49 protein-coding genes, 2 tRNA genes and 1 rRNA gene (1 of these 52 running past the window's edge) are annotated in these 57,671 nt (G+C 42.3%); 21 read left to right on the top strand and 31 right to left on the bottom strand.

All coding sequences use genetic code 11. The annotated features are described in order from the left end of the window. The 8 genes from D0T66_RS05875 to D0T66_RS05840 all read right to left on the bottom strand — a co-directional run. On the bottom strand, positions 1-1,950 hold the 5' portion of the coding sequence (locus D0T66_RS05875) for an NACHT domain-containing NTPase (RefSeq protein WP_163356327.1). 2,265 nt of this gene lie to the left of the window's left edge; 1,950 of the gene's 4,215 nt are visible here — the first part of the coding sequence; its start codon is at positions 1,948-1,950; its stop codon lies off the left edge, out of view. Between the two features lie 163 nt (positions 1,951-2,113). Continuing rightward, positions 2,114-3,001 carry a HEPN domain-containing protein gene (locus D0T66_RS05870; RefSeq protein ID WP_163356326.1) on the bottom strand — a complete coding sequence of 296 codons (888 nt, stop codon included), beginning with the start codon at positions 2,999-3,001 and terminating at the stop codon, positions 2,114-2,116. A gap of 517 nt (positions 3,002-3,518) precedes the next feature. Beyond that, positions 3,519-4,223 carry a hypothetical protein gene (locus tag D0T66_RS05865; protein WP_163356325.1) on the bottom strand — a complete coding sequence of 235 codons (705 nt, stop codon included), beginning with the start codon at positions 4,221-4,223 and terminating at the stop codon, positions 3,519-3,521. A 2-nt stretch (positions 4,224-4,225) separates the two neighbouring features. Then, on the bottom strand, positions 4,226-5,191 hold the full coding sequence (locus D0T66_RS05860) for a relaxase/mobilization nuclease domain-containing protein (RefSeq protein WP_163356324.1): 966 nt from the start codon (positions 5,189-5,191) through the stop codon (positions 4,226-4,228). After that, positions 5,157-5,534: a plasmid mobilization relaxosome protein MobC gene (gene mobC, locus D0T66_RS05855; RefSeq protein WP_163356323.1), complete on the bottom strand. Its 378-nt coding sequence runs from the start codon at positions 5,532-5,534 to the stop codon at positions 5,157-5,159. The genes D0T66_RS05860 and mobC overlap by 35 nt, the downstream gene beginning before the upstream one ends. A gap of 318 nt (positions 5,535-5,852) precedes the next feature. Then, entirely contained in the window at positions 5,853-6,137 is a 285-nt protein-coding gene (locus D0T66_RS05850; protein ID WP_163356322.1) for a helix-turn-helix domain-containing protein, read from the bottom strand. 124 nt (positions 6,138-6,261) lie between these two features. Then, positions 6,262-7,080 carry a hypothetical protein gene (locus D0T66_RS05845; protein ID WP_163356321.1) on the bottom strand — a complete coding sequence of 273 codons (819 nt, stop codon included), beginning with the start codon at positions 7,078-7,080 and terminating at the stop codon, positions 6,262-6,264. Positions 7,081-7,399: 319 nt separating this feature from the next. Continuing rightward, positions 7,400-7,473, bottom strand: a tRNA-Met gene (locus D0T66_RS05840). 210 nt (positions 7,474-7,683) lie between these two features. Here D0T66_RS05840 and D0T66_RS05835 point away from each other — a divergent pair. The 6 genes from D0T66_RS05835 (at position 7,684) to D0T66_RS05810 (ending at position 14,452) form a co-directional block, all read left to right on the top strand. After that, a complete protein-coding gene (locus D0T66_RS05835; RefSeq protein WP_221412179.1) occupies positions 7,684-9,792 on the top strand; it encodes an LptF/LptG family permease in 2,109 nt (702 codons plus the stop codon). A gap of 20 nt (positions 9,793-9,812) precedes the next feature. Beyond that, entirely contained in the window at positions 9,813-11,027 is a 1,215-nt protein-coding gene (locus D0T66_RS05830) for a bifunctional 3,4-dihydroxy-2-butanone-4-phosphate synthase/GTP cyclohydrolase II (protein ID WP_163356319.1), read from the top strand. Between the two features lie 36 nt (positions 11,028-11,063). Continuing rightward, positions 11,064-11,774 (top strand): Bax inhibitor-1/YccA family protein, encoded by a 711-nt coding sequence (locus tag D0T66_RS05825; RefSeq protein ID WP_163356318.1) that lies wholly within the window; start codon positions 11,064-11,066, stop codon positions 11,772-11,774. An 80-nt stretch (positions 11,775-11,854) separates the two neighbouring features. Beyond that, positions 11,855-13,048, top strand: coding sequence for a pyridoxal phosphate-dependent aminotransferase (locus D0T66_RS05820; RefSeq protein ID WP_163356317.1), 1,194 nt, complete (start codon positions 11,855-11,857; stop codon positions 13,046-13,048). Positions 13,049-13,051: 3 nt separating this feature from the next. After that, a complete protein-coding gene (locus tag D0T66_RS05815) occupies positions 13,052-13,753 on the top strand; it encodes a diphthine--ammonia ligase (RefSeq protein WP_163356316.1) in 702 nt (233 codons plus the stop codon). A gap of 12 nt (positions 13,754-13,765) precedes the next feature. Then, entirely contained in the window at positions 13,766-14,452 is a 687-nt protein-coding gene (locus D0T66_RS05810; RefSeq protein WP_163356315.1) for a WG repeat-containing protein, read from the top strand. Positions 14,453-14,484: 32 nt separating this feature from the next. Here the strand turns inward: D0T66_RS05810 and D0T66_RS05805 are convergent, their stop codons facing one another. From D0T66_RS05805 to rfbB, 5 genes are all read right to left on the bottom strand, one after another. Beyond that, the gene (locus D0T66_RS05805) at positions 14,485-15,705 is read right to left on the bottom strand and encodes a 3-phosphoshikimate 1-carboxyvinyltransferase (RefSeq protein ID WP_163356314.1); all 1,221 of its coding nucleotides are present in this window, start codon (positions 15,703-15,705) and stop codon (positions 14,485-14,487) included. Positions 15,706-15,780: 75 nt separating this feature from the next. Then, complete coding sequence (locus tag D0T66_RS05800; RefSeq protein ID WP_163356313.1) at positions 15,781-16,425, bottom strand: hypothetical protein; 645 nt, start codon at positions 16,423-16,425, stop codon at positions 15,781-15,783. 48 nt (positions 16,426-16,473) lie between these two features. Continuing rightward, a complete protein-coding gene (gene murA / locus D0T66_RS05795) occupies positions 16,474-17,784 on the bottom strand; it encodes a UDP-N-acetylglucosamine 1-carboxyvinyltransferase (protein ID WP_163356312.1) in 1,311 nt (436 codons plus the stop codon). Positions 17,785-17,829: 45 nt separating this feature from the next. After that, positions 17,830-18,837, bottom strand: a complete 1,008-nt coding sequence (murB, locus tag D0T66_RS05790; RefSeq protein ID WP_163356311.1) for a UDP-N-acetylmuramate dehydrogenase — start codon at positions 18,835-18,837, stop codon at positions 17,830-17,832. A 24-nt stretch (positions 18,838-18,861) separates the two neighbouring features. After that, positions 18,862-19,998, bottom strand: coding sequence for a dTDP-glucose 4,6-dehydratase (gene rfbB / locus D0T66_RS05785; protein ID WP_163356310.1), 1,137 nt, complete (start codon positions 19,996-19,998; stop codon positions 18,862-18,864). Positions 19,999-20,197: 199 nt separating this feature from the next. On the opposite strand from rfbB, the gene D0T66_RS05780 reads away from it, so the two are divergent. Beyond that, on the top strand, positions 20,198-21,532 hold the full coding sequence (locus D0T66_RS05780; protein WP_163356309.1) for an NADP-specific glutamate dehydrogenase: 1,335 nt from the start codon (positions 20,198-20,200) through the stop codon (positions 21,530-21,532). Between the two features lie 619 nt (positions 21,533-22,151). Here the strand turns inward: D0T66_RS05780 and D0T66_RS05775 are convergent. Then, positions 22,152-22,748 carry a YigZ family protein gene (locus tag D0T66_RS05775; RefSeq protein ID WP_163356308.1) on the bottom strand — a complete coding sequence of 199 codons (597 nt, stop codon included), beginning with the start codon at positions 22,746-22,748 and terminating at the stop codon, positions 22,152-22,154. Positions 22,749-22,856: 108 nt separating this feature from the next. Between D0T66_RS05775 and D0T66_RS05770 the strand changes: the two genes are divergently transcribed. Then, entirely contained in the window at positions 22,857-23,720 is an 864-nt protein-coding gene (locus D0T66_RS05770; protein WP_163356662.1) for a GyrI-like domain-containing protein, read from the top strand. An 89-nt stretch (positions 23,721-23,809) separates the two neighbouring features. Here the strand turns inward: D0T66_RS05770 and D0T66_RS05765 are convergent, their stop codons facing one another. Both D0T66_RS05765 and D0T66_RS05760 read right to left on the bottom strand, forming a co-directional pair. Next, a complete protein-coding gene (locus D0T66_RS05765; protein WP_163356307.1) occupies positions 23,810-25,258 on the bottom strand; it encodes a hypothetical protein in 1,449 nt (482 codons plus the stop codon). A gap of 137 nt (positions 25,259-25,395) precedes the next feature. Then, positions 25,396-26,085, bottom strand: a complete 690-nt coding sequence (locus D0T66_RS05760) for a hypothetical protein (RefSeq protein ID WP_163356306.1) — start codon at positions 26,083-26,085, stop codon at positions 25,396-25,398. 884 nt (positions 26,086-26,969) lie between these two features. On the opposite strand from D0T66_RS05760, the gene D0T66_RS05755 reads away from it, so the two are divergent. The 3 genes from D0T66_RS05755 to D0T66_RS05745 all read left to right on the top strand — a co-directional run bounded on the left by D0T66_RS05755 (position 26,970) and on the right by D0T66_RS05745 (position 31,813). Further along, complete coding sequence (locus tag D0T66_RS05755; protein ID WP_163356305.1) at positions 26,970-29,483, top strand: ATP-dependent Clp protease ATP-binding subunit; 2,514 nt, start codon at positions 26,970-26,972, stop codon at positions 29,481-29,483. Between the two features lie 225 nt (positions 29,484-29,708). Then, positions 29,709-30,782, top strand: a complete 1,074-nt coding sequence (gene serC, locus D0T66_RS05750; protein ID WP_163356304.1) for a 3-phosphoserine/phosphohydroxythreonine transaminase — start codon at positions 29,709-29,711, stop codon at positions 30,780-30,782. A 107-nt stretch (positions 30,783-30,889) separates the two neighbouring features. Next, positions 30,890-31,813 carry a 3-phosphoglycerate dehydrogenase gene (locus D0T66_RS05745; RefSeq protein WP_163356303.1) on the top strand — a complete coding sequence of 308 codons (924 nt, stop codon included), beginning with the start codon at positions 30,890-30,892 and terminating at the stop codon, positions 31,811-31,813. A gap of 62 nt (positions 31,814-31,875) precedes the next feature. On the opposite strand, the gene D0T66_RS05740 is transcribed toward D0T66_RS05745, so the two are convergent. The 9 genes from D0T66_RS05740 to D0T66_RS05700 form a co-directional block, all read right to left on the bottom strand. Further along, positions 31,876-33,075 (bottom strand): multidrug effflux MFS transporter, encoded by a 1,200-nt coding sequence (locus D0T66_RS05740; RefSeq protein WP_163356302.1) that lies wholly within the window; start codon positions 33,073-33,075, stop codon positions 31,876-31,878. 83 nt (positions 33,076-33,158) lie between these two features. Further along, a complete protein-coding gene (locus tag D0T66_RS05735) occupies positions 33,159-33,989 on the bottom strand; it encodes an AraC family transcriptional regulator (RefSeq protein WP_163356301.1) in 831 nt (276 codons plus the stop codon). 104 nt (positions 33,990-34,093) lie between these two features. Next, positions 34,094-34,810, bottom strand: coding sequence for a murein L,D-transpeptidase catalytic domain family protein (locus tag D0T66_RS05730; protein WP_163356300.1), 717 nt, complete (start codon positions 34,808-34,810; stop codon positions 34,094-34,096). A 28-nt stretch (positions 34,811-34,838) separates the two neighbouring features. Beyond that, on the bottom strand, positions 34,839-35,315 hold the full coding sequence (locus D0T66_RS05725; protein ID WP_163356299.1) for a methylglyoxal synthase: 477 nt from the start codon (positions 35,313-35,315) through the stop codon (positions 34,839-34,841). Between the two features lie 18 nt (positions 35,316-35,333). Next, complete coding sequence (locus D0T66_RS05720) at positions 35,334-36,020, bottom strand: C40 family peptidase (protein WP_163356298.1); 687 nt, start codon at positions 36,018-36,020, stop codon at positions 35,334-35,336. A gap of 155 nt (positions 36,021-36,175) precedes the next feature. Further along, complete coding sequence (locus tag D0T66_RS05715; protein WP_221412178.1) at positions 36,176-37,408, bottom strand: Ig-like domain-containing protein; 1,233 nt, start codon at positions 37,406-37,408, stop codon at positions 36,176-36,178. A gap of 73 nt (positions 37,409-37,481) precedes the next feature. Then, complete coding sequence (locus D0T66_RS05710; RefSeq protein ID WP_163356296.1) at positions 37,482-38,024, bottom strand: C40 family peptidase; 543 nt, start codon at positions 38,022-38,024, stop codon at positions 37,482-37,484. Positions 38,025-38,128: 104 nt separating this feature from the next. Then, entirely contained in the window at positions 38,129-38,380 is a 252-nt protein-coding gene (rpsT, locus tag D0T66_RS05705; protein ID WP_163356295.1) for a 30S ribosomal protein S20, read from the bottom strand. 43 nt (positions 38,381-38,423) lie between these two features. Then, a tRNA-Glu gene (locus D0T66_RS05700) sits at positions 38,424-38,495 on the bottom strand. Between the two features lie 229 nt (positions 38,496-38,724). Between D0T66_RS05700 and D0T66_RS05695 the strand changes: the two genes are divergently transcribed. Together D0T66_RS05695 and D0T66_RS05690 are read left to right on the top strand one after the other, a co-directional pair. Further along, positions 38,725-40,434 (top strand): M23 family metallopeptidase, encoded by a 1,710-nt coding sequence (locus D0T66_RS05695; protein ID WP_163356294.1) that lies wholly within the window; start codon positions 38,725-38,727, stop codon positions 40,432-40,434. An 86-nt stretch (positions 40,435-40,520) separates the two neighbouring features. Then, positions 40,521-41,348 (top strand): lipopolysaccharide assembly protein LapB, encoded by an 828-nt coding sequence (locus tag D0T66_RS05690; RefSeq protein WP_163356293.1) that lies wholly within the window; start codon positions 40,521-40,523, stop codon positions 41,346-41,348. A gap of 404 nt (positions 41,349-41,752) precedes the next feature. Here D0T66_RS05690 and D0T66_RS16195 read toward each other — a convergent pair whose 3' ends face one another. Continuing rightward, positions 41,753-42,883, bottom strand: a complete 1,131-nt coding sequence (locus tag D0T66_RS16195) for a leucine-rich repeat domain-containing protein (RefSeq protein WP_185154824.1) — start codon at positions 42,881-42,883, stop codon at positions 41,753-41,755. Between the two features lie 923 nt (positions 42,884-43,806). Between D0T66_RS16195 and nadA the strand changes: the two genes are divergently transcribed. The 5 genes from nadA to D0T66_RS05660 all read left to right on the top strand — a co-directional run bounded on the left by nadA (position 43,807) and on the right by D0T66_RS05660 (position 49,995). After that, positions 43,807-44,811, top strand: coding sequence for a quinolinate synthase NadA (gene nadA / locus D0T66_RS05680; RefSeq protein WP_163356292.1), 1,005 nt, complete (start codon positions 43,807-43,809; stop codon positions 44,809-44,811). Between the two features lie 2 nt (positions 44,812-44,813). Further along, a complete protein-coding gene (gene nadB, locus D0T66_RS05675; RefSeq protein WP_163356291.1) occupies positions 44,814-46,409 on the top strand; it encodes an L-aspartate oxidase in 1,596 nt (531 codons plus the stop codon). Then, positions 46,402-47,262 carry a carboxylating nicotinate-nucleotide diphosphorylase gene (gene nadC, locus D0T66_RS05670; RefSeq protein WP_163356290.1) on the top strand — a complete coding sequence of 287 codons (861 nt, stop codon included), beginning with the start codon at positions 46,402-46,404 and terminating at the stop codon, positions 47,260-47,262. The genes nadB and nadC overlap by 8 nt, the downstream gene beginning before the upstream one ends. A gap of 148 nt (positions 47,263-47,410) precedes the next feature. Then, positions 47,411-48,604 carry an aminotransferase class I/II-fold pyridoxal phosphate-dependent enzyme gene (locus D0T66_RS05665; protein ID WP_163356289.1) on the top strand — a complete coding sequence of 398 codons (1,194 nt, stop codon included), beginning with the start codon at positions 47,411-47,413 and terminating at the stop codon, positions 48,602-48,604. A gap of 80 nt (positions 48,605-48,684) precedes the next feature. Further along, positions 48,685-49,995 carry a gliding motility-associated C-terminal domain-containing protein gene (locus D0T66_RS05660; RefSeq protein WP_163356288.1) on the top strand — a complete coding sequence of 437 codons (1,311 nt, stop codon included), beginning with the start codon at positions 48,685-48,687 and terminating at the stop codon, positions 49,993-49,995. Between the two features lie 466 nt (positions 49,996-50,461). Here D0T66_RS05660 and D0T66_RS05655 read toward each other — a convergent pair whose 3' ends face one another. Beyond that, complete coding sequence (locus D0T66_RS05655; RefSeq protein WP_221412177.1) at positions 50,462-51,040, bottom strand: DUF4468 domain-containing protein; 579 nt, start codon at positions 51,038-51,040, stop codon at positions 50,462-50,464. Between the two features lie 88 nt (positions 51,041-51,128). Further along, complete coding sequence (locus D0T66_RS05650) at positions 51,129-52,145, bottom strand: lysylphosphatidylglycerol synthase transmembrane domain-containing protein (protein ID WP_163356287.1); 1,017 nt, start codon at positions 52,143-52,145, stop codon at positions 51,129-51,131. A 97-nt stretch (positions 52,146-52,242) separates the two neighbouring features. On the opposite strand from D0T66_RS05650, the gene rsmA reads away from it, so the two are divergent. The 3 genes from rsmA to D0T66_RS05635 all read left to right on the top strand — a co-directional run bounded on the left by rsmA (position 52,243) and on the right by D0T66_RS05635 (position 54,696). Next, on the top strand, positions 52,243-53,034 hold the full coding sequence (gene rsmA, locus D0T66_RS05645) for a 16S rRNA (adenine(1518)-N(6)/adenine(1519)-N(6))-dimethyltransferase RsmA (protein WP_163356286.1): 792 nt from the start codon (positions 52,243-52,245) through the stop codon (positions 53,032-53,034). Positions 53,035-53,073: 39 nt separating this feature from the next. Then, positions 53,074-54,018 carry a magnesium/cobalt transporter CorA gene (gene corA, locus D0T66_RS05640; RefSeq protein ID WP_163356285.1) on the top strand — a complete coding sequence of 315 codons (945 nt, stop codon included), beginning with the start codon at positions 53,074-53,076 and terminating at the stop codon, positions 54,016-54,018. A 102-nt stretch (positions 54,019-54,120) separates the two neighbouring features. Then, positions 54,121-54,696, top strand: coding sequence for an outer membrane beta-barrel protein (locus D0T66_RS05635; RefSeq protein WP_255489738.1), 576 nt, complete (start codon positions 54,121-54,123; stop codon positions 54,694-54,696). Positions 54,697-54,752: 56 nt separating this feature from the next. Here the strand turns inward: D0T66_RS05635 and D0T66_RS05630 are convergent, their stop codons facing one another. The 3 genes from D0T66_RS05630 to rrf all read right to left on the bottom strand — a co-directional run. Continuing rightward, the gene (locus tag D0T66_RS05630) at positions 54,753-56,963 is read right to left on the bottom strand and encodes a TonB-dependent receptor (RefSeq protein ID WP_163356283.1); all 2,211 of its coding nucleotides are present in this window, start codon (positions 56,961-56,963) and stop codon (positions 54,753-54,755) included. A 92-nt stretch (positions 56,964-57,055) separates the two neighbouring features. Beyond that, positions 57,056-57,466, bottom strand: a complete 411-nt coding sequence (locus D0T66_RS05625; RefSeq protein WP_163356282.1) for a hypothetical protein — start codon at positions 57,464-57,466, stop codon at positions 57,056-57,058. Positions 57,467-57,570: 104 nt separating this feature from the next. After that, positions 57,571-57,671, bottom strand: a 5S ribosomal RNA gene (gene rrf, locus D0T66_RS05620); the annotation flags it as partial.

Genomic DNA, 57,671 nt, shown 5'->3' with positions numbered 1-57,671 from the left:
TAGGTTCCACTTTGCAGATGTCATATGATACAGTTCGTATGACAATTTAATTTCTGATTCAGGAATTTGAATTAAAACATCCTCTATTATTCCTGTTTTATGAGGATGTGTTGATAAAAAATCAATTACTAACTGAGCATTTTGCCATATAATCCTTATACATAAATTCGAAATTAGTCTATTTATATCTTCCTTTTCACTTGATAATAAGTTGGTAAATTCTTTCAGAGAAATTATAAACTCAAACCATTTAGGGCTTTGAACCGATTCTAAAAATAATTGGAAATAGAAAGGTTGTTTTATAATGTGATCTGATAGAAGTTTCTTTTCCTGTTCTAATGGATTTTGATAAAACCCTAAGTCATTAATCAAGAGTAATTTTAGATGAAAACGATATTCATCTTTTGTTAATATTTTTATCAAACTTTGAATGTAGGTACTAACATCAATATCTCTTAAATAAGCAAATATTTGTTTTACTTGAGAGCGAATAAATAAACCTTGATGTATATTTTTTAGCCAATCTGCAATATCCTTTCCTGATGAAATAAATGTTCTAGCATATACGTAATCAAAGAAAGTTTGATGTATAAATTGGATTTTATTATCTGTAGATTCTTTTAACAGTTCATGATGCATAAGATAGTTCAACTCCGATTTCTCTAAATCAAAAAGTCTCTTATCAGCTACAATATGTTGTTGATCATGCATCTTATTTGCAATGCTAGTGAGTAATTTTATTAATTCTAGCGAATTTCCATTAGTAATATACTCTTCCCAAATAGCATCATAAAGCTTTGAAAGAGTAATGCTTTCATCAAATTCCTTTTTTAAACCCACTTTACAGAATAAGTTTAAATGCAAAGGAATTCTGAGAAATTCTTTCAAGCGAGTTTGCCTTTCGTCTATATTTATACCAATAGTAGATAAAACAGAGTCAACCTGTTGCATTTCTAATAGAGATAGGCGAAATATCTTTTTCCCTTTATAAGAGCGCAAAATAGGATCGTAATCTAGGTCATAGTTTCTACAAGAAATAATGATACGTACGTTTGGGTATACTTCTAATTGCTTTATTAATCTATCATAGGAATTAATTGCATGCCTACTTGACGAAAGCGATTGTGACAGTGCATCAATTTGGTCTATAAGAAGTACAATTAATTCATTGTCTATACTTATTTTTCTAAATGTTGGAATAATACCATCGGTAATATTTAGCTCAGCCTCAATCCCTTTTATGGAACTCATATTGAGTATTTTATCAACTTTAATCCCCAATGTTGGAATATTCTTTATCTTTAATAAATCAAACAAATCTTTTAATACAACAGACTTTCCATAGCCTGCATTCCCCACCAAAAGAGCAATATTAGATTCTTTATCCTTAAGATCATTTAAAATCCAGTTGTAAATTTCTATTGTTTCAAGTCTATCTATGTGTATTTTACCTTGAAATGTATTTTCATAGCTTGATAAATCCACAGAAGCAACTTCAATATTAAATAATAACTCCTCTGCTGTTTGTTCTAATAAATTAAACTTTCGAACGAGCTCTCTTGTATCCTTCTTTATATCTAAAACTTCTTTATATATATTATCAAGTTTTATATTGAAAACTTGGTTTGCTAATTCGGGAATTTTAAATAGTTCGAGAAGAAATAATTTATTCATCTGCTTATGGTAGTCAGGTAGATTACTTCCGTCAATGATATTAAAACCATATATTAGATTTTTATAATAAGAGTCATTTTCTAAAGAGTCATCTACAATTACGTCATCTCCTAATTCAGAATATACTTTAGATGCTTTTAGATATGTATTTCCTATTTTTTCAGCTAAAGTTGCTTCAAAATATTCTTTTAGTTTATCAACCAAAGCTTGTCCACCTTTAGATGCTGTATCTGTAATGATTCCTTTTCCAATTAATAACAGAAGAGTTTCCAACATATATATACTGAAATGTTTAAAATGTATAAGATTTAATATCAAATAATATTGATTCAGCCTTGTTTTATAATATAATTACATAGAGTTGTAAAAATAGTATCTGCGTGAACGTGAACGCAAAAAATAAGTTCCAGGTTTTTCATAATTAAAAAAATACTATTCCTCACTCCATCTCCCCGTACTCTTTAATCTTCTCCTCACAAATGCGTTGGGTGATATCTCGAAGAAGTTCCACTTTCGGAACTAGGGCGTCGATATCTTCTTTGGTTACCACAAAGTCGGGGTCATAGCGTCCATTGACATAAGCCTGTTTAAGAAGTTCAAATAATCTTTCTTCTTCGGATGTATTACACGGAAATACTTTTACAAATTCATCCGAATATTGTTTCACCGAATTGAGTAGCTTATAAAGATTATGTTGTTTTGCATTCTGTAATGTGAAAACAAGGCGGATAGCATAAAACAGGTTTTCGGTAGCTTGATGAAGCATAAATGAAGCCATTCTATATTCTTTTTCTTGATAATTGAAAAGAGCATTTTTCAGAAAGACATTAGCACTATGAAACTTTTCCTCAAAATATTCTTGAGCCTGTTGTTTTATTTCTTTATAATTGAGATTACGTTTGCGGACTAATCTATTTCTGCCACTATTGTATAATACTATACCTTCATCTTTTATCTGTGTATAGAAATAACGACATTCTTTCAGATTTTTATTTAGTTTCGTTATATCTTCAGTTATAAATTGTAAGGGTGGCTGTCTATCTGGGTCTTTTGCACGCCTGAAGTAAATGTCTATCACATTATTAAGCGTTTTCATTGCAGCACCATCAGAAATACCGCTTGTTACTACCAGTATATCATAATCGCTTACATAAAACTGTACTTTCCGAAACTCTCGTTTTTCATCATATACCGTGAAATTGTTACGGGCATAGCTGCCGTAAAGGATTATCATTTCGGTTTGTTTGAGCCTTTCCAATACAGTTTCAACTATAAATTTCAGGTCTTTTTTATTTTCAGATGGCAAAAATGCGATTGACTTTTTCATGTAAGTTTATTTATTCCTACAAATTTAAGATTATAAAGGTATGTAAAAAAGAAAAACAGCGATTAACATTTAATGGTTAATTGTATATTTGCATATACTTCTGTTATTGTTGGTTTAGTCGTTTTGCACTGAAACTGACAAATGATACCGCAGAGTTATAATATTTCAGTTTATAATATTTATAACGGCTTGATTAATAATCAGGCTTAAAGTAGTTATTATGGAAAATGAAAATCGAAAAATTAATATAGAACCTATATATACTTTTCTGACGGAAGATATACCTCCGAAAGATTTCTCTGAGTTATTGGATGAATTTTTGTATCATTATGTTATGATGCTGATTCAGTCACACCCGAACGATAGAATCGGCATACATGAGAGGACAGTCGAGTTTATTTATTATCTGAAGTTATTGCGGGATATTATTCCGTTATGTGAAAAAAAGGTATGATCTAATAAAGGCAAAGTATTTAAACTTTGCCTTTATTTCCACTATTGATAGATAGATTAGTATTTACCTAATCAATTCTTGAAGCTTTTTATCAATTTGCTGGTTGTCTTTTTCCTTCTGCTCTTTTACAGCGTTATTATAGGCTTTTTGATTGACCAAGTCTTCAAACTTAACGATTTTACGCTCTATACTATCCCGATAATGAGGTCTTTCGGCATAAGATTGATTCATGTATACAAGCTCATCGTATGAAACACCACCTTTCATCAGAACATACCTGTATTTAATATCATTATGCCTAAGCCTTTTGTTTATCTGGGATTGGTTGTAATTAAAATATAAAGAGGTACCAATACCTAAGCATAGAACAACAATTCCAATAACTGTTTTGCTCGATTTAAAATCTATCGAATATTTATTCTCAACAACAGCAGGTTGCTTTAATAACTTCTTTAACTCCTCCACTTTCAGATTCAGCACTTCAACAACCGACTGTTTCGATTTCTCCTGAAAATCTTTGCTGATATTGAATATGGCGTTTGCAAACCTTTTCAAATCTTCGACATCTACTCCTTTTTTAGCTTGTTCTACTGTCTTTGATATATTATTCAGCAAATCTACAATTAATGCTGTTTGGCTGTTATCTGTAATATTACCATTATCAGTTAATATATTTTTCCTGATAACAGACAGTTCTTCTTTTATCTCGGATAACGCCTGAGAAATACTATCTATCAATATTTCAAAATCCTGATTATTTGTTTTCATATTTATATACTTCTTCCTTTTTTGCGCTTATTTTTTCTGTTGATTTTCTTTTGCTCATACTGCATCCGCTTGGCGAACTGCTCTTCTTCATAATCGTCTCCACGACCGACACTTCCTCCTCCTGTGAAAGAAAAAAGAGAAGACATGTTAGACTGACCTGAATGATCCTCCTGCGCTTGCTGTACGTTTACAGTCTCTTGAGGTTGTTTAACTGTCACTTGCGGAGTGTTCTGTGACAGTTTAGCATCCAGTTTGGAATAACTGAAGCTGCGGTCTACTTCCGAACCTTTAAAGGTTATATCATCCTTAGTAAAAGATATCCCCTGAATAACATCGGAACTCTTATCGTTACTCTTGTATTTGAAAGACAAGCTTATTCCTTTCTGATTTAATAGTTTTTCAAAATCGCTCCAATTCTTTGATTTGGACAAAGCATTTTTCACAGCAGTATGTATCTGATATTTGGTTTTATCCTTTCCTCTCAATCTATGCTGTTTTACATTGCTTTTTCCCTTACCATAAGTTAAACCGTACTTATCTTTCAGCTTTTTACAAACAGCCTCGTTACGGTATCTGTCATTCTTATCACTGATAACTCTGCCGTTATTATCGATACGGTTATATACCAAATGTACATGGGGATTCTCATTATCAAAGTGGCGGACTAAAATATATTGAGTATCGGTTATGCCCATATTTTGCATATATTCTCTGGCAAGTGTGACCATCGCACCATCGGTTAGACGTTTCTTGTCGTCTGGAAGATAGCTGAGTGATATATGACCGACAGGATGTTTGATATTGGGTTTCATTAAACGTTGCGTATTAAAACTATTGGTTATACTATTGATATTATTATCACTATCGAGTAATACGCCATCGGCATCCAGTAGTTTGGCCGCTTCTTTACCCAATACATAACCTACACATCCTTTAAAGGTTTTTCCTTTCATAACTTTTCCAATCATTTGAGAGTTGCTTTATAATATCTATCATAATAACCCGAAGGTTAATCACATCAGAAGCTACATTTTTGAAACCCTCTTTATTGGCAGCTCTTGCTAATTGATTCAGGTTGTTTGCTTCTCCCGATAGTTTGCGAAGCGTGTCGGCATCCGATTTACTGATTCGCTGTACCACTTTTCCTGTCAGTAAAACTGAACGAACAAATTTGCTCAGGCTTACACCTGCATCCTTTGCTCTTTTCTTAAGTGCCAGATGTTCGATACCTGATATTCGGGCACTGATAACTTTTTCTTTCGACTTCTTTTTAGATGTATTTTGAGTTGAAACGGTTTTATTATTCAGCATAGTTCAATTATCTCTTTATTATTAAGTCCCTCAAAAACTGCGACCACCGGGAGCGGTTTTCTCCTTTGGCGAAGCCAAAGCAAGGTGGGAAATGTATACATTTCCATAACCTTGCTATCGCCTTTTGCTTTTGAGGATATCTGCAAAACGGAATTGCAGCATTTACAAAATCAGTTATACAAAACTTGAGCGGTTTAGGGTATTGGCCACATGAACTAATGCCCCGTATCAATAAAATAAAAACCACAATAACTCATCGGTCGGGGAGCGCCCTCGCGGCAAGGGGGGAGACCACTCCTCCCGACGAGCGAAAAGTTTCTATTTACGATGTTTTAATAATATCCGATTAGCTGCTTCGCTTTGCTGTTCTTGTTTAGTGCGAACAGGATTTTGTCTTAGCCAATCTTCAAGTAACTCACGCTCAAAATAAATCATCTTACCTTGTGGTTTGTAGTGCGGAATAATCCTCTTCGATGTGAGTTGGTATAAATAACTCTTGGATAGGTTAAGGAACTGGCTCGCTTCTTCAAAAGACAAAATCTTTTTAAGAGCGTACAAATGTTTCTCTAATGCGGAAACCCTCATTTCTAAATTTTCGTCCATAATAATATGAATTTTACAAATTAATAAATGGGGCTGCGCATCCCCCTGAATTGTGTCGACAGGGGCAAATGTATATTGGATATTAAAGGATTATGTTTGAGATAGAAAAACTCTCAATGTATTCTCAATGTTCTTGCAAATGCTTGATATAGTTGTCTATAATATGAGAATCTTTAGGTGGGTAGTCTTGGAATGTATTTACTGTTGTAGAGATAATGTCCTGATTTAAAAAGACCTTCTTTTCGGATGTGAGAAATATCTTGTTCTGGGCACAAACAGCCTGCCAAGTGCTTGCTATATAATAATGTTTGTATAACTCATAGAATAGATAAATAAGAAGTTTGTTTTTCTTACTGGAGATTTCTAAAGGCTGTTTTGTAGTACATGACAGGATTTGTTGCATCAAATCAATCGTAACAGATGTTTCCAGTACTTTTATTTTATTGATACATTCGACAAGAATCTCTATTTGCTTTTTGTTTAAGGTTGATTTAAAATCTTTGACTGCGATTTCAGGTTGTTGTATTGGTGGTGAAACTGGCATCTTATCAAACTTATCCGTATTTTCCTTATAAAGCAAATCAAAGGTTGCATTTATTTGGCTCTGCTTTTCAGTTGATAAATTCCCATAAGAAACCCATTTTTTATAGTCCAATAATTGCTTATCAATATATTCTTTTTCCTCTTCCTTCGTCATATTATTATATGCTATCACTGTTCTCATATAATGAGGAGTAAATCGAATATCTTTAAAAAGTAATATAAGAAAACTCATCCAACTGAATACAGCTACGAAACCAAAGAAAATACAGGCAACAGGAAACCATAGATAAGCTAATAAAGTATTCTTCTTTTTCAACAGCTCATATTTGTTCATTAGTGAATTCCATATCTTTTGATTGGCTTCTTTTTGTGAATGTCTTATATAAGCTAGTTTATCCATGCAATTTGGGTTTAATCATTTCAAAGCTAAAGAAAAGATATATAAGAACAAAAGGACAGGGTTATTTTACCGCATTTTTCTTAATTTTGGTATGTACATAGTATGTACATTTATTTGCTGTACATAAATTGTACATAAATAATGATTGAATCCAATTAGAATTTCCTTATTGAGAAAAGATAGTTTGTCGCAATCACTTTTTTCTTCTTTGATTTCCTTTTTCTTAGTTGCTGATTTATAGGGGCTAGTAGTATGTACATAGTATGTACATCAAAAAGAAAAGAGGCTTACAATTTCTCGTAAACCTCTCATTCTCAAGTAGCGGGACGGGGACTTGAACCCCGGACCTCATGATTATGAATCATGCGCTCTAACCAGCTGAGCTATCCCGCCATTGCTTTGTTAGCGGGTGCAAAAATAGAAGATTATTTTTGATAAAACAAGATATTTAAAAACAAAATTCAAAAAAATATTCATCCGCACAACCGCAATATGCAAAAAATACATAAGATAACCCCAAATTCCAATATCTTTCAACAGAATATTGACTTCCGATAGCTTCTTTTTACTACTTTTGTATCGCAAATTTGAGACAACAACCGAATGTTCAAGATAAAACGGCTTTATTCATTCATTTTGCAGTCATTCCTACCAGTATTCCTGATGACGTTTGGGATATGCTTGTTCATTGTATTGATGCAATTTTTGTGGAAATATGTCGAGGATATTGTGGGTAAAGGAATATCCATCAATATCCTGCTCGAGATGTTCCTCTACGCAGGCCTCAGTTTTATTCCTTTGGCACTCCCTTTAGCCATCCTGCTGGCCGCCCTGATGACATTCGGGAATATGGGTGAACGACTAGAATTGCTGGCGATAAAAGCGGCAGGAATATCCCTTCTGAAAACAATGAAGCCGCTTATCTTCTTCATCGCTATCGTATCGATAGGGGCTTTCTTCTTCCAGAACGAAGCCATGCCACGCATTCAGGTCAAATTCAGAACTTTACTCGTCTCCGTAAAAGAAAAATCGCCCGAACTGGATATTCCGGAAGGTGCTTTCTATAACGGTATCAGAGGATATAGCATCCATGTGAAGAAAAAAAATCCCAAAACAAGGATGATGTACGACGTAATGATTTACGATACATCCAAGGGACTTAACGACATGATGGTATTTGTCTGCGACTCGGCATTGATGACCGTAGCCGACACCAAAGACCGCCTCTACCTCGACCTGTTCAGCGGGCAACGTTTTTCGCGCGACGATACCAGCAAAGGCAATCAGCCGAGCAGGCGCAACAGCCAGTACGCCCCTTACAGCCGCGAGAATTTCAAAAAGAAAGCGATAACCATCTATTTCAGCACGGACTTCAATATGATCGACGAATCGTCTATGGAAGGAACGCAGTTCTCCAAAGACCTGAAAGAGTTAACCACCTCTATCGATTCCATGCGTCGCGATCTGGACAGTCTGAACCGGATAGACAGGGAGATGATGTTCAAACTATATCGTCCCGAAATAATCGCAGCTCTTCAACCGTCAACGATAAAAAAGGAAACAAACATTTCTTCGTCCACTACCGCCATATCTACCGATACAGTTAAGGCAAAAGCGAAACAAGCTGAAGAAAGCCAATTCATAGCGACCGACTTAACCCATGTGCAGCCGATAAATTTCGACTCGCTGACGAATGTCTTGTCGCGGTCGGATAAAATAACCTCTCTGGAAAGAGTCAAGATGCGGGAAGAAGGAGTAGCCACATCTTTCTATACACAAAGCTGGATGAAACCTCGTCTGGAAGATAATATACGACGTCATGAGGTGGAAATGCACCGCAAGTTCACGCTTTCGTTTGCCTGCCTCATCTTCTTTTTCATCGGAGCGCCTCTTGGAGCAATCATCCGCAAAGGGGGAATGGGTGTGCCTGTCATCATTTCGGTGGCTTTCTTCATCGTCTATTACATCTTCGAGAATGTCGGTGTGAAAATGGCACGCGACGGCGTATGGCCTATATGGCAGGGGACATGGTTGAGTTCGATGATTCTATTCCCTATCGGCGTATTCCTCACCTACAAGTCGATGAACGATTCCGACTTGTTCAACATAGGAGCATACTCCAAGTATATCAGGAAGATACTCTTTATGAAACCTAAACCTGTCAGTTTCGAAGAAGCAGAAGTCGACCCGAAAGACATAAAACCTCTCTCAGAATTGAATGCCGATCCTGATTTGGTAAACAGCCTGTTGCCTCTCGACAGCAACATTCTGAAAGATATTATCATGAATTATCAGCAATACAAATACGACCAAAGCATACAACCGATAGCATTGGCCATACTGAAAGAGCGTGGCGAAAACTTTTTCGGCATAAAACTGAAGAATCCGAATTACAAAGAAGCCAAGAAAACATACAAGGATTTCACAACCAGCGGATTGATAGGATTTATCCCACTCATTGGCTGCATCTTAGCAGACCACACCGTATTCTTTTACCCATTCCTTGTGCTGTATTTAATATTCCTCATCAGGACGTGCTTTTTCTATTTCGACTTTTACAGGTTGGTTTACAGGCACTATAAGCCGAATTCGAAGCACCTCCTATTGATTATATTATATTATATTATCGGTTTGTACTGTGTTATTCTCTACCCTCTTTCCTCGCTCTTTTTACGAAAGAGTATGAAGAAAGATATGGGTAATGTAATTTGAACATAAAATAAAAAGCCATTATGGACAATATAAAATTAGACTCGATTGAAGAAGCGATTGACGAGTTCCGCAAAGGGAATTTCGTCATTGTGGTAGACGACGAAGACCGCGAAAATGAAGGCGACCTGATTATGGCTGCCGAAATGGTCACGCCGGAAAAAGTCAACTTCATGGAAAAATATGCGCGCGGGCTGATTTGTGCGCCTATCACCGCCGAACGTTGCGACGAGTTGGATTTGCCGATGATGGTTACCAATAACACCTCAACGCATGCCACACCGTTTACCGTCTCTGTCGATTTATTGATAAACAACTGTACAACAGGGATATCTGCCTACGACCGTGCCGAAACGTTGAAAGCGCTGGCAAATAAAAAAACCAAACCCGAAGACTTAGGCCGTCCGGGACATATCTTCCCGTTGCGTGCCCGCGACAAAGGCGTATTGAGCCGTATCGGCCATACCGAAGCTGCCGTAGACCTTGCCCGTCTGGCAGGACTTTATCCGGCGGCAACGCTTATCGAAATAAAGAAAGAAGACGGCGAAATGGCACGTATGCCTGAATTGATGGCTTTCTCGAAAGAACATAATCTCAAAATCATATCCATTGCCGACCTCGTAAAATACCGCCTCGAAAGGGAATCGATTATCGAGCGAGGTGTCGAAGTGCAAATGCCGACAGAGCACGGCTATTTCCACCTGATACCGTTCAAACAGAAATCGAACGGACTGGAGCACATAGCCCTTATAAAAGGGACTTGGGAAAAAGACGAGCCAATACTCGTGCGAGTACACTCATCCTGTGCGACAGGCGACATCCTCGGTTCGAAGCGTTGCGAATGTGGCGAACAATTGCACAAGTCGATGGAGATGATAGACAAGGAAGGGAAAGGTGTTATCGTTTATCTCAATCAGGAAGGCCGCGGCATCGGTCTGATGGCAAAGATGGAAGCATACAAGCTGCAGGAGGAAGGCTACGACACGGTAGATGCTAACCTGCATCTGGGATACCGTGCGGACGAACGCGACTATGGCGTAGGTGCTGCTATCCTACGCGAATTAGGCGTAAAAAAGATGCGCCTGATGACCAATAATCCGGTGAAGCGCAAAGGGATAGAATCTTTCGAGCTCGAAGTGGTAGAGAACGTACCTATCGAAATCGCTCCGAACGAATACAATGCCCAATACATGAAAACAAAAAAAGACCGCATGGGTCACGATTTACATAATATATAATAACAACTATTTACATAATATATAATAACAACTATTATGGAACTGGAAACAAGAGAAAACGTACAGGCGCAGGCAGCTAACCAAACGGCCTACCGCACATTATTCCGCAATGTATATACCTGGATGGCATTAGCCCTCCTCATCACGGCAGCCGCATCGTGGGTGGTGGCCTCTACTCCGGCACTCGTCGAGCTGATTATCGGACAACGATTCGTTTTCTGGGGATTACTTTTAGGCGAACTTGCATTAGTATGGTATCTGTCGTCGCGCATCAACAAGCTATCGTTTCAGACGGCTTCGCTGTTTTTTGTCATCTATTCGGTGATGAACGGACTGACGCTGTCTATCATCTTCTTGATATACACGCATGCATCCATTGTGACAACATTCCTCATCACGGCAGGCATGTTCGGCGCAATGGCTCTGATAGGCACCTTCACCAAGAAAGACCTGTCGTCATGGGGCAGTATCCTCCTGATGGCACTTATCGGGCTGATTATCGCTTCGGTAGTCAACTTGTTTCTGGGAAGCAGCATCCTCTATTGGGCTGTTACCTTCATCGGGATAATCATCTTCGTAGGACTTACTATCTACGATGCCAACAAAATAAAAAGAGCTTTACAGGCACACGGACACGAAGTAAACGACAGCACACAGAAAATCGCCTTGATGGGTGCGCTATCTCTTTACCTCGATTTCATCAACCTGTTCCTGCTCCTGCTCAGAATCTTCGGAGGTAGAAGGTGATTTTCAACTAACGGTTAACATTTTATTTACTCGTAAACTTGTAACTTGTAACTAACTACAATACACTAAATAATATGACTATGAATACAGTTTCGAATCGTATTGCAAATCTTGCAGAATCGGAAACATTAGCAATGTCTCAAAAGAGCAACGAACTGAAAGCTCAGGGAATAGACGTTATCAACTTGAGTGTGGGCGAACCGGATTTCTTTACTCCGCCACATATCAAGGAGGCTGCTAAAAAAGCGATAGATGATAATTTCTCGTTCTACACACCCGTTACCGGATATTTATCACTGCGCAAGGCAATATGCGAGAAACTGAAAAACGAAAACGGATTAGACTTCAAGCCGTCGCAAATCGTATGCTCCAACGGAGCAAAGCAATCGGTTTGCAATGCCGTATTGAGTGTTGTCAATCCCGGCGACGAAGTCATTATCCCTACGCCGGCATGGGTGAGTTACACCGAAATGGTGAAACTGGCAGAAGGAAAGGTGGTTACCGTATTGGCGGGAATAGAACAAAACTTCAAAATCACCCCAGCCCAACTCGAAGCAGCCATCACCCCGCAAACGAAGGCGATTATCCTTTGCTCTCCATCCAACCCCACAGGAAGCATCTATTCCAAAGACGAGCTCGAAGGATTGGTGAATGTATTGGCTAAATATCCAAAAATCATCATCATAGCAGACGAGATATACGAGCATATCAATTACGTAGGCAAGAACGAAAGCTTAGCCCAATTTGAGAATATCCGCGACCGCGTGGTTATTATCAACGGTGTGTCCAAGGCGTATGCCATGACAGGCTGGCGCTTGGGCTGGATGGCCGCTCCGCAGTGGATTGCCGATGCCTGCAACAAATTGCAGGGACAATACACGTCAGGGCCTTCGTCCATCGCGCAAAAGGCTGCCGAGGCCGCTTATACTGGCTCACAGGAATGCGTAAAAGAAATGCAACAGGCCTTTCAACGCCGACGTGATTTGGTAGTGAAACTGGCAAGCGAAATCGAAGGGTTAAAGGTCAATGTACCCGACGGAGCGTTCTATCTCTTCCCTGAATGTAGCTACTATTTCGGAAAATCGTATAACGGACGCGCGGTTCACAACTCGGGCGATTTAGCCATGTTCCTGCTCGAAGAGGGACATGTAGCCTCTGTTGGGGGTGCTGCTTTCGGAGCACCGGACTATATCCGTTTCTCGTATGCCACTTCGGACGAAAACATCATTGAGGCATTCCGCAGGGTAAAAGAAACCCTCGCCAAATTGAAATAACCGATGAAGAAAAAGGCTGTATTCAACTGGAGCGGAGGAAAGGACTCGGCTTTAGCCTTATACAAAGCCCTTCAATCGAACGAATACGAAATTGTCTCCCTATTGACGACTGTCAGCAGGGAGACTTCTTGTTCATCCATGCACCTTATCCCGAGCAAATTCCTGCAAATGCAGGCGGATAGCATCGGTATCCCGCTCTATCGGGTGATGCTCCCATCCAAAGACTTGGAAGGGTATGAAAGGGAAATGATGGAAGCTGTCAACCATTTCAAAGGACAGAGAGTTACTCATTTCATTTTCGGCGACATCTTCCTGCACGACGTAAAAGCCTATCGCGAAAAGCAACTGACACCTTATGGAATCGAAATCGTAGAGCCTTTGTGGGATATGACTCCCGAAGAGGTCATAAGCGACTTTCTTGCATCGGGCATCAAGACAAAAATCGTTATCACTCAGGCAGATAAATTAGGCAAGGAGTTTATCGGGCAGGATTTGGATGCCAAATTTGTTAAATCTCTGCCTAAAGAAGTCGACCCTTGCGGAGAAAACGGAGAATATCATACCTTTGTCTATGATGCTCCGATGTTTAGCAAACCTATCGGATTTTCGCTGAGCGAACCGCTGAAACTGTCATTCGACATCCGCATGGATGATGGTACAACTCAAACATTTCATTACTGGCAGGTTAAGATACAGGACACCTAAAAACACACAATTATGAAAAGAACATTTACACTCACACTACTTGCAATACTATTCTGTACAATACTCTCGGGACAAACAAAAGACGACTATCTGGTCGCTTTTTGCGACAGCACGAAAGGGGCGAACGGGCTCTATGGTTATCAAACTCCAGATGGAGAGGTTGCTATCCACGCTTGCTATCTATTTGTATATACTGATACATTATATAAGGCCGGATTCGTCGTATCGCAAGACAACGGAATGATAGCCATAGACCGCAAAGGTAATTTTCTGCTCACCCCCTTCATCTTCGATAATGGTCCCGACTACCTGCACGAAGGATTGTTCCGCTACGAAGAGAACGGAAAGATGGGCTTTGCCGATGCCGATTGCAACATTGTTATCCCTGCCCAGTTCGATTTTGCAGAACCTTTTGGAAAACTCCACGATTTCGGGCAATTTATCGATTATGACGACTGGGAAGACTCCGATATCGAGCATTATGAACAGGGACTGGCAATCTACTATATAGGCGGCGAAAAGCACAAGATGGGTGAATATTGGTATTGGGACAAATGGGACGAGATGGGCTACGTCAATAAGAAAGGGCAACGTTTCGCGCGGATATCCCCTTGGAAGGGAGATGGATGGGAGGCATGGACTACCGACGGAAAGCATGTTGAATTAAATAATGGAGGCGAAATCATTAAAACTTTCTGATTCCGCCCCCTAAAACTATATTCTACAATAATTCATTCTTCTATTTCGAAACCGATTTTCTTCAAATCTTCCCAATAGCGGGGATATGATTTGGAAACCACACCGGGCTTATCGATTATCAGATTAGGTATTTTGATGGCGGCAGGCGCAAAAGCCATTGCCATACGGTGATCTTCGTAAGTCTTAATTACAGGATTTGCTTCGGGTTCGCAACGTTCGCCGTCCCATTCGAGGATATTGTCACCCGTGTCCCGCAAGACGTAACCGAGTTTCTTCAATTCGGCTTTCAGCGCTGCTATGCGATCGGTTTCTTTGATGCGCAAGGTTTGCAAACCGGTAAACAGGAACGGTATATTCTTCATGCAACAAGTCACCGCAAAAGTCTGCGCCAAATCGGGCTCGTTTACAAAGTTATGAAAGAACTTCTTCGTATTGCGCGCTGTCTTGGTAAGCACCACCCCATTGTCCACAAACCGGGTATCAATGCCCAAATCGAGGAACAACTCGGCAACCTTGGAGTCGCCCTGCATACTATCGCGAAACAAGCCTTCGAGCCTGATTTCAGCTTTATCAGCCAACGAAGCTATCTCGTACCAATAGGATGCCGCCGACCAATCGGCCTCTACAACATATTCCAACGGGCGGTAATCTTCGGGATAGATATGGATGGTCTTGTCTTCCCACGATGCTTTCACTCCGAATTGAGCCATCATGCCCAATGTCAGCTTGATATAAGGAATCGATATAACCTCCCCTTCGAGGTGGATAGTCAACCCCTTAGTCATGGTAGGGGCAATCATCAACAATGCCGATATAAACTGCGAACTGACGCCGCCGGAAAGGTATATCTCGCCTCCATCGAGGGCAGTCCCTTTTATTTTGAGGGGCGGATAGCCCAACTTACCCAGATACTCGATTCGCGCGCCAAGCGAAACCAAGGCATCGACCAATACATTTATCGGGCGTTCCTTCATACGCTCAGTACCCGTTATAATCCAATCGCCGGGCACACGCGACAGATAAGCCGTCAGGAAGCGCATAGCCGTTCCGGCCGCCTTCACATCTATCAGGTTCGTCTCCGTCTCGAAAGCGTCGACCATCACATTGGTATCGTCACAGTCCGAGAGATTCTTTATCTCATAGGGGCTCTGGCTCAATGCGCTCAGTATCAATGCACGATTGCTTATACTCTTGGATGTAGGCAACTGGATAGTTGCGTCTATATGGCCGGTTGCGTTGATTTTATATTGCATAACAGTTGTCAATTAGTCCTCTCACGACACGAATTTAGAAAAAAGACCTCACAAAGAATCGCTTATTAAAAGAGATTAAGCTTCTTTTATCAGTCTTAACACTCGGTCGTATCCCCATTTTTCTTCGACATCTTCATCGGAAGTAAATACATTCCTCCAAACGAAATCCTGTACCGATATCCGGGTAGATGCCGTATTGTTCCATTCGACGGTCAGTCCGGCCGCTTTCAATGCATCCACGACTTTATGACCTATAATAATGGCTTCTTTATCATTATTCGCCTTCGCTCCCGAAAAACCTATCATCAGTTCGTCGGTTTCTATCACCCGTTCCAAATCCTGTCCGTGGTAATAGCAATAGCCTATCGGCTTCGAGCCTTCATCCTCGGCATCATTCCACACATCTTTGGCGTCATATACAGCATCGGAAGTCGTATATCCCGCATTATGCAAAGCTATAATCCCCTGACGGGCAAGTGCGTCGAACGCGGCATGCAACTTTTCGGTATCGGTAGGATGTTGCCAGGTTTTACTGGCTTCGAAGTTCTTATTGTATTCGCGCGTAACACGCTCGCGTATCCATTCTTCACTTATTTCGCACTCCCAGCCTTCATCTTCTACGGCTTCCATAGTGCTGTCAATAATATCTTCGAGTGATTCAAATCCGGATTTTATACTAATCAGGAAATGATTGAAGATATATTCTTCGTTTTCTGTCATAGTGTAAAAAGTTGAATTATACGTATATAAGTCTTTTTCTTAATAATATCAACATCCGTCCATACGCAGAATGCTTGCACCCAACTGATTGAGGCGGGTGTCTATATTCTGGTATCCACGGTCTATTTGCTCTATATTGTGAACGGTGCTTTTGCCATCGGCGCACATAGCGGCAAGCAACAAAGCAATACCCGCACGGATGTCGGGCGAAGTCATTGTGGTTGCCCGCATCGGACGTTTGCCCGTACCGATAACCGTCGCACGGTGCGGATCGCACAGGATTATCTGTGCACCCATATCGATCAGTTTATCGACAAAGAACAAGCGGCTCTCGAACATCTTTTGGTGAATCAATACGCTGCCTTTAGCTTGCGTCGCCACAACAAGGATAACGCTCAACAAGTCGGGGGTTAAACCCGGCCACGGAGCATCGGCAATGGTAAGGATAGAACCATCGATAAAGGTATCTATTTCGTATTCTTTTTGTGCGGGAATATAAATATCGTCCCCACGGCGCTCAAGCTGAATACCCAATCGGCGGAAAGTATCAGGGATAATACCCAAATCGTCATATGCCACGTCTTTGATGGTCAATTCCGAACCTGTCATTGCAGCCATACCGATGAAGCTCCCTATCTCGATCATGTCCGGCAATACACGGTGACGGGCGCCTTTCAGCTCTTTCACTCCCTCTACACGAAGCAGGTTGGAACCTACACCGGTTATTTTTGCACCCATCTGGTTGAGCAACTTACATAGCTGCTGCAGATAAGGTTCGCAGGCAGCATTGTAGATGGTCGTTTCGCCTTCGGCAAGCACGGCAGTCATCAGGATATTCGCCGTACCTGTTACAGATGCCTCGTCGAGCAGCATGTAAGTACCTTTCAGGTTTTTGCCCGAAATGCTATATAGTTCGCGATTAGCGTCGTAATTGAATTCCGCACCCAGCTTTTGAATACCTACAAAGTGTGTATCTAAACGGCGGCGACCGATTTTGTCTCCTCCGGGTTTAGGCAATAATGCTTTCCCGAAGCGGGCTACGAGCGGCCCGATAATCATTACCGAACCTCGCAATGAGGCGCTCTTTTTCAGGAATTCGGGTGTTTCGAGGTAATCCAGATTGATATTATCTGCCTTGAAAGACCACGTGTCTCCGTCGATACGGCGTGTGGTAACACCCATCTCGCTCAAAAGGGCTATGAGGTTATTGATATCCAATATATCGGGTATATTTTCAACAATTACTTCTTCGGGAGTGAGTAATGTTGCGCAAATAATCTGTAATGCTTCGTTTTTTGCCCCTTGCGGGATAATTTCTCCATTGAGGCGGCAACCGCCTTCGATAATAAATGATGCCATGAATAATTAATGATTTAATATATTAATGTGCTGATATGCTTTTGATTAAAAAATATGGACTTCGGGGTCGAGCATAATGTCGAATTGTTCCTTTACAACCGAGCGCACTTCGTTCATAAATCCGACAATCTCGTTCCCATCCTCCGTTCCGTAATTGACGATGATAAGCGGTTGATTAGGGTATGTGCCGACATCCCCCACCCTTTTGCCTTTGTATCCGGCTCTGTCAATCAGAAAGGCTGCCGATGTTTTCACCCAGCCTTCTTTGTAAGGGAATACGGGTAATTCGGGGTATGCCTCCTTTATTTCTTCCGCGTGCTCTACCGTTATATACGGGTTTTTGAAAAAGCTTCCGGCATTCGGTAATTCTCTCTCATCCGGCAACTTACGGCGACGGATACGGATAACCGCATCGCGCACATCTTTTGCCGTCGGAGATTCTACATCTTCCAGTTCCTTGTTCAAATCCAGATACTTGGGTTGATAGTGGAATGTACGCTGCAAGCAGAAAACCACCGATATAATAATATAATTGCCTTTCCGCTTGAAGACGCTATCGCGATAGGCAAACTCGCACTCGGCATTGGTAAAGGAAACCACTTCGCCGGTGTGCATATCCAATGCAACCACCTCGCGGATGCTGTCTTTCACCTCCGCGCCGTATGCCCCGATGTTCTGCACAGGGGCAGCACCTACCGTTCCGGGAATAAGCGAAAGGTTCTCCAATCCGCACAAGCCGCTTTCGATAGTATAATTCACGAACGAATCCCAGTCCTCCGAAGCCATCGCTTCGATATAAACCTCATCATCCGGCTCTTCTTCGTACGAAGAATCGTGCATACCATACAAGGCAAGCTTGATGACTAGTCCATCGAAATCCTTGGTGAAGAAAAGATTGCAGCCTCCTCCGATTATCAACTTTTTTTCGTCGGGATAATCGACCAGACATTTGCGGATCTCGTCGATATTCGTCGGACTGCAGAAAATTTTAGCGTATGCTTCTGTCCTGAAAGAGTTCAGGTCTTTAAGCGGGTAACGCCTATGATATTCCATGTAAGTTCAATACTTATAGGGTTATTATCTGTCTTTATACATTTGCTCGTAATACTTCATATAGTCGCCCGATGTGACTTCTTCCACCCAATCCTGATTGTCGAGATACCAGTAAATCGTTTTCACGATACCTTCGTCAAACATTGTTTCGGGTAGCCAGTCCAACTCGGTCGATATTTTAGTGGGATCGATAGCATATCGCTGATCATGCCCTTGACGGTCGCGGACAAACGTTATCAAATCATTATTTATCCAGCTGATATCGATAGAGCCATCGGCAGCGATTTCTTTCTTCTTCAAGACGTCGCGGTATTTAGGCTCTTTCTCCATAATGTTGTGGATAGTAGCAATCACGAGCTTCACGATGTCGATATTCTTCTTCTCGTTGTGCCCGCCGATATTGTACACCTCGCCTACCCTGCCGTGATGAACGACTTTATCTATCGCCTTGCAATGGTCTACGACATATAACCAGTCGCGCACATTGCTTCCATCGCCATAAACAGGCAACGGCTTACCCGCCAGAATATTGCGGATAATAAGCGGAATCAGCTTTTCGGGGAAATGGTAAGGCCCGTAGTTGTTGGAGCAACGGGTGATATTAACAGGCATTTTATAGGTTTCGTTATACGCCCGTACGATAAGGTCGCCACCTGTTTTGGCCGAACTGTACGGCGAACGGGGATCGAGCGGTGTTGTCTCGGTAAAATAGCCGGTATCGCCCAACGAGCCATATACTTCGTCGGTAGATACTTGCAGGAATTTCACCCCCTCGCGCCAGGTCGGATAACCGTTTTCGTCCGTCCCGGTTGTCCAGGCTTTTTTGGCAACGTCCAACAAATTCTGTGTACCTAATATATTGACTTGCAAAAATAATTGCGGATTCTCGATACTGCGGTCTACATGGCTCTCGGCAGCGAAGTTCACGACATAATCAATCGTATGCTCATTGAACACTTTTTCTACATCTTCGCGGCTGCAAATATCCCCTTTGACAAATGTCACGCGGGCATCTTTCAATTCGTTAGCCAATGTCCCGAGATTTCCTGCGTATGTTAAGGCATCGAATACAATTAGCTTGGCTTCGGGATGAGCCGCTAACATATGTTTCACGAAGTTGGAACCTATAAATCCGGCTCCTCCGGTAATAAAGTATGTCATATCAGTTTTTTATCTTACTTAAATATATTAAACACAAAAATAGGAAAAATAACCGTGTAAACAAGCAAAATCATGCCAAGATGGATAATTTTAATCAAAATCTCCCTTAGAAATAAAAAATATCATTTTTTAATCAAATTGGCAATATTTTTACTATATTTGCATCAATTAATCATAAAATATTATAAAATCAAGCCAAATGAACACCCAACAGATTTTATCCGAATTGAAACGCAGATTCCCTAACGAACCTGAATACCATCAGGCAGTAGAAGAGGTATTGGAATCTATTGAAGAAGTGTATAATCAACATCCTGAATTTGAAAGTGCCGGGCTTATCGAGCGACTTTGTATTCCCGACCGCATTTTCTCGTTCCGTGTGACATGGGTGGACGACAAAGGAAAAGTGCAGACGAATATGGGTTACCGCGTGCAGCACAGCAACGCGATAGGCCCTTATAAAGGAGGTATCCGTTTTCATGCATCGGTCAACCTTTCGATATTGAAGTTCCTTGCCTTCGAACAAACATTCAAAAACTCATTGACTACTTTGCCGATGGGTGGCGGAAAAGGTGGTTCGGATTTCAGCCCGAAAGGAAAATCAAACGCCGAAATCATGCGCTTCTGTCAGGCATTTATCTCCGAACTGTGGCGGCATATCGGTCCTGACACCGACGTTCCGGCAGGCGATATAGGTGTCGGCGGACGCGAAGTCGGATATATGTTCGGTATGTACAAAAAAATGACACGCGAATTTACGGGTACATTTACAGGAAAAGGACTTACTTTCGGCGGCTCGCTTATCCGCCCCGAAGCTACGGGATACGGAAATGTATATTTCCTGCTGGAAATGCTGAAAACGAAAAACATCGACATAAAAGGCAAAAAATGCCTTGTATCCGGCTCGGGTAACGTGGCGCAATATACCTGCGAAAAGTTGATAGAATTAGGTGCAATTCCTGTCACTTTGTCCGATTCGGACGGATATATCTACGATCCTGACGGTATAACAAAAGAAAAGTTGGAATATGTAAAAGAATTGAAAGAGTTATATCGTGGACGTATTCGCGAATATGCCGAAACTTACGGCTGCAAATATGTTCAAGGTGCCCGCCCTTGGGGCGAGAAGGGTGACATTGCCCTGCCTTCGGCTACGCAAAACGAAATCAACGGCGAAGATGCCAAGAAATTAGTGGAGAACGGCGTATTTGCCGTATCGGAAGGGGCTAACATGCCTTCGACTCCCGAAGCTATCGAGGTATTCCAAAAAGCAAAAATACTGTATGCTCCGGGTAAAGCCGCTAATGCAGGAGGCGTATCCGTTTCGGGATTGGAAATGACGCAAAACTCCGAACGTCTGAGCTGGTCGTCAGAGGAAGTAGACAACAAACTGAAATGGATTATGAAAAATATCCACGAAGAGTGTGTCAAATACGGAAAACTGGAGGACGGCTACGTCAACTATGTGAAAGGGGCTAATATTGCCGGATTCATGAAAGTCGCCAAAGCAATGATGGCGCAAGGTATCTTGTAATCTTGTTCATTTAATTTTATCTATATGGGGAGACAGCCTGCGGGTTTTGTCTCCCCTTTTGTTATTCGGCGTTTAAAGGTAACACGCTAAAAACCTATTTAAAGCGATAGAGGTTTGTTACTTTTTGGCAGAAAGCGTTTTTTTAAAACTTTGTGCTTGGTGGTTAAGTAATAAAAAGTAACACTGAGCTACACTAAGAAGGCACTGAGCTACACTGAGAAAAGTAACTCCTCGAAAACGGCTTAAATGAGTAGGGGATTGTTACTTTTTGGGAATTTTTGTCATGCCGAAGCTTGTTTGAGACATCTCTTACAGATAAGGACGCGGGATCCTTCGTGTTCACTCAGCATGACAGGAATAATAAAGTAGGCAAGGAAAAGTAACCTTCTAAAAACAATAAAAATCAGTAGAGTTATGTTACTTTTTTATCCGAGGTACTCCGTGAAGAACTCTGTGATACTCCGTGGTTAAATTTGTTTCTTTGTGAACTTAGTGTAGAACCTTAGTGTTCTTCGTGGTTAAGTTATAAAAAGGTAACTTGATAAAAACCACCGAAAATAAATAGAGTTTTGTTACTTTTTGGACAATCATGATTGGAAATCAGAAAATTACAATATCCCTATTCAGGAAAGTGTAATGTTTCCACCTTCTCGAGACGCCCAAGCATTTCGTCGAACTTGGCTTTGCGGATGCGCAACTTCATCCGGCAATCCATATCGAAAGATTGCTCCACAATCGCCGGTTCGAGGTCTTTGACGATCTTCATCACATCATTCATAAACGGATATTCGAATACGAATTCGGTTTCGCAATCCACAGTCTTTTCCACAACAAGTGATTCAGCAATGGCCTGCGCAGCCGCTTCGCGATAAGCAACTATCAATCCGCTCGTTCCCAATTTGATGCCGCCAAAATAACGGACAACCAACACCAGAATATCAGTCAATTCTGCTGAGTTTATCTGCCCCAGAATCGGCTTCCCTGCCGTACCCGAAGGCTCGCCGTCGTCGTTGGAGCGAAAGTCGGAGCGCTCTGCCCCCAGAACATACGCCCAGCAGACATGACGCGCATCGTAATATTCCTTTCTGTACTTAGCCAACTCGGTTTTCACCTCATCGGCCGTACGTACGGGAATGGCATAAGCGATAAACTTACTCCTTTTCTCGGCGAATATGCTTTTGGTCGTTTCTTGTATCGTCCGGAATGTATCTTGCATAAATGCAAAGATAATAATCTTATCTTTACCATGAAGTTCGCATTTTTGGAAAAGCCTGTTTGGTTTCCTATTTCTATTTTTGATCCCGAAATTGAAATATTACGGATTATGCCTCAACGACCATCGACAAAAGAAGAATACCTGAAGCAAATCAATATTGTTGTAGAATACATCAACAATCATCTGGATGAGAATATTGATTTGCGGATGCTGGCCGAAATGTCCAACTTTTCGCCTTTTCATTTCCAACGGATTATGAAAGCTTTTCTGGGTGAGCCTATCGGAGCGTTTATCGTACGTCTAAGGGTAGAGACTGCAGCTCAACTCATCCGCCATACGGATTTGCCTATCCAGGAAATAGCTTATCGCGTGGGTTACGAAACGCCTTCTTCTCTGTCTAAGGTCTTTAAGCAGTTCTACAATATTTCGCCAAGCGATTACCGGAACAATAAAGATTTTACGATTATGAAACCAATACAATTAAATGCGAATCTGAACATATCGAAGAAAAAGGTAGTAACCTTCAAACCCAAAACGGCTATTTATATCCAACGAATCGGCGGATATCAGACGCTCGATTACGGAGAAGTATGGAAAACGCTCTGGGAATACGTGAAAGAGAATAAGCTATTCACACTCATGGGAATGGAACATATCTGCATCTACCACAACGACCCGAAAGTGACATCGGAGGATAAATTGCATACAGATATTTGCCTGACCGTATCTAAAAAGGCAAAGCCTAAAGGAGAAATCGGCGTAAAAATGGTGAAGGAAGGAAAATATCTCATGTTCAGATACCAAGGTTCTTACGAGCATCTGGGTAGCGTCTACGACACCATATACGAGAAGCATATACCCGAAGGTGGTTATCAGTTGCGGAATGCTTCGTGCTTCGAAAAATACCTGAACAACCCGATGAATACCGCTCCCGAGAAACTGAAAACGGAAATATACATTCCTATTGAATAGAAAAAGGGCATCTCCGTATTGATTGGGCCTGCCGGAGATGCCTTTCAGCAAAATAGTATGAAATAGGTGTTGGGCCTTTTTGCGTTTAGTTATCTCAATTTAGAACTTATCATTCGATTCGAAATCAATTTATGTCCGGCGGAACTCACGCTTACTCTTATGGATGCAGGTTGCGAACGATATGCTTCGTCACAATACGGCATCTCATTATTAAGTCCTCCTTTTATGGTATATTTTACCACAGCATTTCCAATAAAAGAATACAACGGAGTGAAAGTAACTTTCTTCGTATGCATATCATACACCCAATTGCCCTGACCTGCCACATTCAGCTGATGAGGAGTAGCAGAAGGCTGACCTGTCAGCGGGTGAACAAAACAGAAGGTTGACGGATCTATATACTCCTTGCTACCGACACTCATGCGGCTGACAGGTCCTGTGTAAGCAATATCGTTTTCCAATGGCAACAATGATACAGCATATCCTCTTGTCGTTTCCGCAGCATCATTCTCCGCCTTAGCCGAACAAGGGAAGGTTATAGAGAGATTCTTTATCACATGCTTGTCGTATTTTCCGCCCGTAGAGGCAGCAAAACCCATCTTCATAATAGCGGGAGGCGCAGTATTCAGGTTTTCTTTGAATGCTCCTCCTTCATTTATTTTGTCATCCGCATTGTAATCTCCTGACGATGCATTAGAAATAGCATTCTCGAAGTAGGCAGTCTCGGTTTTATAGGCATAGTCATTTATTACGGTAGATTCAGTATCTCCGTGAATAACCTTTACCGTGACGTACATACCATTATTTCCGGCAATAGGGTAAAGTTCGATAATAGCCTTGCGGTATTTCCCTGAACCTGTGCCATTTCTCAACTGGAAAGAAGAATTATAGGAGGTACTGAAACTTCCATAATCCCCATCTGCTTTCAGTCTCCGGTTGTCGCTTTTATTGGTCGTGGACTGGGTTATCAATACCGGATAACCGGTATAGCCATCTCCCATCCCATTGATAGAGGGATGAGCGACACCTTTTGCCCCGCGCAAAGTGATATGATTCTGTTTCCCTTGTGAATTCCCATAATCTTTTATTCCATTCTTCCTGTCAGTCGCCGACCAGCGCCTATCCTTGAAATTGCCATATACATCAAAAGTCACTCCCAGATAGCCACCAGTCAGTCCTTGGCATCGATTCTTTTTCCCTTTATTATTGGCCCGGGTATACATATATCCGGCTGAAGCACCGCCGGAGCCTGTAGTAATGGACGTCTGGCTTCCGTCGAATACAAAGAAGGTAAAGCCATCCGCTCCACCGTTCGAGGAGGAAGCACTGTGTATTACATATTCAAACTCCACCCTGATACCATTTATCGGGGAGAATTGGCAATCATCGAGGTAGATTGCTCCGAATTTTCCTGATTTATCTTCGGTGAGACGATAGCCTTCGGTTGTCATAACCGCCTGATTCGGTGTCCTGTCGCCCACATTCACACGTCCTTGTTCTGGTTTTTTAATCCCCTGATTGTCATCAGTACCCGACATAAGCGATCGGATATAGGGAAATTCACCATATATAGAGGGCGTAGATTGAGCCTGCAACTGATGAAATGGAAATAAAAAGAAGGATACAAACAGTATTTTTGCAGATAGACAAATTGCTTTTTTCATCATGGGCTACTTTAGTTTCCGTTAGGCTGAGCATTCACAACAAAAACGATATTGATAAATGAAACCGGGCTCGATTGCGCCTTTACCGAATATGTCATAACTCCTTCGTTCGAAATTGTTATATTTTCCAGCACGTTGCTATCATAATCCGTTATATAATAAAACAGGTCTGTCGGATTATGAAAGTATGGTATCCCTGCCGGAGCACCTGCGCTCACGATTTTCGGATTCTCGAACTGCTCTTTGTAAAGCTGAAAAAGATTGATCGGCGGCTTCACCCCCGACGTTTGCGTATCTATCTGGATGGATGGCATATAAAAGAAATTGACTCTTTTCCGGTAAGTCGATTTCTCCCATCGTTCGCCGTTCCACACATATACACCTTTTTCTATATTGTTTGCATGATCCGGCTTAATATTATATATAGTCAACCCCACATGGCGCGTCTTTTGAGTGGCATAGTCCGGAGAGGCCTTGTCCAAAAATATAGTCAATTCATTTACATCATCCAGTTCCACACGCGGCAGCAACAATCCACCATAATCGACCGTTGCATTTCCTGCTCCTCCATCTTTATTTTTTATATCCAGCAACGCTGCTTTTTCGGGAGGGATGCCTGCGCCTATGGTAATTTGAGATTTTAATCCAACCGATACAAATAAAAGCAAGAATAATAATTTTATTGAATAACGTGTTCCCATAACTCTTTTTCGATTATTAATTTAAGTAGATTCTTTCCAACTTTTTTCTAATGGGCAAAGATATAGGCATACACTCTTTGATTTTATTTCATTTTAATTCATTATTCATCAATTTTTAACAGATTGAGCGTCTTTTTTTGAAAAAGCACAATACAGCATCACAAAATGTGTCATTCCCTGACACAATACATCATTTAAACCACAAAGCATGACAAAATCCTCAAAGAAATCAATATAAAAAAAATTGGCTGTCATCACGACAACCAACCTTCATTCCTAACCATAAATCTAATACCATGAAATTATATTACAAATATATAACCGATTCGCTATAAATAAAAAACAAAAAGAAATAATTAACCATAATTTAACATTATATTAATACATAATAAACTATATTGAAAACAAAAACACTATATCCAGCAATAAAAATAGTTCGATATTATCAAAAACAGTTAAAAGGTTTGCTTTTTCGATATAAACAACTTTCCTTTGCAAGGATATTGTAAAAATAATTTGTATATTTATCTATGTAATGGGGTAAAGAGAAATAACAGCAAATAACGATTTAGCTGAAAAAAGAGGAAATTTATAATTTCCGAAACGACACAAAATCAGGATAGATAAATAGAGAAATCTTCCTTTTTATTTAATAACATCTATAAAACAACAAAAGACATACATTACATTTATCGATATTACAAAACAAAAAATGCTGCAACAAAGGCATTAAACAACAAAATCCTATAGTAGAACTTTTATGGCATTGTTTTTGTTTATTCAACAGAAGGTAACAGTAAAATAACAACTGGTACGCATAGTTTAAATAAAAAATTGCCTAACATTACAAAACAAGGTAAAACATCAAAGTGAGGAGATTTAGAATGGAAAATAATTTTACACCAAGAGTCCGCAAAATCATGGCTTACAGCCGCGAGGAAGCTGGTCGTTTACAAAATAACTATCTTGCTCCCGAACATTTGATGCTTGGAATTCTTCGCAATGGCGAAGGTATGGCCGTACAGGCATTGATTGATTTTGGAGTAAATTTGGATGAATTAAAGCAAAATATAGATGCTGCTATGACCGGACATCACGAAATGGGGACATCCGGAAACGAAATAGTATTGTCTAAAAGCACTGAGAAAATACTCAAAATGAGTATTCTGGAAGCCAGAATGGTAAGAAGCAACGAAACCGATTCGGAGCATCTCCTGCTGGCTATATTGAAAGATCACGATAATAGTGCTGCCCATATATTGGAACGGTTCAATCTGGATTACAATGGGGCATTCACTTATATAAAAAGCGTAAGCGAAATGCAAAACGGTACAGCGTCGCCACAAATGGGAGCCAACTTCACCGACGACGACGATGACGAAGATGTGCCGATAAACAACGAAAACAACGCCAATGTGGGCACACAACAGCCCCGTCAGGCGACAGATACGCCGGTACTCGACAACTTCGGCACGGACATGACGAAAGCTGCCCTCGACAACAAACTCGATCCTATTATCGGGCGCGAGCAGGAAATCGAGCGTTTAGCCCAGATACTGAGCCGCCGCAAAAAGAACAACCCTATCCTGATAGGTGAACCGGGCGTCGGTAAGTCGGCTATCGTAGAAGGATTAGCATTGCGCATCGTTCAGAAGAAAGTATCGCGTATCTTGTTCGACAAACGCGTCATCTCCTTAGATATGGCGTCGGTTGTAGCCGGAACAAAATACCGCGGACAGTTCGAAGAGCGCATCAAAGCGATACTCAACGAATTATCCAAAAATCCGAATATCATCCTCTTCATCGACGAGATACACACCATCGTCGGCGCAGGCGGCGCAACCGGCTCATTGGACGCGGCCAATATGCTGAAACCGGCATTAGCACGCGGCGAGATACAATGTATCGGAGCGACAACATTGGATGAATATCGCAAGAATATAGAAAAGGACGGAGCCTTGGAACGCCGTTTCCAGAAAGTGATGGTAGCACCTACCACCGCAGAGGAAACATTGCAGATTCTGCGCAATATCAAAGAGCGTTACGAAGAGCATCACAATGTCAAATATACCGACGAGGCGCTGGAAGCTTGTGTCAAACTGACAGACCGCTACATCACCGATCGCAACTTCCCCGACAAGGCGATAGACGCTTTGGACGAGGCCGGTTCGCGGATGCATATAGCCAATGTTCAGACGCCTGAAAGTATCGAAAAGCTCGAAAAAGAGTTGAGCGATATTATCGAGAAAAAAACTGAAGCTGTAAAAGCGCAACAATACGAATTAGCCGCCAGTTATCGCGATACGCAACGTCAGCTGATGCAGAAACTGGAAGATGAAGAAAACGCTTGGCGCGAACAACTGAAAGAGCAACCCGAAATAGTGGATGCCGAAAAGGTTGCCGAAGTCGTATCTATGATGTCCGGCGTGCCTGTACAACGTATTGGCGAATCGGAAGGTATCAAGCTGGTAGGTATGCAGGATGTATTGAAAGCATCTGTCATCGGACAAGACGCGGCTGTGACCAAGATTGTGAAAGCAATACAGCGCAACCGTATCGGGCTGAAAGATCCGAACCGCCCTATCGGAACATTTATGTTCCTCGGGCCGACAGGCGTAGGTAAAACACACTTGGCTAAAAAGATAGCAGAAGAACTCTTCGACTCGGCCGATGCGCTTATCCGTATAGATATGAGCGAATACATGGAAAAATTCAACGTTTCGCGTCTGGTCGGAGCGCCTCCGGGATATGTAGGATACGAAGAAGGTGGATTGATGACCGAAAAAGTTCGTCGCCGCCCGTATTCAGTCGTATTGCTCGACGAGATAGAAAAAGCCCATCCGGATGTGTACAACCTCTTGTTGCAGGTGATGGACGAAGGTCATTTGACTGATAGTCTCGGACGAAAAATAGACTTCAAAAATACCATTCTTATTATGACGTCGAACGTCGGAACCCGCCAGTTGAAAGACTTCGGACGCGGAATCGGTTTCAATACCGAATCGGCAACAGGTAAAGAATATTCGCGCGGGGTACTTCAAAAGGCGCTGAACAAGACATTCTCGCCCGAGTTCCTCAACCGTGTGGATGATATTATCATCTTCGACCAGTTGGAGAAAGACTCTATCGAGAAGATTATCGACATCGAATTGAAGAACTTCCATAAACGTATCGAAGAGCTTGGATACAAGATAAAACTATCAGCCAAGGCGAAGGACTTCCTTGCCGACAAAGGATACGACATACAATTCGGGGCACGTCCGCTTCGCCGGGCTATCCAGAATTATGTGGAGGATGAAATATCCGAACTTATCCTCTCCGGAACGGTAGAGCAAGGAGCGACTATCACATTCGAAGTAGATAAAGAAAACGACAAGTTAAAAGCCACAGTCAAATAATTGGCAGGCAAATGATAATGAGGAGAAAGGGGTTGATTGATTCAATCCCTTTTCTTTTTCTGCACTTTCTCTATGCTTCGAAACAACAAAAACAAATGTCATTTTGACATAAAGAAAGAACTATTTAAAGAATATTTCTCAAACAAGCACCTGTTTATCGAATATAATTACTAAATTTGAAGCCTTAAAAGTAATTATACGTATTAATCCTAATTATCAGTTATGATGAAAAAGTACAATTTTAGCCCCGGTCCGTCTATCTTACCTCAACAGACCTACGAAGAAACAGCGAAAGCTATTTTAAACTTCGACAATACATCGTTCTCGTTGATGGAAGTTAGTCACCGCAGCAAAGGTTTTCAGGCTGTGATGGACGAAGCAGTCGAGTTGTTTAAAGAATTGTTAGACATTCCTTCGGGCTATTCGGTACTTTTCCTTGGTGGTGGGGCAAGCATGCAATTCTGCATGGTTCCGTTCAACCTGCTCGAAAAAAAGGCTGCATACCTGAATACGGGAACATGGGCAAACAAAGCATTGAAAGAAGCAAAGCTTTTCGGCGAAGTAGTAGAAGTAGCCTCATCCAAAGACGCTAATTACAGCTACATCCCTAAAAACTATCAAATCCCGACCGATGCCGATTATTTCCACATCACGTCGAACAATACGATTTTCGGCACAGAATTACATACCGACCTCGATTCGCCTGTGCCTGTGGTAGCAGATATGTCGTCGGATATTTTCTCACGCCCGGTCGATATTTCCAAATACGGATTGATATATGGCGGCGCGCAAAAGAACCTCGCTCCTGCCGGTGTAACATTCGTCATCGTGAAAGACGATATATTGGGTAAAGTAACCCGCAAAATTCCTACGATGCTCGACTACCGCACACATATCGAAAACGGTTCGATGTTCAATACTCCTCCGGTAGTTCCTATCTATGCTGCTATGCAAACATTGCGTTGGATCAAATCAAAAGGTGGCGTGGATGCGATGTATAAAATCAACAAGGAAAAAGCAGCTTTGCTTTACAACGAAATAGATACGAACCCTGTATTCCGCGGGACATGTGCCATCGAAGACCGTTCCTTGATGAATGTTTGCTTCGTGATGACACCTGATTATGAAGGAAACGAAGCCGACTTTATCGAATTTGCGAAAGAAAGAGGCATATACGAAATCAAAGGACACCGTTCGGTGGGCGGATTCCGTGCATCTATCTACAATGCTATGCCAATAGAAGGCGTACAGGCATTGGTGAATGCCATGCAGGATTTCGCAAAAACGATTGTGAAATAAGAACTATCGGCCCCCTACATCCCCCAAGGGGGACTTTATGATTAAATTTATTAACTAAAATACCCTCAAAAACCTCCCCTTGGGGAGGCAGGGAGGGGCTAAAGAATATGAAAATACTAATAGCGACCGACAAACCCTTTGCAGCCGAAGCTGTACAAGGTATCAGGGAAATAGTAGAAAAAGCAGGCTATGAACTGGCTTTGCTCGAAAAATATACCGAGAAGAAACAGTTGCTCGATGCCGTAAGCGATGCCGATGCTGCCATTATCCGCAGCGATATTTTCGACAAGGAAGTATTGAGTGCAGGCAAAAAACTGAAAATCGTTGTCCGCGCCGGAGCAGGCTTCGACAACATCGACCTCGATGCCGCTACTGCCAACAATATCTGCGTGATGAATACACCGGGGCAGAATGCCAATGCCGTTGCCGAACTGACTTTCGGACTGGCGGTATATGCTATCCGCAATTTTTATGACGGGACATCGGGAACAGAGTTACTCGGCAAAAAGTTAGGTATTCATGCTTACGGGAATGTGGGACGCAACGTTGCCCGTATCGCCAAAGGATTCGGCATGGATGTCTATACATTTGACCCGTTCCTCACCAAAGAGCAAATCGAAAAAGAAGGCGTGAAAGCGCTTGGTTCGGTCGAAGAATTATATAGTACTTGCCAGTTTATTTCGGTAAACATTCCGGCAACAGCAGAGACTAAAAATTCTATCAATTACAAGCTTTTGATGGGTATGCCTAAAAAGGCAGTTATTATCAATACTGCCCGCAAGGAAGTTATCAACGAGGCGGATATGGTCAAGGTATTGGCTGAGCGTAACGACATCAAATATGTAACCGACATCAAGCCTGATAATCACGGCGAGTTAGTAAGCAAATTTGGCGACCGCTATTTCTCCACACCGAAAAAGATGGGCGCTCAAACCGCCGAAGCAAATATCAATGCCGGTTTGGCTGCTGCACGTCAGATTGTCGACTTTATCGAAAATGGAAACGAACGTTTCAGAGTGAACAAAAAATAAAGGTCTTTAAACCCTTTTTATAGAGAAGCAACCTTTGTATGCAAAGGTTGCTTTTTCTTATCTTATGCTTTCACACCTTTCACCTGCTTTGCATCTACCCTACAAAAGACAGCTATAAATGCCAATGCACTGCACAACAGGAAAGCTATTCCGACCATTACAACCGTTCCGTCATTCATAATACTCGAAACCAACGAACAGATAAAGGCCACAGCCAATTGGATAGAACCGAAAAGAGCAGACGCCGTGCCCGCATTATCGGTAAATGGAGTGATAGCCAATTCGGTGGTAGTGGGAAACAATATCCCGATAGGAAAGACATAGAAAAATAATGCGACAAGGATAAATACCATATCCACTTGCACATACATCATCACCAACAGGACGATACTTATCGCAAACATAAACAGAACCGCTTGTTTGGCAAGCTTGTTGGTCGGTATGTATTTCTGCAGAATAGTCGTCAGAAACGATGCAAACATCAACCCGAGCGCATTAATAGAAAAGACCAGCGTAAAGATATTCGTCGAAAAGCCTCCTTTTTCCATAATCAGGAAAGGCCCATTGGCAACATAAATCATCAAAGCCCCGTTTACAATACCCGCCAAAAGCGAATAGACAAGAAACTTTCTGACTTTCAATATCTCCCAGTAATTTTTGAATACATTACTATCCCGATTTATCGATCTTTCTTTGCATGTTTCAGGTAAGCCAAATGAGGTAAATAGAAACAAGGATACACCCAACACAACCAATGCACCGAATAAGCCTTTCCAGCTTGCAAGTTGCAAAATTCCGTTTCCGATACTCGGCGCTACAATAGGCGCAATACCCATTATCAGCGCCAGAAGAGCGAATATCTGCAAAGTCTTGGTCTTATCGAAATAATCGGTCACTACTGCGCGCGAAATAACCACTCCGCCGCAACCGCCGATTGCCTGAACGAAGCGTACCACCCAAAGCTGCTCTATCGTCCTGACATACAGACAGGCAACAGAGGCCACGATGAAAATAACGAGCGAAAGCAATATCGGCTTTTTCCGCCCGAACCTATCAGCCAATGGGCCCAAAAAAAGCTGCCCGATAGCAAAACCACCCAGAAAAGTCGATAACGAAATCTGCACTGCCGATACGTTGGTTCCTAACGAATCCGCTATCTGGATAAATCCCGGCAAATACAAGTCGATACTCAATGGCTCGAGAGCTGTCAATAGAGCCAGAATAATAATCACCACCCATTGGGTTAATGTAAAAGTCCTCATATGGTTATATTTTGGATGCAAAAATAGGCAGGATGCTCGGGAAGGTTCTTATACATATCCTCCGATTACTTGCACAAATGGGTCTATTTTTCTTTGAATTCGGTAGGCGTCATCGAAGTATGTTGCTTAAAGAAGCGGGTAAAGTAGGCAGCCTCGTTGAAACCCAAATCGAAGGCTATCTCTTTCAAACTCTTTTCATTCAGCCGGATTTCTTTTTTTATCTCCAATATCAACCGTTCTTGCAGGTGCTGCTTGACCGTTTTGCCTGTTCCCCGTTTGCAAATCTCATTTATCCGCTTATGGGTTAATCCCAGTTTTTCGGCGTAAAACTCGGTCTCGCGTTCGGCGACGAAGTGTTCGTCAATCAGCCACATCAGGTTGGCTACAAGCCTCTCGCAACGGCTGTTCTGAAAGATTTCTGTTTCCTCAAAAGCCGATGAAATATGAAACAGGAAAGATTCCATATAATTCTCCAGCAATAATTGCCTGTTTTTTGTCGTATATTCTAAAAGAATCAGGCGCATCAATTGCTTGAGGACATCGGTTGTAGAATCGTCGAGAGATATAAAAACATTGGAATAATACCCATTCAGGAAGTCCGACTGCATCCGCTGGTTCATCGCGAAAAGAGTTTCGGTCCTGATAGTAAAAATATACCCCTTTTTGGAGCGGGGATCGAGCTTATCAACCTGTCCGGGATATACCATAACTATCTGGTTATCTTTCAGAAGATATTCATCAAAATCCAGCATATAAGACAGGTCGCCGCCAACTTCCGTAAACCAAATCAACTGATAAAAATCGTACCGTTGATAATCGCCGAATATGGTATTGTCCGCCTCTTCCAGATTGAAGATTTCCACAAATTGGCCTTCCTTCAATTTCCTCAACAACCTACCCTTTTCGTTTGACATTTTCATCGTATATTCTTATCCGGTAAAGGTAATATTTCTTTCTATAGATAGAAAAGCCGATCTCGTATCAGAAACCGGCTTTGGGTATTTACATTTTCAGCATTCTATTCTCCCAAGGAGAGTATAGGGCTTTTCTTCTTATAATCGGCATTTTCGGCATAGATAAAGACCATCGTTCCTCCTTTGATGGTATCAATAACGGGACGATAAATATCCATCGGCAAGGCCGGACATCCACGGCTGCGGCCTAATCGTCCGCCCTCGCCCTGATAAATCAATGCAGGATTAGCATATTTGGCTCCATGAAAAACGACACCACGCATACGGGCGTTGTCGTTGATACCTTTTTCCTGCCCGTTGATAGTCAGGGAATAGCCCCGCTTACCGCGATAGGTATCACCTGTGATGAAGAAGCCGAGCGAACTCTTGTTCGACTTCATCTTATTGGAGAAAGCAGTGGCATAATTCCATCCGCTATTCTTTCCATGAGCCACATGGCTCGTGAAAAGGACTTTCTTCTCTTTCAGGTCGAGTACATATAAGCGTTCTTCGGTCGAAGGCTTCGAAAAATCTATCAACGTAATAATTTCTTTATTAGGAATATCGAGCGCGTTGTAGCCTATCATGGCATCCTCGAACATGTTATAATTCACTAAGCTATCTAATTGCAGTTCGGCATATAGCTTCTGCGTCTCTGTCAATTCGACTGCCGAAGATGAATCGGCAACAACTTCTTCGGGTGTGTCGGGTATATTATCCGAGTAAGCCGGAGAGGCAATCAAGAAGAGGATTAAAAGTAGGTAAAGGCTGATTTTGTACATAGTTAAGATTGATTGTAATAGTATATTGTTAGTCCTTGATTTTCCGATAGGTAGCATCAAAGGCAGCCCTATCGAAGCGTTCGTATTTAGGCTTGGTCGGAACATAGTCGGGATCGTCCCAGAGATTACTGGTTATCATCAAGTCGGCACTATAACGGTTGCAGGCAATAGGCACGTTATGCACGCGGCATTGGCGAAGCAGCATCATAATATCGGCATCGTGGGGTTGAGGATTCAAGTCATCAATCAGGAATATAGCCAAATCGATTTCCTGCCGGACTACCATTGCTGCTATTTCGGCATCGCCACCGAGCGGCCCCGAATTCATACAAGTTATGTCGATTTCTATTCCTTTTTCTAAAAGGGCTTGACGAATCAGCGTTCCCGTAGTTCCCGTCCCTACTAATTTATGCTTGGACAAAAAGTCCGAGTTATAGTAACACCACTCTACCATGTCGGCCTTGCGGTGGTCGTGTGCAACAAGTGCTATTGTTAATTTTCTCATCCAATTGATTCTTAATAATTATATTCTTCCTGCTTTCTGGAATGTCCGTTTATAATACCCATCGCTCAGGTCGCTCACTTTCACGCCTTTGATAGAAGCATGAACAAATTGTCCGTCTCCGATATACATCCCCACATGATTAATACGGTTGCGTCCGCGTGTACGGAAAAAGACCAAATCGCCCGGAAGAAGTTCGTCTATGGGCAACTCTTCCGACAGGGTATTCGCGATAACCGTGCTTACACGGGGTATTTCTTTATGAAAAACAGTATTATAAATAATATTCGTAAAGCCCGAACAATCGACCGCTTTACGGCTCATGCCGCCCATCCGGTAACGCGTACCGAGCCAGGATGCCACTTCGCGGTAGAAATCGAGATAATCGTCGTCAACGATATCTATCCCCAATTTTTGAGACAAGGAAGCCATTTCCGCTTGTTTTTCTCTTTGCTTATAGAGGTTCTCCAATGTATAATCCCCTGATAAATCAAGCTTCCTCTCTAAAATAGATGAAGGAGAGAGCAGGTTTTCCGAAACGGTTTCGTATTTGGGCAATGATAAAAGTCCGCCGATGTTAGACGGAATATTGATAGATTCATCCAGTTCGATAATCTTTACTAAAGCCGGATTGGCTTCATTATTTCCTTTCGCCGAAAGGATAACCGAAAAGACCGAAAGAATAAGTAACAGATAGATTCGCCTCATTAGATATTGAGTATTGTAACGACACAAAGATATAAAATAATATTTAATTCACAGACTGACAAGCTGTTAATTTTCAGCTAATAAATCCGAAGAATAGTAAGAAAATAAAAAGTGACCGAAATTTCTTCCGGCCACTTTCCATAGAATTATGTCATTTATTCCTTAACCAACGTGATGGAGTAGACCCCAATGCCTGTATCATCTCCGATATATATTACTTCCTGATTTTTCCATACTGTTAACTTACCTTTGTCCAAAGACAGTTGTCTATATTCAAAAATATAAAGATCATTATCGACCACACAGCCATGCACATAGGCAGAGTTCCACTCTGTTCCGGTAGGCACATAACCACCTGATAGCTCCACTTTCTGGCCATTCTTGAAAAGTACAACCTCAGTCCCGTGATTAGCGATAGCCAATATATACACATCTTCGTTGACAGTCAATATCGACGAGTTTTGTGGAGAAAGGTTTGAAACAGGTTCTAAGGAGTGTCTTTCTTGATTCTTCATTAAAATCAATTGGCTCGACTCTTCCCTAAAAAGATGATAAAGGTCGTTATTTAAGAAGCAAAAGTCTTCAAATCTTGAATAAACTCCATAATATTCGTCAACAAAAACCTCTCCGTTCTTCCATATTACAGGATTACGCCCTTTATTTCCACCTGCATACACATCTCCATTCCGAACAAGCATTTTAGACACACCACCATCTATGTGTGGATCTTCAGCCGTTGGCGACAAATCGGCCAATATACGTTCGCTACCATTCGACCAGATTACAGGCACACCATTACTCAAGTCAGTAAAATACTCAATATAGCCTCCGGCATGCACTTTATCGCCATCAAGAGCAAGAGATATAGCAGCCCCTCTCTGATTAGACAAACGAGTTTCAACTCCGTTTTTCCACATCGTCGGATAATTATTTTTAGACCCTGCAAAATAAATATCATTACCTGAGACAAGGAAAGTATATAATAACGCCCCTTCCGATACAGGTGCCACAAGCTCTCCATCCTTATATAATCCCCATATTTCTCCATTTTCAGCCATTATATAATAGGCACTTAAACCTGTCACTTTTACCTCACAGGTTGCTATATTTTTACCTGATTTAGCAGTAATAATAGCTGTACCTTTCGACAAGGCTGTGATTTTTCCATCAGAATCGACTTTGGCAACACTCGGGTTAGAACTTGTCCATTCCACATTTTCAAGCTCACCGGATACACCCATCGCTGAAAGGATAGCTTCTTCATCTATCGTTCCGCTCACAAGGTTCAGCGTAGTTTTGTTTAATGTTATTTCTCCGGTTTGCAAGTCATCATTGTCGCTTCCACACGAAAACATTATAGCAAGAGACGCTACAATGAGCAAGTACATTTGTGCTTTTTTCATATCTGTTTGTTAAGTTAAATAAATAGTAATTGTCATAAAAACACAAAAGTACACTAATTCATCGAATTCTTCCCGCTTTCAGCCAGTTCTTTTTATAATAATTTTCATCCAAATGATTCACCACCACTCCGCGCGAAGTGGAAGCATGAATAAAGTAACCGTCTTTCAGATAGATACCGACATGTGTGGGTTTCTTTTTGTTATTGGTCGTTGCAAAAAACACCAAGTCGCCGGCATACAAACTGCCTTTGGATATAGTCTTTACTTTTGCCGACAAATCCGTCGTACTGCGGGGTATAGATTTACCATAAGCATTCTTATATATATTCAGCGCCAGCCCCGAGCAGTCGACACCGCGCTTGGTCGTTCCGCCATACCGATACTTAACACCCATCCACAACGAACACTCGGCGTATAGCTTCATGTTTTTATCGTCATCTTTGTTCGTATTCTTTAGCGGAATGCCGAGTTTTTGAGACAGGTGAGAGACTTGGACAGGATCGTACAGATTGGGATTTCCCGTTTGTACCGACCGGCAGGAAGCAAGGGAAACAACGATCGAGAAGAATAGCAATATTTTTAGAAGCGTTTTTCTCTGCATATCGTGAACTCTATTATTGTTTTGTAAAGATAATTATAAAACCAAGAGATAACAAAAAGGCCATCCCTTTTGGGATAGCCTTTGTATATCTCAATAATCATCGATTACAATGCGTTGACGTGATGCGCTAATTTAGACTTCAAGTTACCGGCTTTGTTTTTGTGAATAACATTCTTTTTAGCCAGTTTGTCGAGCATAGAACATACTGTAGGATAAAGTTTCTGAGCTTCAGCCTTGTCTGTTGTAGCGCGCAATTTTCTTACAGCATTACGTGCAGTTTTAGCTACATATCTGTTTCTTAAACGTCTTACTTCAGCTTGTCTTACTCTTTTCAGAGCCGATTTATGATTTGCCATATTGACTAATCTCTTTTATATTGTTTAAAATCTTTTTCTTTTGTAGCCCATAGGGGAGTCGAACCCCTCTTTCAAGAATGAAAATCTTGCGTCCTAACCGATAGACGAATGGGCCATCTTGGAATCAATCTGTTAGTCTCCGAGAGGCTATACATTTCCTTGATTGCGGATGCAAAGGTAAACGAATTTTGATAATCTGCAAAAAAATAAGCATATATTTTTAAGAAAATTTTCATTCACCCGAAAGACGGTCATTCTTAATTATAGATAAATCTATTGAAAACAAATTGCATAAGCCATCCGAATGGTTTATTTTTGCAGCGTATAAAAATAGACTGTAATACATGAAGAAGCTTTTTCTACCGATTATATGTACTTTCCTGTCCCTGCAGATTGCCGCACAAAACCCTTACCGGTCTCCCATGGATATACCGCTTGTCCTGAGCGCCAACTTCGGAGAATTGCGCGCCAATCACTTCCATACGGGTATCGACATCAAAACGCAAGGGGTTGTCAACAAACCAGTGTATAGCATTGACGACGGCTACGTTTCGCGCATATCCGTTTCGCCGAGCGGTTACGGATTAGCGCTATATGTTACCCACCCCGCCACAGGACAGACAAGCGTATACGGACACTTAAACAAATTCACCAAGGCTGTTGCCGCCTATGTGAAAGAGAAACAATACGAAGAAGAAAGCTTCAGGGTAAACCTTTTCCTCTCCCCCGAACAGTTTCCGGTAAAGAAGGGAGACCTCATTGCTTACAGTGGCAATACGGGCTCATCGGGTGGTCCTCATGTACATTTCGAAATACGTGACAGCCAAACCGAAAATGCTCTCGATCCACTCCCCTACTACACCAAAGACATAGACGACACTACTGCCCCCATCGTAAAAGGGATAGCCGTTTACCCGATTGAAGGGGAAGGGCTCTTAAACGGCAGCTACGAAACTTTTCGCCAGACCATTACCCCCCTTAAACAAGGAGGTTATTCCCCTATCAGCAAGAAGCTGAATGCTTGGGGCAGAATCGGGTTCGGCATACATGCCAATGACCGCATGAACGGAACAGGCAATATCTATGGAGTGAAATGCGTGCGCTTGTATTGCGACAGCGTATTGATTTCTTCGTTGGACGTCGCCGAAGTCGACTTCAACAAATCGCGGATGATTAACAGCCTGACGGATTTCGACTTTTGGTACCGGAATAAGAAATTCTATATGAAATCCTTCACCGAACCAGGCAACAGATTAGACATTTACAAGGATGTCGAAGACGACGGCTATCTGACGATAAACGAAGAACGAGACTACAAGCTACGCTACGAACTGGAAGACTTGTATGGAAACAAGACGAGTTATTCATTCACCGTGACAGGAAAAGAACAATCCATCCCCTATGACAAACGATGTTCGCAATATATGGCATGGAATCAGAACAACCATTACATAACCGACGATTTTTCCCTCTCTATCCCTGCCGGAAAGCTATATGACGATATATGCTTTATCCTATCGAGGGAAAGCGGTGTGAAAGCCGATTCGTCATTCCACCTATCCGATTGCTACAAGGTTCACGACAAATACATCCCCTTGCAAAGCCCTGCGGAGATAAAGATAAAAATGACAGGTGAGATGTTTAACCCTCATTACAGACCTTACGGCATCATACAAATCGACGGCAAGCGCCCTGTATGGATAGGCGGCGAATACAAAGACGGCTATCTATCGGCAAAAATATCAGAACTGGGGCACACCTATGCTATCACGGCCGATATCAAAGCACCTGTCATCACCCCTGTCAATCCTAAAAACTGGAAGGCAAACAAAAAAATCGTTATAAAGGTAACCGACAACCTGAGCGGCGTAGCATCTTACCGGGGCACATTGAACGGAGATTATGCCCTCTTCGGAAGAGACATAAAATCAACCAACTACACCTATACATTCGATCCTGATCGATTGGTAAAAGGCACGACCTACCAACTGATATTTACCGCCTCGGATGCCGCAGGAAACACTTCGGAATACACCTACGAATTTGTGTATTAATAACATTTCACAAAGCTCTGTGCAATAAATAAAGCTTCAATCGGTTTATTTAATGTACTTTTGCATCCATATTTATATCGTTAATCATGAAGAAACTTATCCTGATATTGATTCTTTTGGCCGGCACACTGGCCGCTACCGCCCAGACATACGAAGAGATGGTGAGCAAAGCGATGGACTTCGCCGAACAAAACGATTATGTAGGAGCCGAACTGGCCATGAAAGCCGCCTTGCGAGCCGAACCTGCCAACCCGGGCAACTCGTTGCTACTATTCAATCTCGGGACATTCCAACGCAATCAGGGGAAGCTCGAAGAAGCGCTTATCTCCTACAACGCTGCCATTGCTAAATTCCCCAACCCTTCGATGCTTTTGCACAGCCGCGCCGCCCTCTACTGCGAAATGAATCAATGGGATAATGCTTTTATCGATTACAGCAGCCTCATCGCCAGCGACCCGAAAGATATGGAAGCCCTGTACCGCCGTGGGTTGATTTTCCTGATGAAAGATGATATAATCAGCGCCGAAAACGATTTTGGGAAAATGCTCGAAATAGACGCCGAAAACCTGCAAGGCAAAATGGCTATGGCTATGATACTGAAAGGGCAGGAAAAGTGGGAGGAAGCCGAAGTAGCTTATACCTACCTGCTATCGAATAACAAGGCAAATGCCGACTTATACCTCAACCGCGCCGAATGCTATTTCCAGCAGAAGAAGCTCGGGCGGGCGCTTGTCGACATCGAAAGTGCCTCTAAATATGGTTACAATGGTGCGCCACTTTACCTCCTGCGCGGACAAATCCGGCTGGAACAGTTCGACAAGCCTTCCGCCCGCGAGGATTTCCTCAAAGCGAAAGAAATGGGCGCATCTCCCGAGATAGTCGACCCACTACTGAAACTGGCGGCAAAGAAGTAAAAAAACAACCTACTGATAATCAATCGAAATTTAGTTAAAACTTGACAATCTTTACATATTTGACACGATACTGTGTTTTTTATGCTGTCAATTTTTCTGTCATACTGAGCCTTCGGCGAAACATCTCGTCTTGTTAATAGAAAGAGATCCCTCACAGATGTTCGGGATGACAGAAATAGACAAGTGCATCAACTCTTTGTATTAGATCCGCCATCCACAACAAGCAGTTTTAGCGCTGATAATAAGCCTTTTAAACACTAAAAAATTTCACAGCACATATCTGTATATCTCTTTTTTTTTAACCACAGAGTATGAACAGATATCAGTTATCCAAAAAAAGATGATAACTATTAACGACTCATTGCATTAGCTTCTCCCTGTATTGATAAAGTTATTTCTATTCGTTACGGACAGGTAGGCGCTATTATGGAAAAATCTATTGTTGTTGTACCAGAAAAATATTGAGGAGTTACCCTCCAATTGCTTATATTCGGACAATAATTCGGTTGAAGCTTAAATTTATTCACCTCTATTTGCGATAACTCGTTGCCGTAACAACTCAACGAGAGCAAAGCTGTGTTGGATGATACATCGAGGCTTGTCAACTGATTGCCGTAACAAGCACAATAGGCCAAAGCTGTGTTGGATGATACATCGAGGCTTGTCAACTGATTGTCGTAACAATTCAACGAGAGCAAAGCTGTGTTGGATGATACATCGAGGCTTGTCAACTGATTGTCGCTACAAGTACAATAGGTTAAAGCTGTGTTTTGGGATATATCGAGGCTTGTTAAGTAATTGGAGGAGCAATTTAAATTGGCTAAAGCTGTGTTTTGGGATATATCGAGGCTTGTTAACTGATTGCCGCTACAGTGCAAGTCGGTCAAAGCCGTGCAGGACGATACATCCAGGCTTGTCAACTGATTCACATTACAATGCAGAGCCGTTAACGCATAAAGTTTGCCGATCCCGGTAGAAGAAGTAAGAGCTGCATATCTAATATCCAACACTGTTACCCTTTTCTCGCCGCAAATAGTTTTCCACGTAACTCCACCAAAGGTAGTTGGATCCCCGCTTAAATTCCAGCCTAAAGGATTGCCGGGATTAGCATTGTACAAGTCCTTCAGTGCTTGTACATCTTCGGCATAGCTACCTTCTATTTTGCGTCCTGCCTTACCTCCCGAAAGTTGTTGCCATTGTTCACCTCCCCAGACAAACAGTCCTGCCGGATAGCCACATTCGGGAACATCGTTAATGTTATATACCAATAGCCCGATATGTTTATCCAGGTCGTAACTGTTCGAATTGTTACCGATAGACGCTGCCAGTTCAGCAGGGGTAGTTGGGTTCAGCTTGGTTAGCTCTACCCGTGGTAAATTCAGCCCCTTTGTCGTTATTGCCCCCTCTGTCAAATCAAGCAATGCCCCTTTCATCGGCGGCTGATTACTACCTATTGTCACTTGTGCTCGCATGCTGCTTACTACCGTAAATAAGGCCATTATAACAATAACCTGTGTCAAGATTTTCTGTTTCATAAAAATATCAATTTGAAGATTAGTAAATTTCTTATAGTTGTTAGCCATTAGCGGATAGCCAATAGTTTTATTGTCATCTCGAGTGGATACGAGGGATCTCTTTCGATCTTGAGCGTAGGGGCGAATAAATATTCGCCCGGATATACCCGCTTGAGCAGGCATATATTCTGTTTTCGCGGGCGAAAGCTGTTTCGCCCCTACATGTATTTCATTGTTGACTGTTGACTGATAACTGTTAACTGTCCGAAAAGAATCCCGCTTCTCCTCACGGAGAAGACGGGATGAAACGGGGTGAATACCCCTGACATTAACACAAGCATATCTTTTAGTAGACGAGTTACAAGTTACGAGTGACGAGTAGGGACAAAGCCGTACAGCAGTTCGCAAGTTATCTCTTGTAACTCGTAACTGTGCGAAGCACGAAGTAACTGCCCGTAGGGCGAAGTAACTTTTCTTTGAAAATTCTTCTCTAAAACCTTGGATTAATCCGAAATATTNAGTAGACGAGTTACAAGTTACGAGTGACGAGTAGGGGCAAAGCCGTACAGCAGTTCGCAAGTTATCTCTTGTAACTCGTAACTGTGCGAAGCACGAAGTAACTGCCCGTAGGGCGAAGTAACTTTTCTTTGAAAAATCTACCCTGAAACCTTGGATTAATCCGAAATATTGACTATATTTCGTGTGTGTGTGTGTGTGTGTGTGTACGATACAATGAAATCAACTCATTAATATAAAACATATTAATGAAGAAATCAAATAATTTAACCCCCTTATAAATAGTCATTACAATAAGATAAACTATTGCAAATATAGCGTATATTATCAAATCAACCAAACAAAGGACAATATATAAAACCCCTAAAAACAGGATAATTCAATATTATTATGTAATTTTGAACTCTCTAAAATTAATATCAACAAAGATGTCAACGTTAGAACGAGCTATCAAATCTCTCCCGGAGAAAGGGTATTTAGACATAGAAATACCGCAAGGAATCAACCTATTAGACGAAATCAACCGCCTGCGAAAAGAGAAGAATGCTATCATTCTCGCGCATTATTATCAGACAGGCGACATACAGGATATAGCCGATTTTCTGGGCGACAGCCTGCAATTGGCGCGTGCTGCCGAAAAAACCGACGCCGATATGATTGTTTTTTGCGGCGTCCATTTTATGGCGGAAACAGCCAAAATACTCAACCCGACGAAGAAAGTCGTACTACCCGACCTACAAGCGGGATGTACGCTTGCCGATTCGTGCTCAGGCGAAGGCATCAGGGAGATGCGGAAAAAGCATCCGAATGCGATTGTAGTCAGCTACATCAATTGCGACTCCACCGTAAAGGCCGAAAGTGATATTATCGTCACCTCATCCAATGCCGAACAGATTATCCGTTCGCTACCGGAGGATCAGGAGATTATTTTCGCTCCCGATAAGAATCTCGGGCGATATATCAATCAGGTTACCGGGCGCAATATGATACTCTGGGACGGTTCGTGCTATGTACACGAAGCCTTTTCGCTCGAAAAAATCGGGCAGCAAATGCTCATTTATCCCAAAGCGAAGTTGATAGCCCACCCCGAAGCACAAAAACCAGTCCTGCAAATAGCAGATTTCATAGGTTCTACTGCCCGCCTGCTGGACTATGTAGTAGAAGACGATTGCGAAGAATTTATCGTAGCCACCGAAGAAGGCATCCTGCACGAAATGAAAAAGCGTGCCCCGCACAAAAAGCTGATTCCTGCCGAAAGTGACGATAAAACATGCAATTGCGCCGAATGCCAGTTCATGAAACTCAACAATATGCAGAAATTGTATCTTTGCATGCAGTACGAGTTACCCGAAATAACCCTCGACGAGGAAATAAGACTGAAAGCCCTGCGTCCGATAAACAAGATGCTCGAACTTTCTAAAAAGATAAAATAAAGATGATATATACAGACGTATTGGTTATAGGATCGGGCATATCGGGATTATCATATGCCATGAAGATAGCCCAACAAAAACCCGAAACACGCATCACCATTATAACCAAATCGGACAGCGAGGAGTCGAACACCAAATATGCACAGGGCGGTGTAGCTGTTGTCACCGACTTCGAAAAAGACAGCTTCGAAAAACATATCGAAGACACCATGCGCGCCGGAGACGGCATGTGTAAACTGGAGGCAGTGGAAGTCGTCGTGAAAGAAGGCCCCGAACGCATCCGCGAGATGGTGGAATGGGGTGCGCAGTTCGACATCAACGACAAGCAAACCTACGACTTAGGGCGCGAAGGCGGTCATACCGAAAACCGCGTTGTTCATCATAAAGATGTCACTGGCGCCGAAATAGAACGGGCATTGCTCGAGGCTATCAGCCAGCTGCCGAATGTCCAACTACTCAATCATCACTATGTAATCGACCTGATAACGGAACACCATATCCCGGGCGAATCGTTCGACAAGTACAACCTCAATTGTTACGGGGCGTATGTGTTGGATATGAAGAACCGCCATATCGTAAAAATGTCCGCCAAAATAACCCTGATGGCAACAGGCGGCTGCGGACATGTGTACAAAAATACCACCAACCCGCTGATTGCCACAGGCGACGGAATTGGCTTGGCGCACCGTGCCAAAGCACGCATTAGCAATATGCAGTATATCCAATTCCATCCTACGGCGTTTTACAGCATCAATCCGGGGCAGCTATCACTTATCTCGGAGGCTGTACGCGGATTCGGGGCAAAACTTTGCACCAAATCGGGCGAGCGCTTTATGCACAAATACGACGATCGCGAGGAGCTGGCTTCGCGCGACATCGTAGCCCGCGCCATCGACAGCGAGATGAAATTTCGCGGCGACGATTATGTATGCCTCGATTGCCGCCATCTCGATCATCAGAAATTCCTCTCCCACTTCCCGAATATCTATTTGCAATGCAAGGATCAGGGATTGGATATGTTCAAGGATCTGATACCTGTCGTACCCGCCAGTCACTATCTGTGCGGAGGGATAGATGTAGATTTGTTCGGACAGAGTACCATCAAAAATATGTTTGCCGTCGGCGAATGTTCCAATACTGGCTTACACGGGGCAAACCGTCTGGCTTCGAACTCCTTGCTCGAGGCATTGGTGTTTGCGCATCGTGCCGCCATGAAAACACTCGAGCGCTTGAGGCAGGACGATTTTCACTATCACAACCTCGAACGCATCCCCGAATGGAATCAGGAAGGTTTGAAAGTGAGCGAGGAGATGGCTATCGTCAGCTATCTGCGTAAGGAATTGCAAATATTGATGAGCGATCTGGTCGGCATTGTCCGCAGCAACGAACGGCTGAAACTTGCCAAGCAGAAAGAGGAAGATATATACCGCTCGGTGAAGGATTTGTATAAATTCCATATCCTTTCGCCGCAATTGTCCGAACTGCGTAATCTGGTCAGCGTAGCCTGGCTGATTATCACACAAAGTCTGGAACAAACCGAAAACAGAGGAGCATTCTATAATAAGGATTTAGTAAAAAAAACTACAACAGATGAATAAACCGGCATACGTTACAGAAGAAAGATTACATCATTTCATCAGCGAGGCATTGAAAGAAGACGTCGGCGACGGCGACCATTCCACCTTGGGCAGTGTCCCCGCCGACCTGCAAAGCAAAGCACGACTACTCGTAAAAGACGACTGCGTGCTGGCAGGTGTAGAACTGGCACAGGAGATATTCCGCCATTACGACAAAAATCTGAGGATGGAAATCTTCAAGCAAGACGGTGATTTCGTCCCAAAAGGAGAAGTGGCTTTTGTGGTGCATGGTTCGGCACGTTCTATCCTTACAACAGAGCGTTTGGTACTCAACTGCATGCAACGTATGAGCGGGATAGCGACAGCCGCCCGCGAAGTAGCCAAAATAGTGGAGGGGACGGGAACTCAAATCCTCGATACGCGCAAGACAACACCTAATTTCCGTATGTGCGAAAAATGGGCTGTCTATATAGGTGGCGCACAAAATCACCGGTTCGGATTATACGATATGATCATGCTGAAAGACAATCACAACGATTATGCAGGCAGCATTACCAAATCGGTAGAATCGACCGTAGAATACCTGAAAGAGACGGGTAAGAACCTGATGATAGACGTGGAAACACGCAATCTGGATGAGGTGAAGGAAGCCCTCGCCACGAATGCGGTAGATATTATTATGCTCGATAACATGTCGCCACAACAAATGCGCGAAGCGGTCGAAATAATCGCCGGCAGAGCCAAAACCGAAGCATCGGGAGGTATCACGAAAGACCGTGTTCTGGAAATTGCCCATACCGGCGTAGACTATATTTCGTCTGGCGCCGTTATATATTCAGCGACGATAAAAGATATGAGCCTGAAAGCGTTTTAAATTCAGATTTAAGGTACTTTTTAGACTGAAATCTATTTATTTAATACAAAAAGGACTTTGTGTCGAAAAAATAATTAATTTTGCACGCTGCATAGCGTTTCCAAAAAAACGAATGCGGCAAATAACCATTTATCGATAAACACTGGAAATGAACTTGTTACTTGAAAAGATGAATAAATTCGATGCCGCCCGCAAAACACGCGAGGCCGGTATCTATCCTTATTTCAGACAAATCGAAAGCGATCAGGATACGGAAGTTTCCATCAACGGAAAGAAAGTGCTGATGTTCGGTTCTAATGCCTATCTGGGATTGACCAACCATCCTGCTGTGAAAGAGGCTGCCATAAAGGCGGTCGAAAAATACGGTACGGGGATGGCCGGCTCGCGCTTCCTGAACGGGACGCTCGATATCCACATCGAATTGGAAGACAAACTTGCGAAGTTTGTCGGAAAAGAAGAAGCGATGGTTTATTCTGCCGGATTCATGGTCAACGAGGGTGTAATTGGATGCCTCACAGGGCGCGAAGATTACATTATATGGGACGAATTAGACCATGCCTCTATCATCGAAGGGAACAGAGCATCTTTTTCAACTAAGCTGAAATTTCGCCACAATGATATGGCTTCCCTTGAGAAGCAATTGCAAAAATGTGATCCGGACAAAGTGAAACTCATCGTTGTAGACGGGGTTTTCAGTATGGAAGGCGACGTTACGAACCTGCCCGAAGTTGTTCGCTTGGCCAAGCAATACAAAGCCAACGTAATGATTGACGAAGCACACGGCTTAGGCGTTATGGGACACAACTATAGCGGAAAAGGTGTGCACGACTACTACCAACTCACTGAGGATATGAGCCTGATAATGGGAACATTCAGCAAGTCACTGGCTTCTATCGGGGGATTCATTGCAGCGGATAGTGCGACAATCGATTACCTGCGTCATAATTCCCGTCCATACATTTTCAGCGCAAGTATTACTCCTTCGGCCACAGCGGCTGCCAGCAAAGCGTTAGACATCCTTATAGCTGAACCCGAACGCGTCAAAAACCTTTGGGATATAACAAATTATGCTCTTGATGGATTCCGCCGGATGGGTTGCGAGATAGGACATACTTCTACGCCTATTATCCCGATATTTATCCGTAACAATGAGAAAACATTCCTTATAACAAGAATGCTCTTCGAAGAAGGTATCTTCGTCAATCCGGTGGTATCGCCTGCCGTTGCGCCTAACGATACACTGATTCGCTTCTCACTGATGGCAACACATACCAAAGAACAGGTAGATATTGCTTTCGAAAAAATGGAGAAAGTATTCAAAGCGATGGACATACTTCATTGAATATAAGCAATCAACATAATAAGAGTAACCCTCTGTCCGTTAAAAGATAGAGGGTTTATTCTTAGAACCCGTTAAACAAAATGAAGAAAATTATATTTCTCTGCCTTAGTATTTTCACTTTTCTTGCCGCCAATGCCCAGTATCAGGTAGCGGGCGCAGAAGAGTATGGCGACAATCTGACCGGTACAAACATACACAAGGTATTTGTCGTCAACGGGCTTTCGGGTGCCGAGCTGAAATATACATCTTCCTCGGCGAGTGCCCAGTTCTTTTATTACACCAACTCTCTGGCTGACAAACTACCCGTTCCGGCAGGAGATATAACCTCTTATACCTCGGGCGGAGAAACCATTTATACCATTCGCAACCTGATAGATAGCAAAGGCTATTATGCCGTAGAAAGCGGAGTAGACAAGCTTGCCGCATGGATTATCGACTACAGCCTCCATCATCCTGTGCTGAACAGCATCACGCCGATAGAAGATGCGGATAAGTGCCAGTACCTGAAATTAGGCTTCAGCATCACCGATGATTTGTCGTTCTTTGGCACCACAGGCGTAGAAAGAAAAGTTAACCGAAAATATACCATCGCATACGAGAATCTGGTATGGAACGATACTGACAAACGATTTGATCAGGAAACAGTAACCGAAGAAAATGTATCAGGTACTGAAACGGTAATCGAAGCACCTCTGCTGACGACTGAATTTACCTTGAGCGGCGACCAGTTTGCACAAGCATTCGGGATAGATATTTCGCTTATTTCTTCTACTTACGAGGCCGTAGCAACAGAAGCGCATATCGTTGCCGAAATAGAAAAAACAGATGGAAGCCTCGAAGATATAGATTTCACAACCCCCGGGCTGTTATTTTCAGCCCCGGCCAAAATCTACTTCGACGGATATGCCAACGAGCCAACCACTCAATATTACGACTGGCGAATTTACAGGAAACTTACCGGGCAAACGGACTGGGGTACTCCCATCGCCCGCTTTTCCGACAGGGAGTTTTATTATGTTTTTGAGCAACATGGAGACTTCAAGATAGAATTGGAGGTTGCCAATCAACATTCGGAATGCCCATCAATTGCTCAAGTAACATTCGCCATCTCTGAATCTGCCCTTGACCAACCTAACTTTTTCTCTCCGGGTGATTCTCCCGGGAGCAACGACGAATGGCGTGTAGCACATAAATCGATAGTCAAATTCAGGTGCACCATTTTCAACCGTTGGGGCGTAAAACTTTTCCAGTTCACAGACCCCGATAAAGGCTGGGATGGACGATACAAAGGAAAGCGTGTCAATCCAGGGGTATACTTCTATGTTATCGAAGCTACGGGTGCAGATGGACGTAAATACAAAAGGAGCGGCGATATAAATATCTTAAAATAAACAATCTTATTCCATTAAGAATTATCGATATTACAAAGGGCGAGCCGACAGGTTCGCCCTTTGTTGTAAACGTGATTAGCAAATGAAAATAAATAAGATTATCTATACAGGGAAGTAGTCCGTGAGGACTGTTTCCCTATGCTCTTTGGCTTTGTGCTTATTGGTAACGAAAAGAAAAAAATATGTATTGTAAAGTTTTTCGATAGTTAAAACACTCATTAATAGTGATAAACATACTTGACAGGTATAACACGTCTAATACAATAAGTTGACACGTCCGCCTATTTTTGTCATCCCGAACATCAGCGAGGAATCTCTTTCCATTAACAAGACGAGATGCTTCACCTAAGACTCAGTATGGCAGAAAAATTGACAGTGTAAAAAACACTGTATCGCGTCAAATCTGTCAAGAGTGTCAAGTTTTAACTAAAATCCGATTGATTATCAGGTAATTGATTATTTTACACTAATAACCGTGAGCGGCTTCGTATTCCTTGAAGAGTTCGTTGATGAAATAGAGGGTGCTTTTCCGGGCGTTGGTGCGGACTTCTTTCAGGTTGCCACCCTTATTCACAGCATCATCCGTGATAAAAGTTTCGGCGCGGATAACCTTGGGCAGGGATCTGGAATTGCTTTCTTTAGTACCCTGATACAGAAAGGAGATATCGGTAATCTCGAGCACACAACGGCTCTCGTAGACATATCCGTTGACACGGTAGCGCATGACAAATTGTTCGCGTACCCCATCCGAATCGGCAGGGAGCAGCAATTCTATACGCGAGCGGGCAATAATCTCCCGCGCTCTCGTATCCACCCGCACGCTGGATATAAAAGGATCTTTGCCATAATTCTTTACAGCCCAGTTTTTGAGCATCGTAAAGTTATCGTCTCTCGAATTGCCTTTGGGTGTAGGGATTTCTTTGATAAAGACAACCTTGCTATCTACGACAGGTACGCTCATAGCATCCTCGTGCAGGCGGACGATTTGTGCCGGCAAATTCGCTGCTAAAAACAGGAATGAGGATATGATAATAAGTCTTCGCATAACCAAATCGATTAATAGATTGGAACAAATATAGGGGATTATTTTTATCCTGCTCTATATTTGGTTAACAAATTAATGGCAAATATAGCTACTTGGTGTGCCTGTTTTTAATGGCAAAGGCGGCAATCCCAAACAATCCGCAAACGATGAGCCACAAAGACTGCATGGCAAACACCCCGAAGGCAAAAGCTTCGGCCTGAGTTTCAGGGACACTATACAAGACGAGAGAAGCTATCACGGCAGCATGCCAGACACCCATCCCGCCGTTGGTAGGGATAGCCATAGTTATGCTGCTCAAGGCAAAAGCTATCAGTCCGGCAGTTATCCCGAGGTTATCGGTAAAATCGAATGCGTAGAATGTTATATAGAAATAGAGGAAATAGCATCCCCATATCATAAAGCTGTATGCAATCAGGCGCAGCTTTTGCTTCATGCGCCATATAGCCTTCAGGTCTTTCCAGAAGCCGTCAATTATTCCACGCACCTTCTTCACGATAAAATTATCTTTGAAGAAACGGAATACGACAAACGTTGCCAATACAGCGCCTACAATCGCCGCGTATAAGAAAGGCGAAGAAAGCAGATTCAACAACGGGGCAAACGTTTGCTCATTCGCCTCGGCATAGTGAATAAAGAACTGCATATTAATGAAAAAGGCAAACAAGGTGATAAGCAGCACCATTATGGTATCGAGCACACGATCGAGAACGACCGTACCGACTAATCTGACAAAAGGTACCTTCTCTTCTTTCGATACCATGGCGCAGCGCCAAATTTCGCCTCCACGCGGGATGGCAAAGTTGACGGCATACGAACCATAGATGGAAAATATCAGGTTCGACACCTTCGGTTTATATCCTAACGGCTCTATCAGTAGGCTCCAGCGATATCCCCGGATAGTATTGCCCAATAAACCGAAAAGCAGGGAAAAGGCAAGGATAGCCCAGTTGGCATCCTTCAATATGCTCCATAATTCATGGAAATCGGTCTTTCTGAAAAGGAGATAAAGGACGAAAACGCCTAAGAAAAGAGGTAAAACGATTTTTAGCAGCTTGTTCAATAATGAACTCTTTTTAGATGACTGTTCCTGAGAAACGGTGTTCATTTAATATGTTTTTGTACCGGAGAATGCTTCTCCTGTCAATTAAAATAGCTATCTTTGCCACAAAGATACGAATTATTTAAGATAAGAACAGAATAGGGTGCTAAAAGTAAAGGCCAAAAAATTTTTAGGGCAACACTTCCTCTTAGATTTTGACATTGCCCGCCGGATAGCTGATACATTGGACGGTTTTCCCGAATTGCCAATTGTAGAAGTTGGTCCCGGAACAGGTGTATTGACTCGTTTCCTATTGGAAAAGGACAGGCCGTTGACAGCCATAGAACTGGATCGCGAGTCGATTCCTTATCTTAAACGCCACTATCCCGAGCTGAAGGACAATATTATAGAAGGGGATTTCCTGAAAATGGATTTGGACAAATTATACCCCGGACAGTTCTGTGTGATAGGCAATTACCCGTACAATATATCTTCGCAAATCTTCTTTAAGATACTGGAATATAAAGACCTCATACCTTGCTGTTCGGGCATGCTGCAGAAAGAGGTTGCCGAACGCATTGCCGCCCCTCCGGGAAGCAAGACTTACGGCATACTGAGTGTTTTCTTGCAGGCATGGTACGATGCCGAATACCTGTTTTCGGTAGATGCAACGGCTTTCGAGCCTATACCGAAAGTGAAATCGGGTGTTATCCGCCTCGTACGCAACAAACGCGAAACGTTGGGTTGTGATGCCGAATTATTCCGCCGTATCGTGAAGACGACTTTCAGCCAGCGCCGCAAAGTGCTGCGCAATTCGATGAAATACTTCCTTGGGAAAGATAATGAGATATTTAGCGATAAGATTTTTGATGAGCGACCCGAGCGGCTCTCTGTCGACGACTTTATCAAGTTGACTTTGATGACAGAGAAATACCGGCCGGAAGGCTTTGTCTAAAAAAATCGTTTCGTCTAATCTCATTTATCTATCATCAAGATGTCAGAAGTAAAGCTATTCTACCACAAAGATAATAGTATCCGCATCAGTCGAAGTATCGAGTTTCTGAAGGAAACCCCGATCAAAAACTTCCTGTGGATAGACCTGAACAACGTTGACGAAGAAATAGAGAGCGAGCTCGAGGATTATCTCAAAATCTATATACAGGAAGAGGAAGAGATGATCGAAATCGAGATGTCGTCGCGGTATATCGAAACGGCCGATTCGTTAGTCGTCAACATGAACTTCCTGCTCAATGATTTGGAGCGCGAACCGGTTTCTTTCATCCTGAAAAACAACATCCTGATTACGGTGCGTGGCGAGGAGCTTTCTTCGTTCCACGAAACAACAACCAAGATGTTTTCGAACCCGCGAAACTTCCCTACAGGCTATCATGTATTGCTGGCACTGATAGAGACACGCGTGGAGAAAGATGCGGATATGATTGAGGCAATGACGCAACAAATCACCTCGTTGAGTAACAGTTTCAGCATAAAAGGGGCTGACGAGGCTTTGCTGAACGACATCAAGAATATGCAGGAAAAAACAATGACCCTGCGCGAAAATATCATAGACAAACAGCGTGTGGTAACCAGCTTACTGAAAAGCGAGCTTATCCCGCACGAATTGCACGGACGCCTGACCATTCTGGTGAAGGACATCAATTCGCTATTGGAGCATATACGTTTCAGCTTCGACCGCCTCGATTATTTGCAGGATACCTTCCTCGGATATGTGAATGTGGAACAGAACAAAATCATCAAGATGTTTACCGTCATCTCGGTTATCTTTATGCCTCCTACGCTGATTGCGAGTATTTACGGAATGAACTTCAAGAAGATGCCGGAACTCGACTGGCCTTTCGGGTACGGGTTCTCTATTCTCATCATGATTCTGTCCGTAACCATTATCCTTATCTACTTCAAGAAGAAGAAATGGCTGTAAGCCAATCTTTATTCATTTATCTTGTTTTTTTCATATAAAAACTTTAATTTTTCTAATAAATTTAGTTAAATTCGGGCATTATTAATCCTAAAGTTTATTTATATGAAAAAACTATTATTTATTGCAATTCTGTTATTTTCCATTTGTTTTACTATGAAAGCTCAAGAAGCAGGCCAGAAATGGATAGGAGGAGGAATCAGTTTCTCGACAGATAAACAAAGACATGCCGACCGCGCAAACAATTTCACCTTTATCCCTGAAATAGGTTACCAATTGTCCGAAAGGTGGGGTATTGGAGTATCTTTAGGGTATAAACATCAAGAACATATCTCCCGGGACATTAGCGGTCCTTATAAAACGATATACAATGGTTTCGAAGTAAACCCTTTTGCCAGATATACTTTTTTCAAAAAGGATATCATTTCATTATTTGCCGATGGAGGAGTCGGTTATTCACACCTGAAGGCAACAGACGGTTATTATAGTGATTACAGATTGAGTGTAGGTATCAGACCGGGCATAGCATTAGATATTTCTGAAAATATCCGCTTTACCAGTAAAATAGGGTTCTTCGGATATCAGAATATTAATTCCGACTCATATGCTGATAAAATAGATTCTTTCAAATTTGATTTAAATATGAGCCAAGTGCTATTCGGGGTAAATGTTATCTTTTAGAGTAATCAAACAGAATATAAAACAGCCTCTGAAAAAAAATCAGAGGCTGTTATTTGTTAATTACCTATCGTATAGCGTAATCCTACATAGAACTTACGTCCTTGTGTCGGTCCCCAGACCATTGTGGCATCGAAATCGGCACTATACGGATTATCGGCTGATATTATCGGATTCTTCTGTGTCTTATCCAGGATATTCTCTGCTCCGGCATAAATGCTCCATGTGCGGAAATTCTTCGTCACCTGTGCATTCATAACGGAGTAAGCTCCGAAAGTTTCGCCCCACAACGGAGTCGATGCATCGGGCTTAGGCATACGTCCTCCGCCATTGAACTGTGTTGTCAGGTCGAACACCCACTTTCTTAGCGGAGTCTCGTAAGAGGCTGTAATCAAGGCTTTATACTTACTTGTCAACGGCTTACGCATCTTGATACCTCCATAAGTGGTTTTTGTATCAATCCAGCGATAAGCGGCTAATAGGTTGAATCCTTTAAAGAACGGATAGGAAGCCTGAACCTGAAACGAGTTGGAATAGGAAGATCCTTTGAGATTGTAGAAGCTGACGGCATGCGGATTGCTGTCTACATCTATTACCACCTGATTGTTGAAATCGGTATAATACCATTCCCCTGTCAGTTCGAGTGTCTCGTTTGCAACAGGAATATAGAACGAAACGCTTGTTCCATAATTCCAAGCCCTCTCCTGACGGAGATCATTCGCTATGTTGATCTTCCTGCTACTGGCAAGGAAATAGCTGTTCTCGGGCATCACGAAGACTGTGCGGTAGCCTTTACCAACCGAAGCTCGCATATTTACCCACTCGGCCGGTGTATATTTCAGATGCAGGCGAGGCGTTATAAAGAAGTTGTACAACGTGCTATAATCGACACGTATTCCGGCCAAAGCCACAAACTTATCATCTTTATTGAAGGTATATTGAGCATATCCTCCCGATGTGGTTTCTTCGCCTTTCTGATTGGTTACAGGGGTTACTAAATGATAGGATTGATTGAATCGGTCCCAGTTCATGCTCAATCCTGTACTGAAACGATGTTCGTGTGTGAACTCCTTTTCGTACATAAATGAAGCGTATAAATTGGATTCGTATACATTATACTTATTCACGTCATACTTAGATTGTTGATCATGGTACGAACCGGTGAATATCAATGCAATATTCTCGTTGCTATGCGCATCGAACGTGTAGGAGTTTTTGCTAAAGAACTCTCCCCTATTGGCATTCACTTCTATCTCATAAGGTTGCAGATGTGCATTTTCCGGCTTCATCGTATGGCGGTTCTGACCGCTCGTGCGGTAGTCCTGCACAAAACGGAATCCGTATTGCGAAGCATATCTGCCATTTTCATAATGCCAGCGGTTCATCATATTGAACTGATGCTTTTTGGGCATATCCAAAAAGCCGTCTTTGTTATCGTCGTGATTATCAGTTTCGTTCGAATAGTGGAGAAACAGCCCGGTAGCAAGTTTATCATTCAGGTTGAGAAAACCTTCGACATTGCCTTCATAACGTCCGGCATCACTTGCAAAAAGGTTTAGTGTCAACGGATCTGCTGTATGTGGCTTTTTATATTCCACATTCATCTGTCCTGTTATCGATTCGTAGCCATTTTTGACCGAAGCTGCCCCTTTCGAAATCTGAATACTTTCCATCCATGTTCCCGGGATATAATCCATTCCATAGATGGCAGCAGGACCGCGAAAGTTCGGATAGTTCTCGGTCAGCATCTGCACGTAAGTCCCCGAAAGCCCTAACAATTGTATTTGCTTGGCTCCGGTTACAGCATCGCTAAAAGATACATCGACAGAAGGATTGGTCTCGAAGCTCTCGGAAAGGTTACAACAGGCTGCCCTATGTAATTCTTTTGTCGATACACTCTCGGTATTTTCGACATGCGTACGCGAGCGGGTTAGACCGTTAACCCTCTTTTCAAAGACAACCTCATTCAGCTCGTTATCTTCTTCCAGTGTAATCGTAATGCCTTGACTGAAATCGTGAGGGACATGGACTGTCTTATCTTTAAATCCGATATAGGAAACAACAATCATGTGATGTTTATCAGGATTGCCCTTTATTTCGAAAGCACCGTTCTCATCTGTCATAACAATTTCGGATGAACCTTGCCAATGCAGAGATGCGCCTATCAGAGGTTCTTTCTGTGAATCGAGTACCCGGCCATTCAGTTTGCTTTGCCCATAAGCCAAGAAGGGTAATAGGATTAATGCTAATAGTATGTAAAATGATTTCATTAGTTGATTGTATTTATATTGTTCTTTTATCTATACATAAAAAGCCAATGCACATATAGAAAATGTACATTCCGAAAAAAGAAAATATAAAATCAAATTATCAGTACCCTGATGATGGATAAGTAAGAACGGGGATGCACGGGAGGAGAACCCCGCAAATGTATGCAAGCATCGGAACATTCCTGCACACAACAATATACTGTATGTGTATGTATTCCTCCATCATCAACCCATTCGAAAGGGATATTAATATGTGGTTTGAAGACAGAAGAGTCTATATCAATCGCGTAACGTTTAGCTGAACAATGTTCTTTGTCGCTACAGCATTGGCAATCTATGGAAGATGAAGTGTCTGTTGAACAGCATGATTTTGTCGATTCAGCTTCATGATGGATGGTACAACAAGTCTTTTTATCCATGAAAAAGACCTGCGACCGACAGTCCGAACAACAAAAACTCATAACGGTAACCCCTGCCCCGGTAAAGAATACCAAGACAGCCATAACTGTTAAGATTATATTGTTCACACTTTTCATAGAATGCAAAGATAAGCAAATTCTGTAAAAAATAAAAGAGTCTCTACTTATAAGTAAAGACTCTTTCTATAAGACGGCGGCTATCTACTCTCCCACCTGAAGGCAGTACCATCGACGCTATAGGGCTTAACTTCTCTGTGCGGAATGGGAAGAGGTGGAGCCCCTACGCTAT

It is taken from the genome of Dysgonomonas sp. 25, from assembly GCF_010501075.1.
GTDB lineage: Bacteria > Bacteroidota > Bacteroidia > Bacteroidales > Dysgonomonadaceae > Dysgonomonas.
Note: the sequence above shows the minus strand (reverse complement) of the source record. Positions and strands in the feature narration are given on the sequence as shown.

Bases quoted from the DNA above. Each gene is read 5' to 3' on its own strand.
- D0T66_RS05870 (WP_163356326.1), bottom strand. From the start codon at position 3,001: ATGAAAAAGTCAATCGCATTTTTGCCATCTGAAAATAAAAAAGACCTG.
- D0T66_RS05865 (WP_163356325.1), bottom strand. From the start codon at position 4,223: ATGAAAACAAATAATCAGGATTTTGAAATATTGATAGATAGTATTTCT.
- D0T66_RS05860 (WP_163356324.1), bottom strand. From the start codon at position 5,191: ATGATTGGAAAAGTTATGAAAGGAAAAACCTTTAAAGGATGTGTAGGT.
- mobC (WP_163356323.1), bottom strand. From the start codon at position 5,534: ATGCTGAATAATAAAACCGTTTCAACTCAAAATACATCTAAAAAGAAG.
- D0T66_RS05850 (WP_163356322.1), bottom strand. From the start codon at position 6,137: ATGGACGAAAATTTAGAAATGAGGGTTTCCGCATTAGAGAAACATTTG.
- D0T66_RS05845 (WP_163356321.1), bottom strand. From the start codon at position 7,080: ATGGATAAACTAGCTTATATAAGACATTCACAAAAAGAAGCCAATCAA.
- D0T66_RS05835 (WP_221412179.1), top strand. From the start codon at position 7,684: ATGTTCAAGATAAAACGGCTTTATTCATTCATTTTGCAGTCATTCCTA.
- D0T66_RS05830 (WP_163356319.1), top strand. From the start codon at position 9,813: ATGGACAATATAAAATTAGACTCGATTGAAGAAGCGATTGACGAGTTC.
- D0T66_RS05825 (WP_163356318.1), top strand. From the start codon at position 11,064: ATGGAACTGGAAACAAGAGAAAACGTACAGGCGCAGGCAGCTAACCAA.
- D0T66_RS05820 (WP_163356317.1), top strand. From the start codon at position 11,855: ATGAATACAGTTTCGAATCGTATTGCAAATCTTGCAGAATCGGAAACA.
- D0T66_RS05815 (WP_163356316.1), top strand. From the start codon at position 13,052: ATGAAGAAAAAGGCTGTATTCAACTGGAGCGGAGGAAAGGACTCGGCT.
- D0T66_RS05810 (WP_163356315.1), top strand. From the start codon at position 13,766: ATGAAAAGAACATTTACACTCACACTACTTGCAATACTATTCTGTACA.
- D0T66_RS05805 (WP_163356314.1), bottom strand. From the start codon at position 15,705: ATGCAATATAAAATCAACGCAACCGGCCATATAGACGCAACTATCCAG.
- D0T66_RS05800 (WP_163356313.1), bottom strand. From the start codon at position 16,425: ATGACAGAAAACGAAGAATATATCTTCAATCATTTCCTGATTAGTATA.
- murA (WP_163356312.1), bottom strand. From the start codon at position 17,784: ATGGCATCATTTATTATCGAAGGCGGTTGCCGCCTCAATGGAGAAATT.
- murB (WP_163356311.1), bottom strand. From the start codon at position 18,837: ATGGAATATCATAGGCGTTACCCGCTTAAAGACCTGAACTCTTTCAGG.
- rfbB (WP_163356310.1), bottom strand. From the start codon at position 19,998: ATGACATACTTTATTACCGGAGGAGCCGGATTTATAGGTTCCAACTTC.
- D0T66_RS05780 (WP_163356309.1), top strand. From the start codon at position 20,198: ATGAACACCCAACAGATTTTATCCGAATTGAAACGCAGATTCCCTAAC.
- D0T66_RS05775 (WP_163356308.1), bottom strand. From the start codon at position 22,748: ATGCAAGATACATTCCGGACGATACAAGAAACGACCAAAAGCATATTC.
- D0T66_RS05770 (WP_163356662.1), top strand. From the start codon at position 22,857: ATGCCTCAACGACCATCGACAAAAGAAGAATACCTGAAGCAAATCAAT.
- D0T66_RS05765 (WP_163356307.1), bottom strand. From the start codon at position 25,258: ATGTCGGGTACTGATGACAATCAGGGGATTAAAAAACCAGAACAAGGA.
- D0T66_RS05760 (WP_163356306.1), bottom strand. From the start codon at position 26,085: ATGGGAACACGTTATTCAATAAAATTATTATTCTTGCTTTTATTTGTA.
- D0T66_RS05755 (WP_163356305.1), top strand. From the start codon at position 26,970: ATGGAAAATAATTTTACACCAAGAGTCCGCAAAATCATGGCTTACAGC.
- serC (WP_163356304.1), top strand. From the start codon at position 29,709: ATGAAAAAGTACAATTTTAGCCCCGGTCCGTCTATCTTACCTCAACAG.
- D0T66_RS05745 (WP_163356303.1), top strand. From the start codon at position 30,890: ATGAAAATACTAATAGCGACCGACAAACCCTTTGCAGCCGAAGCTGTA.
- D0T66_RS05740 (WP_163356302.1), bottom strand. From the start codon at position 33,075: ATGAGGACTTTTACATTAACCCAATGGGTGGTGATTATTATTCTGGCT.
- D0T66_RS05735 (WP_163356301.1), bottom strand. From the start codon at position 33,989: ATGTCAAACGAAAAGGGTAGGTTGTTGAGGAAATTGAAGGAAGGCCAA.
- D0T66_RS05730 (WP_163356300.1), bottom strand. From the start codon at position 34,810: ATGTACAAAATCAGCCTTTACCTACTTTTAATCCTCTTCTTGATTGCC.
- D0T66_RS05725 (WP_163356299.1), bottom strand. From the start codon at position 35,315: ATGAGAAAATTAACAATAGCACTTGTTGCACACGACCACCGCAAGGCC.
- D0T66_RS05720 (WP_163356298.1), bottom strand. From the start codon at position 36,020: ATGAGGCGAATCTATCTGTTACTTATTCTTTCGGTCTTTTCGGTTATC.
- D0T66_RS05715 (WP_221412178.1), bottom strand. From the start codon at position 37,408: ATGTACTTGCTCATTGTAGCGTCTCTTGCTATAATGTTTTCGTGTGGA.
- D0T66_RS05710 (WP_163356296.1), bottom strand. From the start codon at position 38,024: ATGCAGAGAAAAACGCTTCTAAAAATATTGCTATTCTTCTCGATCGTT.
- rpsT (WP_163356295.1), bottom strand. From the start codon at position 38,380: ATGGCAAATCATAAATCGGCTCTGAAAAGAGTAAGACAAGCTGAAGTA.
- D0T66_RS05695 (WP_163356294.1), top strand. From the start codon at position 38,725: ATGAAGAAGCTTTTTCTACCGATTATATGTACTTTCCTGTCCCTGCAG.
- D0T66_RS05690 (WP_163356293.1), top strand. From the start codon at position 40,521: ATGAAGAAACTTATCCTGATATTGATTCTTTTGGCCGGCACACTGGCC.
- D0T66_RS16195 (WP_185154824.1), bottom strand. From the start codon at position 42,883: ATGAAACAGAAAATCTTGACACAGGTTATTGTTATAATGGCCTTATTT.
- nadA (WP_163356292.1), top strand. From the start codon at position 43,807: ATGTCAACGTTAGAACGAGCTATCAAATCTCTCCCGGAGAAAGGGTAT.
- nadB (WP_163356291.1), top strand. From the start codon at position 44,814: ATGATATATACAGACGTATTGGTTATAGGATCGGGCATATCGGGATTA.
- nadC (WP_163356290.1), top strand. From the start codon at position 46,402: ATGAATAAACCGGCATACGTTACAGAAGAAAGATTACATCATTTCATC.
- D0T66_RS05665 (WP_163356289.1), top strand. From the start codon at position 47,411: ATGAACTTGTTACTTGAAAAGATGAATAAATTCGATGCCGCCCGCAAA.
- D0T66_RS05660 (WP_163356288.1), top strand. From the start codon at position 48,685: ATGAAGAAAATTATATTTCTCTGCCTTAGTATTTTCACTTTTCTTGCC.
- D0T66_RS05655 (WP_221412177.1), bottom strand. From the start codon at position 51,040: ATGCGAAGACTTATTATCATATCCTCATTCCTGTTTTTAGCAGCGAAT.
- D0T66_RS05650 (WP_163356287.1), bottom strand. From the start codon at position 52,145: ATGAACACCGTTTCTCAGGAACAGTCATCTAAAAAGAGTTCATTATTG.
- corA (WP_163356285.1), top strand. From the start codon at position 53,074: ATGTCAGAAGTAAAGCTATTCTACCACAAAGATAATAGTATCCGCATC.
- D0T66_RS05635 (WP_255489738.1), top strand. From the start codon at position 54,121: ATGAAAAAACTATTATTTATTGCAATTCTGTTATTTTCCATTTGTTTT.
- D0T66_RS05630 (WP_163356283.1), bottom strand. From the start codon at position 56,963: ATGAAATCATTTTACATACTATTAGCATTAATCCTATTACCCTTCTTG.
- D0T66_RS05625 (WP_163356282.1), bottom strand. From the start codon at position 57,466: ATGGCTGTCTTGGTATTCTTTACCGGGGCAGGGGTTACCGTTATGAGT.